31 protein-coding genes and 1 pseudogene (1 of these 32 running past the window's edge) are annotated in these 41422 nt (G+C 44.2%); 21 read left to right on the top strand and 11 right to left on the bottom strand.

The genetic code is table 11. From position 1 onward, the window contains the following. Positions 1 to 165: 165 nt before the first annotated feature. Together I2D69_RS08420 and I2D69_RS08415 are read right to left on the bottom strand one after the other, a co-directional pair. A complete protein-coding gene (locus I2D69_RS08420; RefSeq protein WP_195379727.1) occupies positions 166 to 708 on the bottom strand; it encodes a Uma2 family endonuclease in 543 nt (180 codons plus the stop codon). 282 nt (positions 709 to 990) lie between these two features. Further along, the gene (locus I2D69_RS08415; protein ID WP_195379726.1) at positions 991 to 1182 is read right to left on the bottom strand and encodes a hypothetical protein; all 192 of its coding nucleotides are present in this window, start codon (positions 1180 to 1182) and stop codon (positions 991 to 993) included. A gap of 1191 nt (positions 1183 to 2373) precedes the next feature. Here I2D69_RS08415 and I2D69_RS08410 point away from each other — a divergent pair. From I2D69_RS08410 to I2D69_RS08390, 5 genes are all read left to right on the top strand, one after another. Continuing rightward, positions 2374 to 2781, top strand: a complete 408-nt coding sequence (locus tag I2D69_RS08410) for a cell division protein ZapA (RefSeq protein WP_148461999.1) — start codon at positions 2374 to 2376, stop codon at positions 2779 to 2781. A 143-nt stretch (positions 2782 to 2924) separates the two neighbouring features. Further along, positions 2925 to 5132 (top strand): U32 family peptidase, encoded by a 2208-nt coding sequence (locus I2D69_RS08405; RefSeq protein ID WP_173736109.1) that lies wholly within the window; start codon positions 2925 to 2927, stop codon positions 5130 to 5132. 6 nt (positions 5133 to 5138) lie between these two features. Further along, entirely contained in the window at positions 5139 to 6512 is a 1374-nt protein-coding gene (locus tag I2D69_RS08400; protein WP_173769065.1) for an FtsW/RodA/SpoVE family cell cycle protein, read from the top strand. Beyond that, positions 6436 to 7917: a penicillin-binding transpeptidase domain-containing protein gene (locus I2D69_RS08395; RefSeq protein ID WP_195379725.1), complete on the top strand. Its 1482-nt coding sequence runs from the start codon at positions 6436 to 6438 to the stop codon at positions 7915 to 7917. The genes I2D69_RS08400 and I2D69_RS08395 overlap by 77 nt, the downstream gene beginning before the upstream one ends. Before the next feature lie 96 nt (positions 7918 to 8013). After that, on the top strand, positions 8014 to 8469 hold the full coding sequence (locus I2D69_RS08390) for an NUDIX domain-containing protein (RefSeq protein WP_021925514.1): 456 nt from the start codon (positions 8014 to 8016) through the stop codon (positions 8467 to 8469). A 46-nt stretch (positions 8470 to 8515) separates the two neighbouring features. Here the strand turns inward: I2D69_RS08390 and I2D69_RS20945 are convergent. Beyond that, a pseudogene (locus I2D69_RS20945) lies at positions 8516 to 8626 on the bottom strand (DUF6783 domain-containing protein); the annotation flags it as partial. Here I2D69_RS20945 and I2D69_RS20940 point away from each other — a divergent pair. From I2D69_RS20940 to I2D69_RS08370, 5 genes are all read left to right on the top strand, one after another. Further along, positions 8585 to 8704 (top strand): DUF6783 domain-containing protein, encoded by a 120-nt coding sequence (locus I2D69_RS20940; RefSeq protein ID WP_308768455.1) that lies wholly within the window; start codon positions 8585 to 8587, stop codon positions 8702 to 8704. The pseudogene I2D69_RS20945 and the gene I2D69_RS20940 overlap by 42 nt on opposite strands. Positions 8705 to 8871: 167 nt before the next feature. Next, positions 8872 to 9183: a hypothetical protein gene (locus tag I2D69_RS08385; RefSeq protein ID WP_148462001.1), complete on the top strand. Its 312-nt coding sequence runs from the start codon at positions 8872 to 8874 to the stop codon at positions 9181 to 9183. A gap of 4 nt (positions 9184 to 9187) precedes the next feature. Then, complete coding sequence (locus tag I2D69_RS08380) at positions 9188 to 10354, top strand: DUF2953 domain-containing protein (protein WP_148462002.1); 1167 nt, start codon at positions 9188 to 9190, stop codon at positions 10352 to 10354. A gap of 2 nt (positions 10355 to 10356) precedes the next feature. Further along, entirely contained in the window at positions 10357 to 10740 is a 384-nt protein-coding gene (locus I2D69_RS08375; RefSeq protein ID WP_148462003.1) for a GerW family sporulation protein, read from the top strand. Positions 10741 to 10880: 140 nt separating this feature from the next. Further along, the gene (locus I2D69_RS08370; protein ID WP_173715983.1) at positions 10881 to 11018 is read left to right on the top strand and encodes a hypothetical protein; all 138 of its coding nucleotides are present in this window, start codon (positions 10881 to 10883) and stop codon (positions 11016 to 11018) included. A 444-nt stretch (positions 11019 to 11462) separates the two neighbouring features. Here I2D69_RS08370 and rpmB read toward each other — a convergent pair whose 3' ends face one another. Next, positions 11463 to 11648, bottom strand: a complete 186-nt coding sequence (gene rpmB / locus I2D69_RS08365) for a 50S ribosomal protein L28 (protein ID WP_118578056.1) — start codon at positions 11646 to 11648, stop codon at positions 11463 to 11465. A gap of 212 nt (positions 11649 to 11860) precedes the next feature. Here rpmB and I2D69_RS08360 point away from each other — a divergent pair, with 212 nt between their 5' ends. From I2D69_RS08360 to I2D69_RS08320, 9 genes are all read left to right on the top strand, one after another. Beyond that, entirely contained in the window at positions 11861 to 12220 is a 360-nt protein-coding gene (locus I2D69_RS08360; RefSeq protein ID WP_117851829.1) for an Asp23/Gls24 family envelope stress response protein, read from the top strand. Positions 12221 to 12241: 21 nt separating this feature from the next. Then, positions 12242 to 13927: a DAK2 domain-containing protein gene (locus I2D69_RS08355; RefSeq protein ID WP_148462004.1), complete on the top strand. Its 1686-nt coding sequence runs from the start codon at positions 12242 to 12244 to the stop codon at positions 13925 to 13927. Positions 13928 to 14352: 425 nt separating this feature from the next. After that, a complete protein-coding gene (gene recG / locus I2D69_RS08350; RefSeq protein ID WP_195379724.1) occupies positions 14353 to 16431 on the top strand; it encodes an ATP-dependent DNA helicase RecG in 2079 nt (692 codons plus the stop codon). A 275-nt stretch (positions 16432 to 16706) separates the two neighbouring features. After that, positions 16707 to 17219: a DUF6465 family protein gene (locus tag I2D69_RS08345; protein WP_118578057.1), complete on the top strand. Its 513-nt coding sequence runs from the start codon at positions 16707 to 16709 to the stop codon at positions 17217 to 17219. A gap of 458 nt (positions 17220 to 17677) precedes the next feature. Further along, positions 17678 to 19126, top strand: a complete 1449-nt coding sequence (gene miaB / locus I2D69_RS08340) for a tRNA (N6-isopentenyl adenosine(37)-C2)-methylthiotransferase MiaB (protein WP_195379723.1) — start codon at positions 17678 to 17680, stop codon at positions 19124 to 19126. A 329-nt stretch (positions 19127 to 19455) separates the two neighbouring features. Continuing rightward, positions 19456 to 20544 (top strand): GGDEF domain-containing protein, encoded by a 1089-nt coding sequence (locus I2D69_RS08335; RefSeq protein WP_195379722.1) that lies wholly within the window; start codon positions 19456 to 19458, stop codon positions 20542 to 20544. Positions 20545 to 20601: 57 nt separating this feature from the next. Continuing rightward, entirely contained in the window at positions 20602 to 22143 is a 1542-nt protein-coding gene (locus I2D69_RS08330; protein WP_173769058.1) for a diguanylate cyclase, read from the top strand. After that, positions 22140 to 25754, top strand: a complete 3615-nt coding sequence (locus tag I2D69_RS08325) for an ATP-binding protein (RefSeq protein WP_195379721.1) — start codon at positions 22140 to 22142, stop codon at positions 25752 to 25754. The genes I2D69_RS08330 and I2D69_RS08325 overlap by 4 nt, the downstream gene beginning before the upstream one ends. A 96-nt stretch (positions 25755 to 25850) precedes the next feature. After that, positions 25851 to 27221 carry an MATE family efflux transporter gene (locus tag I2D69_RS08320; protein WP_347708388.1) on the top strand — a complete coding sequence of 457 codons (1371 nt, stop codon included), beginning with the start codon at positions 25851 to 25853 and terminating at the stop codon, positions 27219 to 27221. 280 nt (positions 27222 to 27501) lie between these two features. Here the strand turns inward: I2D69_RS08320 and I2D69_RS08315 are convergent, their stop codons facing one another. Both I2D69_RS08315 and I2D69_RS08310 read right to left on the bottom strand, forming a co-directional pair. Continuing rightward, positions 27502 to 28590 carry a M56 family metallopeptidase gene (locus I2D69_RS08315; RefSeq protein ID WP_195379720.1) on the bottom strand — a complete coding sequence of 363 codons (1089 nt, stop codon included), beginning with the start codon at positions 28588 to 28590 and terminating at the stop codon, positions 27502 to 27504. Between the two features lie 175 nt (positions 28591 to 28765). Further along, positions 28766 to 29170, bottom strand: a complete 405-nt coding sequence (locus tag I2D69_RS08310; protein ID WP_173715990.1) for a hypothetical protein — start codon at positions 29168 to 29170, stop codon at positions 28766 to 28768. A 280-nt stretch (positions 29171 to 29450) separates the two neighbouring features. Here I2D69_RS08310 and I2D69_RS08305 point away from each other — a divergent pair, with 280 nt between their 5' ends. Then, positions 29451 to 30521, top strand: coding sequence for a 5'-3' exonuclease H3TH domain-containing protein (locus tag I2D69_RS08305; protein ID WP_195379719.1), 1071 nt, complete (start codon positions 29451 to 29453; stop codon positions 30519 to 30521). A gap of 180 nt (positions 30522 to 30701) precedes the next feature. Then, entirely contained in the window at positions 30702 to 35504 is a 4803-nt protein-coding gene (locus tag I2D69_RS08300) for a fibronectin type III domain-containing protein (protein WP_195379718.1), read from the top strand. Between the two features lie 112 nt (positions 35505 to 35616). Here I2D69_RS08300 and nrdG read toward each other — a convergent pair whose 3' ends face one another. The 5 genes from nrdG to I2D69_RS08275 form a co-directional block, all read right to left on the bottom strand. Beyond that, positions 35617 to 36126 (bottom strand): anaerobic ribonucleoside-triphosphate reductase activating protein, encoded by a 510-nt coding sequence (gene nrdG / locus I2D69_RS08295; RefSeq protein ID WP_118578070.1) that lies wholly within the window; start codon positions 36124 to 36126, stop codon positions 35617 to 35619. Between the two features lie 76 nt (positions 36127 to 36202). Continuing rightward, the gene (gene nrdD / locus I2D69_RS08290; protein WP_118578071.1) at positions 36203 to 38392 is read right to left on the bottom strand and encodes an anaerobic ribonucleoside-triphosphate reductase; all 2190 of its coding nucleotides are present in this window, start codon (positions 38390 to 38392) and stop codon (positions 36203 to 36205) included. A gap of 432 nt (positions 38393 to 38824) precedes the next feature. Continuing rightward, positions 38825 to 39688, bottom strand: a complete 864-nt coding sequence (locus I2D69_RS08285; protein ID WP_118578072.1) for a carbohydrate ABC transporter permease — start codon at positions 39686 to 39688, stop codon at positions 38825 to 38827. Between the two features lies 1 nt (position 39689). Next, complete coding sequence (locus I2D69_RS08280) at positions 39690 to 40568, bottom strand: sugar ABC transporter permease (protein WP_227199023.1); 879 nt, start codon at positions 40566 to 40568, stop codon at positions 39690 to 39692. A gap of 249 nt (positions 40569 to 40817) precedes the next feature. Further along, a protein-coding gene (locus tag I2D69_RS08275; RefSeq protein ID WP_226815019.1) for an extracellular solute-binding protein crosses the window boundary here: on the bottom strand, positions 40818 to 41422 show its final stretch. 625 nt of this gene lie beyond the right edge of the window; only the last 605 of its 1230 coding nucleotides appear in the window; its start codon lies beyond the right edge, outside the window; its stop codon occupies positions 40818 to 40820.

Below are 41422 nucleotides of genomic sequence, written 5' to 3'. Positions count from 1 at the left end.
AAAGAGAAATGGTGTGCATAAAAATACCTACACTCCAAAATGAAATGTAGGTATTTTTGTCGCTTACCTTTAGATATCTCACCTGTCTACTTGACAAGGGGCATATCACCAGAGAGCAGGGCGGCTATTTCTTTGTTCTTATTTTTTTTCTTTCAGGTTCTTGCCTTAAAAATCCATTTTACTGAAATCAATATACAGATCTTCATAAATGCCTGCTTTGATCGTATCAGCAAAGGTGTATTGTTCGGAATCGCTGGTGTCAAAGTTGTAGACAATGACAAAGTTCTTGAGTGGATCCACAATCCAATATTCACGAACACCTGCAGTCCGGTATTTGAATAGCTTGGTGAAGTAATCCATTCGCCTGCTGCCTGGTGAAACAATTTCAATGATCCAGTCCGGGGCACCAGTACAACCCTTATCGTTGAGCTTGCTTGAATCGCAGATCACGGAGATATCCGGCTCTACATAGTTTTTATCATTCTCGTTTAGGAATACGGCAAATGGAGAGACATAGGTTTTGCAGGAACCACCTTTACTGTCAATGTAGTCTGCAATCTTCCGGTACAATGCGCCAACGATATCCTGGTGTTTTCTGGTAGGTGGAGCCATGTAATAGATCTGGCCGTCAATCAGCTCTGCCCGGGTTCCTTCTGGTAAAGCATAGATATCTTCTATTGTATAATCTTCACGCTGTGGTAATGGCATAGTAACACATCCTTTCTTGATAGAATAATAAAATAGCTTTGTTATACAAAGAATTCCCATTTCCTTGTTATGAAATGCCATATAAGCAGCCATAGCCAGATATATGCGCCAGGGTAAGCACAGAGCAATAATACAGCTGCTATATTGCATTTTGTAACACAAAATACTATGAAGAGCAATCCAAGCCATAGATACAAAGGGATTTTGAAGAATATGAGCCGGAATGTGCCACAAATTTTCTGGGCTTTGATTTTCTCTTGTGGGTGGTATTTTCTGGAAAGTTTACTCATTAGATTCTCGTTCCATTCGTTGATCTACTGCTTTCTTGATGTAGCCGTTTACGGATTCACCGGCAGCAGTGGCAGCGGCTTTTATCTCTTCGTATTTTTCTTTCTGGACATCCAGAGGAACACGTTTCAATTTTGTTTTGGCATATTCAATATCATATTTAGCTTTAGCAGATGATTCTGGCATGTGGTTTGCTCCTTTCTGAATATGGCGTGTAAACGAACACTTACACTTTTCCTATTATGTACATAGTATAACATGAAAAGTCAACTATGTACACAGTGAAAAACATAGAAAAACTACGTACATATTTGTGTGAAATGTCAATAGATAAGAAACTACGTACGCAGTATACTATAATCAGTTCAAGAGAACAGAACAACAGCGAAGGGTGAAAACGAAGTAGCGAAAGCACACCGGAGCCACCAATATAATACCGGGCAAGGGTAAGCAAAGGAACAAAAGTTGCCAAGATTGGTTTAAGACCTGCCGGAGCTGATCGGGATTCCCAGAAGAGAAAGGAGCTGAAAGAAATAGCGAAATTAACACCAATAAAAGCAATTCGGCAGAAATGCCTTGATTGTTGCTGCGGACAGTTGGCAGAAGTAAGAATGTGTACTTGCACAACATGCGCGTTATATGGCTACAGAATGGGGCATAGACCTAAAGACGAACAATTTACCATTGAAACAGATACAGGGGAAAAATCATCACGTAGCCTATAGTTTTTCATAACAGAAAGGGGATTATGATATGAAGTACAACCTTAGCAAGATCATGCTGAAAGCATGGAAAGTTTATCGCAGTGGTAAGCAGATCAGTTTTGGTGAAGCTCTTCATAGAGCATGCTAAAAGAAAGGAGCTTGAGAGATGTTCACAGCAACAGAAGCAGTATTAATTTTCTTTTCTGGTGTGATGTGTACCATTTTATTTCAGATTACACATGATGGAAAAGAAATTTAATAAAAAAGCCCTTACCAGAGCGGCAACTCTGATAAAGGCAAAGTAACCCGACATTCAGCAAAATTAAGGGGCTGTGCGTATTATAACATACTCATTCCCCTCAGCGCAACGGATAAAGGAGAAGTAAATGCTAAACAGTGCCTTGTGAAACCCAGTAAAACAGGCACTTTTCATAATTTTGTAAAAAATCCTATACTTTTCAACACTTTTCGATTATAATAGGAGTGCTTACATAAATTATGATACGAAAAGATAGTAAACAGACTGGTTTTTCCGGACACATTGTGAGAATATTAGATTTACAGATAATATTCCACGAAAAGGTTACCGGCTATAGAATGAAAGCGACGGATTATTTTCGTGTAACAGTGTAAGGAGAATCTGGTAGTATAAAGATACAGGAGGCTTGAACGAATGGCGGTCAAGAATACAGCACAGGTGATCATCGGGGGTAAGATCATTACCCTGGGAGGATATGAATCAGAGGAATATTTCCAGCAGGTTGCATCATATATGAATAAGAAGATAGGAGAGCTGGAGACTGTGCCAGGATACGGCAGACAGCCTATGGAGACCAAGCATATGCTTCTCAGCCTGAATATTACAGACGATTACTTCAAGGCGAAGAAGCAGGTGGAGACTTACGAACTTGACCTGCAGCAGAAGGATCAGGAGATGTATGACCTGAAGCACGAGCTTATTTCCCTTCGCATGCAGATTGAAGAAGCACAGAAGAATGAGCAGGAAGCTCTTGACGGGAAGAATCTTCTGGAAGGTAAAGTAAAAGAACTGGAAAAAGAACTGGATGAAATGCTGAAATAATAGCAGGAGGGATTGCTTAGGTGATTCCTCTTTTCCTTTATCAGCAAATCGTCTGTCTGGCAGATAAGAGAAAAATGCCGTGGACTGAGGCGGTATTTTTTCTGCTGAGATCTGAGACTTTCACATAAAATGGAGGACAAACTTTGAACCAGAACAATATAGAATTGCTGGCTCCTGCCGGCTCCTACGAAGGCTTTGAGGCAGCGCTTGGAGCAGGCGCAGATGCCGTATATGTAGGTGGTACGATGTTCGGAGCCAGGGCATATGCCCAGAATTTTAATGAAGAGGAGCTTCTTCGGGCTATTGATGTGGCACATATTCATGGCAGGAAGCTATACCTCACTGTCAACACCCTGTTGAAAAACAAAGAACTAAATGAACACCTGGTTTCCTATCTGGAACCTTACTATAACGCTGGTCTTGATGCAGTGATCGTTCAGGATATGGGAGTATTTTCCCTTCTGAAGAGGGAATTTCCCAAGCTTCATCTTCATGCCAGTACACAGATGACGGTGACCGGCCCGGAAGGTATGAAGTTTCTGGCAGAACAGGGAGCAACCCGGGTGGTTGCAGCAAGAGAGCTGTCCCTTCAGGAGCTTTCACGCATGCATGAAGCCTGTCCAATTGAGATAGAGGCTTTTGTCCATGGAGCACTTTGCTACAGCTATTCAGGACAATGTCTGATGAGCAGTCTTTTAGGAGGCAGAAGCGGAAACAGAGGTCGTTGTGCCCAGCCTTGCCGTCTGCCGTACCAGGTGAAGAATTTCAGGGCAAAAGAGTATGGAAAAGGAGAATTCTGCCCGTTAAGCCTGAAAGATATCTGCACCATTGAAATTTTGCCTGAAATTATAGAAGCGGGAGTTACTTCTCTGAAAATAGAGGGCAGAATGAAGCAGCCGGCTTACACTGCTGGCGTTACCGGTATGTATCGGAAATATCTGGATTTTCTTTTTGAAAAAGGACCTGCGAATTATCATGTGACAGAAAAAGATAAAAAATATCTTCTGGATCTGTTTAACAGAGGCGGTTCCTGTACAGGCTACTATCAGATGGGAAATGGTCCTCAGATGATGGCTTTTACAAATGAGAAAAAAACAGGGGAAGTTTTCCTGGAAACGAAGCAGCTGAAAGAGAAAATCACAGGTGAACTTCACCTTGTCCCCGGTTCTCCGGTCCTTCTTCATGTTTCCTGCCAGGGAGAAGATGCATATGAATGTGTTGGAGAAGTACAATACGCAAAGAGCCAGCCGGTAACGGAAGAACGAGTGCGTCAGCAGATGGACAAGCTGGGAAACACCTCATTTATATGGGAAAAACTGGAAATTTATATGGAGGATTCCGTTTTTGTTCCCATGAAGACTTTAAATGAGGCGCGGCATCAGGCATTAGAGAATCTGAAGGAGAAGCTTTTACGAAAATACAGGCGAAATGTGGGAGACGAGCGGGTTAAGAGAATTGCAGAAGAGACTCCGGCAAAAATCCGTGATGTTGTGATTCATGATAATGTTCCCCGCAATAAAGAGGAATACATTCCGGTTTACGTGTCCTGTGAAAACGAGGATGCTTCTGAAGTCCTCTGCCAAAAGACCGGAATCCAGGGCATTTATCTTCCTTACGCATTAATGGAGAAACATTTGCAGACAGGTCTTGATAATGGAAAGGAAATGTACCTTTCTCTTCCTCATATTACAAGAGAAAATCCACCGGAAGGTTATATGGAGCAGGTGAAAAAGTGGCTGGAAGCAGGGCTGAGCGGATTTCTTGTGCGGAATCTGGAGTCCTACAGTGCACTGGCACAGATGGGACTGGCAGACAAGTGTGTGCTGGATCACTCCCTGTATACCTGGAATGATGAAGCCATCCGTTTCTGGAAAGATCAGGGAATCCTTCGAAATACAGTTCCCCTGGAGCTGAATGAGAAGGAACTTCGCCACAGGGAAAATGCAGGCAGTGAGATGATTGTCTACGGCCGTCTGCCTCTTATGCACAGCGCCCAGTGTGTACGCAAGAATACTTCCGGCTGCAATGGACAGGAGGAGAGGCTTGTTCTGAAAGACCGTTATGACAAGGAATTTCCTGTGGTCTGTTATTGCCGCCCATGGAAAATGGGAAATACAAAGGCGGCAGATTCATGTTATAATATCATCTATAACAGTCTGCCATACGGGCTTTTGAAGGAAGCAGGCAGGGTGGAAGAACTTGGTGTTTCATCTGTAAGACTGGCTTTTACCATAGAAAGCAGGGAAGAGACAGAACGGATCGTGGAAGATTTTGTGGCTGCATATCATGGCGGCCGGGTATCTCACGAATATGAGTTTACAAAAGGTCATTTTAAAAGAGGAGCCGAGTAAAGGCGTATGATTAATATTGTTGTTGAATTATCCAAATATGTGATCCTGACACTGATGATCGTGTACACAGTTTTGTGCTACTACCTTGTTGTCGGGAAACACGCTTCAGACAGGAAAGGACTTTTAAGAAGTCAGATCACCTTAACCTTTTTCCTGGATTTTACCGCATTTGTTGTGATTTTTCTGAAAACCTTTGATTTTAAGGTTGTCATCTTTTATGCAGAAATGATGATATATTTTGCTGCGATCCTTATTTTATACCGCAGAATTTATAAAAATGCGTCTATGCTGCTTTTAAATAACATGTGCATGCTTTTAAGCGTTGGATTTATAATGCTGTGCAGGCTGGATATTGCCTCTGCCAATAAGCAGCTTTTGATCGTTGCGTGCGGAAGTGCAGTGGCGCTGGTGATTCCGGTTATGATCCGCAGGATGAAATTTCTCAAGGATCTCACTTGGGTGTATGCAGGGCTTGGAGTTGTTCTTCTTGGAGCAGTTCTTGTTCTGGCACAGACAAGTTACGGCGCCAAGCTCTCTCTGATGGGAATCCAGCCTTCCGAGGTGATCAAGCTGACCTTCGTGTTCTTTATGGCATCCCTTCTGGCAAGAGAGGTAACTTTTAAGAAAGTTGTGCTGGCTACTATTGTGGCAGGTCTTCATGTGGGAATCCTGGTGCTTTCAAGAGATCTTGGAAGTGCTGTAATATTTTTTGTGGCTTATCTGGTGCTGATCTATGTATCAACTAGGAAGCCGGCATACCTTTGCATTGGAATTGCAGGCGGTACAGCAGGCGCTGTAGTGGCATATCACCTGTTTGGCCATGTAAGGCAGCGTGTCAGTGCATGGAAAGATCCTATGGCAGTTTATCAGAATGAAGGATACCAGATCGTACAGTCCCTGTTTGCCATTGGTACAGGCGGATGGTTTGGAATGGGACTTTGCCAAGGCTCTCCGGAGAAAATTCCGGTTGTAAAAAACGACTTTATTTTCAGTGCAATCTGCGAGGAGCTTGGCGGGATTTTTGCCATCTGCCTGATCTTTGTGTGTATGAGCTTTTTCCTTACTATCGTGGAGATTGCCCTGCAGATTAAGAATCCGTTTTATAAACTGATCGCCATTGGTCTTGGTACGGAATATGCGTTTCAGGTGTTCCTTACCGTTGGAGGTGCCACCAAATTCATACCTATGACAGGCGTGACCCTTCCTCTGGTCAGCTATGGAGGAAGTTCCATAATGTGTATGATTTTGATGATCGCTATTATCCAGGGCTTGTATATTTATAGAGAGGACGAGGACGAAGAAATTGAGAGACATCGACGAGAGGCAGCAAAGAGAGCGAGACAGAGAGCTGTTGAGGCAGCGGAAGAAAGAGATTACTAAAAAGCGCAAAGCCAGAAATAAAGAATATACCTTTGTTTCCATCTTCTTTGGGATTATTTTTATCAGTATGATCGGGTATCTGATTTATTTTGATGGCTTTAAAAGCGATGATTTTATTAACAGTCCTTACAATACCAGACAGGATTCCTTTTCCGACCGTGTAGTACGAGGTAAGATCCTGTCTTCTGATGGACAGGTTTTGGCGCAGACCAATGTAAGTGAGGATGGAACTGAGACACGTAATTATCCATATTCCAATATGTTCTCTCATGTTGTGGGGTATGATACCAATGGAAAAAGCGGTCTGGAATCAGAAGCGAACTTTACCCTTCTGACTTCCCATTCTTTTTTTCTGACTCAGATGAAGAACCAGTTCCTTAATGAGAAGAATACCGGAGATACAGTTGTATCTACCCTGAATGCCAATCTTCAGAGTATTGCCTACAATGCATTGGGTGACAGAAGAGGGGCTGTTGTGGTAATGGAACCATCTACCGGAAAAAGACTTGTAGAAGTGAGCAAGCCTGATTTTGATCCAAATACCATTGGGGACAACTGGGACTATCTGGTCAACGATGAGAATGACAGCAGTCTTCTGAACAGAGCCACAAATGGTGCATATCCGCCAGGTTCTACCTTTAAGGTTGTGACTGCACTTGATTATTTCCGCAAAAAGGGAACATTTGAGGGATACAATTATCTCTGTGAGGGAAGTATCACCTTGCAGGATCACACGATCCACTGTTATCACAATACAGTTCACGGGCAGGAGAATTTCTATTCTGCATTTGCAAATTCCTGCAACTGTGCATTTGCAGATATTGGAGTTGGTCTTGGGGGTGCATCTCTTCGCGAGACTGCAGAGGATCTTCTGTTTAATAAGAGTCTGCCGCTGAACTCCTACAGAACCAGCAGCTTTTCCCTTGATGCAGATTCCGTAACTCCTCTGATCATGCAGACTGCCATTGGACAGGGCAATACTCTTGTGTCGCCTATGCATATGGCATTGATCACCTGTGCCATTGCAAATGACGGTGTTCTGATGAAACCTTATCTTATTGACGAGGTGGCAAATGATAATGGCGATTCAGTAAAAAAGACAGAGCCGGTAGCTTATAAACGGCTGATGAGTTCCAACGAGGCCAATCTTCTTGGCAAATTAATGAAACAGGTGGTTGATTCCGGTACAGCTTCCGCACTTTCCGGCAGAAGCTATACAGTAGCAGGTAAGACCGGTTCCGCGGAGTTTGACGAGGAAGGACACAGCCATTCCTGGTTTATTGGCTATTCCAATGTGGATGACCCGGATCTTGTGGTCGCTGTGATCGTGGAGAATGGAGGCTCCGGCAGTGAGGCAGCAGTTCCGATTGCGGGACAGATTTTTGATGCTTATTACGCCAACTAACAGCAATCTATATTATATTCCCTGTTGCCAGTTTTCTGAAAAAGAGGTATACTATATACAGTTTAGAAAACACACGCATTACAGGAGGATTGCAGCATGATAGAAGCAACGAGCTGTGGCGGTGTGGTAATTCATCGAGGTAAGATTCTTGCACTATATAAATCTTACAAAAACCGTTACGAAGGCTGGGTTTTACCGAAAGGAACCGTAGAGCCAGGAGAGACTCATGAGCAGACCGCATTGCGGGAAGTGAAGGAGGAAGCTGATGTCAGAGCTTCCATTGTGAAGTATGTAGGCAAGAGCCAATACAATTTCACAGTGCCGGAAGACATGGTCAATAAAGAGGTACACTGGTATCTTATGACGGCGGATAATTATCATAGCAAGCCTCAAAGAGAGGAATTTTTCGTGGACTCCGGGTATTACAAGTTTCACGAGATTTACCATCTGCTTCGTTTTGCAAACGAGAAGCAGATCGTTGAGAAGGCGTACCAGGAATATCTGGAACTGCGAAGTGCCGGATTATGGGACAGGCAGCAGAAATATTTCTGATTCATGGGGAGAATAAAGGCTGCGTAGCTGATTTACGCAGCCTTTATTATATGATAATGTTGCTAGAGCCTGTTTGAAAAAGCATTCCCGCAATCTGCACGCCCCACTTTGCGGTATATTTTGCCCGAATTCGGTTGCCGTAGCCCGATACGGCGCCCTCCTCCGGACAAGATCTCCCACAAATTGTGACGCACATCTTGCAGAAAGCCTTTTTCAAACACGCTTTAGGGAATGATTTTTCAAACACGCTCTAGCATCTGACAGGTTCGTTCTGTGAACGAGGTTCACAAGAAATGCTTTGCGGAATAGTTGCAAAATGTTTAAAATTTCCAGAGAAGGGAATCATTAATATAACAAAAGGTGTATGTCAAGCAGTAATAACAAAGGAGAGTTGTGCCGAATATGCTGAAATGGCGAGAAGACTATTATGTGGGAGAAGGAATCAAAGACGCGGCAAAAGCACGGAGGAGGATTGACGCAGGCAGGGTGGCTTTTGGTGTTTATCTGGTCACATTGTCTGAGAATCCGGGAAATCTTCTTGAAATTGTACCGTCCTACATGCTGATCCAGAAGAGCTATTATGCCAGATGTCCTGAGATTGTTGGTATGGCGAAGGGAAAAGACGAAGCCATTGATCTGGCAGTAGATATTGTGAAGAATATTTACGGGGAGACAGGTGCATTTCAGGTAAAAGAATATTTTAAGAACAGGTGAGCGCATGTTACATATACTGTGGATCCTCATAAAGTTTATATTGATCATACTGGGAATCCTGCTGGGACTTGCGCTTCTGGCAGTGCTTCTTCTGTTGTTCTGCCCGGTACGCTACCAGGCGAGGGCTGTGAAGGAGACCGGCAGCTTCAAGGAGACAGAACTGGAAGCCAGAATTACCTGGCTGTTCCACGTCATAGGCGTCAGGTTTTGCTTTCATAATGGAGAAGGAAAGCTGGTGGTCCTGTTTTTTGGAGTTTCATTAGAAACTATAAAAGGCTGGCTTAAGAAGCTAAAAGGCGGCAGAAGAAAGAACTCCGTCAGCCAAACCTCCAGGAGTAAGGCAAAGAAGAGGAAAAAGAAATCTGCGCAAACGAAGGGAATATCTCAGGAGAACAGAACAAAAAAGCCAGATGTAAAAGAAGCTTCTGGTGAAGAGTCGAATGTGAGTAATGCTGTTGCTGAAGAGAAAACTAAGCAGATGGCAGAGTCTCGCATAGAAACTGAGAAGAAAGCATCTCAGCCTGAAGCACATGCAGCAGAGAATTTTCAAGATCATGCGCCAAAAACTGAGGCGGTGCTGTTGGAAAATAATACAGCAGAACCGCAGACAGGGAAGCCATCAGCAGAGAAGCAGGAAGAAAATATCAAATCTGCTTCAAAGTCCGGCTTAATTACGCGTATTTGGGAAATACTAAGCAAAATAATCCGATTCCCGGGTAATCTGTGGAATAAGGTTATTTCAATAATTAAAGGTATAATTGAGAAAATTAAAAATATAAAGAAAACAATTTCAGGAATCACAGATAAGCTTGGCTGGTGGAAAGAATTTCTTACCAATGAACGGACCAAGGCTGCAATTTCTCTTATATGGAAAGATGCAAAAGGTCTGCTCCATCATGTACTTCCAACGAAATTGGAAGGTGATGTTACTTTTGGATGCGATGATCCGGCCATTACCGGGACAGTTCTGGCAGTGCTTGGTATGACCTTTCCATTTCACAAGAACAGGATTCATGTGAATCCGCTTTTTGATGGAGAGAACCAGCTGACTGGAAATGTATTTCTGAAAGGTCGTATTTATGGCATTGTGCTTATCAAGGCAGCAATAGAGATTTACTTCAATAAAAATATAAAATACGTTATCAACCGATGGAAGCATAAGGAGGACTAGAAATGGAAAACGAAAACAACTTTAAAGAAACCGTAAGCTCCCTGTTTAAGGGAATGGATGGATTTGTATCTGCGAAGACAGTGGTAGGAGATGCGATCCATGTAGGAGACACCATTATACTTCCACTGGTGGATGTATCCTTTGGTGTAGGCGCTGGTGCATTTGCAGGTGATAAAAAGAACAATGGCGGCGGAGGTCTCGCCGGAAAGATGAGCCCATGCGCAGTTCTGGTAATCCAGAATGGCACCACCAAGCTTGTAAACGTAAAGAACCAGGATGGTCTTACTAAAGTTCTGGATATGGTTCCTGACTTTGTAAACCGCTTCGCACCTGGCGGAGATAACAGCGCGGATGAAACTGTAGATCCTGCTTCAGACACGCTCTAAGAAAACAGTCATATCTGTCAGCTGTCTGATCAGGTAACTGATTATAAAAGATACAGGCGGTTATTTTAGAAGTTAATGTGTTCAGATGTGGCATTTCAGCATAAAATATACTAAACCAAAGAGGCAAGGCTGTATGAATTATGGGAAAAGCTCTTGGTTTTATGTTGTTTTTCATCGGACTTGGAATGGTGATCGGCTTGCTTGTCTCTGAGACCACCGCACTTCTGATTGCAGCAGCTTTGTGTATGCTGTGTGGCTATCATTTATTTTGTAAATAAAATGGGTATGAAAAGATTATCAGCGAATCCTTTCATACCCATTTACATTTTATGTAATGATCTATTTTATGAAATGAGTGTCAAAAGGTCTTTTGACACTCATTTGATACCCGGATTGCTACGCAGCTACGCTGCTCCCGCAATCCTCCAAATATTCGAAATCCGCTGATTTACTGCGTAAATTGCTACTTTCTCATATTTGGCGTGTCCCAAGCTCAAAAGCCTTATCGTGCAAGCACGAACAGCTTTTTGACCTTTTGACACTGGTATCATTTTATTAAAATAATTTCTGTCTGGGAGAAACTGCTCTGGAGCTTGTTGAAAAAGGCTTTCTGCAAAATGTGTGCCATATTTTGCGGGAATGATTTTTCAAACACACTTAGAAAATGCTTATCCGGGAAACAAAAAAAATAGCCCCCACAAAACTGTGAGGGCAGGTGTTTCTTAGGCTCTTTCAACGTTTCCGGATCTTAAGCAGGAAGTACATACGTACATTTTCTTAGCTCCGCCTTCAGTTTTAACCTTAACGGATTTCACGTTTGATTTCCACATCTTATTGGATCTTCTATGGGAATGACTCACATTATTTCCGAAATGAGCACCTTTTTCACAAATTGCGCATTTAGCCATGATAGCACCTCCTTGACGCTTTTTTTCAACAGTTCATATTCTAACAGATGGAAAAACATTTTGCAAGCAAAAAAAGGAAAATTTTAAAACAATTTAAAATAAATTTGCTATTTGCGTGGATGCGTGCTAAAATTGGACATTGTGTTATGAATGAAAAAAGGGTATAATATGGTATATACATTTTGAAAATCAAATTAATGGAGGTAAACCATATGAAGGGACGTATAGATTCCGGCCTTGGCCAGATCATTATTGATACGGATGTAATCGCGACTTATGCAGGAAGCGTTGCAGTAGAATGTTTTGGTATTATCGGTATGGCCGCTGTCAGCATGAAGGACGGCCTTGTAAAGCTGCTCAGGAGAGATTCCTTACAGCATGGTATAAATGTTAAGATCACAGAAGATAATAAGATTCGCCTTGATTTTCATGTAATCGTGGCGTACGGTGTGAATATCAGCACTATTGCAGATAATCTTGTAAACAATGTAAAATATAAAGTCGAGGCTTTTACAGGAATGGAGATTGAGAAAATCAACATTTACGTAGAAGGTGTTCGTGCAATAGATTAGGATTAGAGGAGGAAACTTGTGGTGGATAGACAGACCATAGATGCCAAGATACTTTCCAGAATGTTTCTGGCAGGAGCCAAGAACCTGGAAGCGAAGAAAGAATGGATCAACGAGCTGAATGTATTCCCGGTTCCGGATGGAGATACCGGTACGAATATGACAATGACTATTATGTCAGCTGCATCAGAGGTAAGCAGTCTTACAGATCCTGATATGGAGACACTCGCCAAGGCTATTTCGTCCGGTTCCCTGCGTGGAGCCAGAGGTAACTCAGGCGTTATTCTTTCCCAGCTTCTCAGAGGCTTTACCAAGGGAACCAAGGGACATAAAGAAATGGATGCAGTTGTGATCGCAGCTGCTATGGAGAAGGCTGTAGAGACTGCATACAAAGCGGTTATGAAGCCGAAGGAAGGTACCATTCTTACAGTAGCACGTGAGGCTGCAGTAAAGGCTGCTGAGATTGCAGAGGAATCTGCGAATCTGGAGCTTTTCTTCCGTGCCATTTTCGAGCATGCTGAGAAGACACTTGCCCGCACACCGGAAATGCTTCCTGTCCTGAAAGAAGCAGGTGTAGTAGACTCAGGCGGACAGGGACTTCTGGAAGTTTTCCGTGGTGCATTTGATGGTTATCTTGGAAAAGAAATCGACTATTCTGCATTTGAGAAAGTATCTTCCGGTCCGGCAGTGACCAGGATTTCCCAGCAGGCAGAAGCAGATATCAAATTTGGATATTGCACGGAGTTCATCATTCTTTTGAACAAGCCTCTTCCGGACGAGGAGCTTCACAGCTTCAAGGAGTTCCTTACATCAATTGGTGATTCCATTGTACTGGTAGCAGATGATGAAATCGTGAAGGTACATGTACACACCAATCATCCTGGCCAGGCATTCGAGAAAGCGCTTACCTACGGTGCACTTTCCCGCATGAAGATTGATAACATGCGTGAGGAACACCAGGAGAAGCTGATCAAGGATGCCGAGAAGCTTGCACGGGAGCAGGAAGAACAGGAGAAGAAGGAAGCTGCTGTGAAAGCCGCCAAAGAGCATAAGAAATACGGATTTATCAGTGTTTCCGTCGGAGAAGGACTCTCCACCCTGTTTAAAGAGCTGAATGTAGATTATATCATCGAGGGCGGTCAGACCATGAACCCAAGTACAGAGGACATGCTCAATGCCATCGCTGAAGTAAATGCAGATACTATTTATATTTTCCCGAATAATAAGAATATTGTACTTGCTGCAAACCAGGCGAGAGACCTTACCGAGGACAAAGAGATCGTGGTAGTTCCTACCAAGACGATTCCGCAGGGAATCACAGCTCTGATCAGCTTCCAGCCGGAAATGAACGGAGAAGAGAATCTGGAAGCCATGATGGAGGCTGTATCCATGGTGAAGACCGGACAGGTAACATACGCAGTCCGCGACACCAGACTGGATGAGAAAGAAATCCACGAGGGCGATATTATGGGAATCGGTGATCACGGAATTCTTGCAGTAGGCAAGGGACGTGAGAATGTTGCCAAAGAGATGGTGGCAGCTATGGTAGACGAGGATTCTGAGGTGATCAGCATTTACTACGGTGCTGAGACCACAGAAGAGGATGCCGAGAGCCTTGCTGCAGAGCTGGAGGAAGCATATCCGGACTGCGAAGTAGAGGTAAATATGGGTGGACAGCCGATTTATTATTACATTATTTCTGTTGAGTAATGAATGTTACTGTTCACTGATAACGTTCCGCGAGGTGTTTTTTGTGAACAAAGTTCACAGAAAACCCGAGAATTAAGTTTGCGTAGCAAACGCTACTTCTTGTGCTTGTCACAAGAAGGTTCGTTTTTCTGTGCATCGCGAAGCGCGTTACTGGTCACGGAGTGAACAGTAACTAATGAATAGCTGCAGGGCGGCGAGTGATAAAGAGATGGAAGACAGGGTGGAAGATTTCCGCCCTGTCTTCTTTAACAATAAACATAGGCTCATTGGTAATATTAAGTTTTTTGCGCACCGTGAAGCTGTTATTGAGTTCGAAGTGGTTAGCATGTGCAAAGTGAAATAAGTATGGAAAATTGGCAGTCTTTGTTGTAAAATAATGAGAACGCTTTTCGGGCAAATGAAGAAAGACCCGGAAACAGAGATGAATGGTCAGAAAGAGGGGAAAAACAGTGGCAAAGCTTCTTCGGGAACTAAAAGGAGTAGGAGAAAAGACGGAAAAACTATTTCAGAAGATCGGTATCACCACAACAGATGACCTGCTCCATTACTATCCAAGAAATTACGACTCATATGAGGCACCGGAGGAAATTGGTTCTTTGAAGGAGAACTCCGTGGTGTCTGTTCGTGGAACTGTCACTGCCGGAGTCTATGTAAACAGGATTCGTAATCTCCAGGTGATCTCCGTCACTGTGGCAGATACCACCGGAAGACTTCCTGTGGTATGGTTTAATGCCCCCTACTTAAAAAATACCCTGAAAAAAGGCAGCTGCTTCATTTTCCGCGGCAAAATCTCCAGAAAAAAAGGTCACCTGGAGATGGAGCATCCGGAGATTTTTACTCCGGCGGCTTATGAGGAAATCCTTCACAGCATGCAGCCCATATACGGACTTACTGCAGGGCTTACAAACAAACTGATAATCAAGCTGATGCACCAGATCCTGGATGAACAGAGCCTGCAGACAGAATTTCTCCCAGATGAGATTAAGGAATTTTATCACCTGGCAGATGATAATTATGCCATCTCTACTGTCCATTTTCCAGGCAATATGCAGGAACTTCTGGCGGCGCGAAAACGCCTTGTGTTTGACGAATTTCTTTTGTTTATTCTGGCAGTACAGATCTTGAAGGGAAAAACAGAAGAAGCTCCCAATGCTTTTCCCATGAAGCCGGTATGGACCACAGAACAGGTTATGGAAGGTCTTCCTTATCATCTGACAAAGGCACAGCTAAACGCCTGGCATGAGATCGAAAGAGACCTTTGCGGGCATACCCTTATGTCCCGGCTGGTTCAGGGCGACGTTGGAAGCGGAAAAACGATTCTGGCTTTTCTGGCAATGATCCTTACTGTGGAAAATGGCTATCAGGCAGCATTGATGGTGCCCACAGAGGTACTTGCAAATCAGCATTTTGAAGCATTTACGAAATTGATGGAGGAACAGGAGATTTCATCCTGCCATCCGGTTCTTCTTACTGGCTCAACCACCCAGAAAGAGAAAAGAAGAATCTATGGAGAAATTGCATCCGGGGAGGCAAATGTGATCATTGGAACTCACGCCCTGATCCAGGAAAAAGTGGTGTACGAGAATCTTGGTCTTGTGATCACTGATGAGCAGCATCGCTTTGGCGTGAAGCAAAGAGAGGCGCTGACCACCAGGGGAAATGCACCGCATGTGCTGGTTATGAGTGCCACTCCCATCCCCAGAACTCTTGCAATCATTGTATACGGGGATCTGGATATTTCCATTATAGATGAGCTTCCTGCCATGCGTCTCCCGATTAAGAACTGTGTAGTTGGCACATCTTATCGCCCGAAAGCCTACTCCTTTATAGAAAGGCAGGTGCGGGAAGGGCGCCAGGCATATGTGATTTGCCCTATGGTAGAAGAAAGTGAGGGGGCAGACGGGGAAAACGTGACGGACTATACAGCACGGCTGAGGGAGATTTTCCCATCAGACATCACCATTGGAATGCTCCATGGAAAAATGAAGCCCAAGGAAAAGAACGGGATCATGGAACAGTTTGCAAGGGGAGAAATCCAGGTGCTGGTGTCTACTACAGTAGTGGAAGTAGGTGTAAATGTGCCAAATGCTACGGTGATGATGGTAGAAAATGCAGAGCGGTTCGGACTTGCACAGCTCCATCAGCTGAGAGGGCGTGTTGGACGTGGAGCGTATCAGTCTTACTGTATTTTTATGCAGGGAAATGAAGAGGAAGAGACCTCCAGAAGACTGGAGATTTTGAATAAATCGAATGATGGATTTTTTATAGCAGGGGAGGATCTGAAGCTTCGGGGACCGGGAGATCTGTTTGGAATCCGTCAGAGCGGACAGCTGGAGTTCCGGATCGGAGATATTTATCAGGATTCAGATGTACTGAAAGCTGCCAGTGACGCCGCAGGAGGAATTCTGGAGCTTGACAGGGAGCTGGAGCTGTCCCAGCACGAAAAATTGAAAGAAAGATTGAATGCTTATATGAAATATGACCTTGAGAACCTTGGTTTGTAAGGTTTTGCAGGGAAATAGATGACGAAAAAAATAAGAAAATCCATCCTTTTTTTGGTAATAACTGTGCAAGAAAACAAAAATTATCAGGATTTTAAGATTTGTACCCGAGGATTTCCTAAAATTAACAGGTTTTGTTTGTATACTTTTACCTATGAATTCAGAGAAATGGTTTGTCAAGGGGGATTTTATCAGAACTTGCAAAAAAAAATGATTCGTAGTATTCTATCATAGAAGCGAAAACGAAGATTATATTCACCGTCAAGGAGGCTATTATAATGGCTACGAAGAGAACTACAAAAAAGGCAGAAACAATGGCGGCCAAGAAGGCTGCTAAGACTGTAGCTGAGGTTAAAGCTACAGCTGCAGCAGAGGTAAAGGCTGAGCCAAGTAAGGCAGAGGCTGTTAAGACAGCTGTTGTTGAGACTGTGAAAGCGGCTACAGAGACTGTTAAGGCTGCTACTGAGAGTGTTAAAGAGACTGCGAAAGAGGCTGTTAAGGAGACTGCAAAGGCTCCGGCTAAGACAGCTGGGAAGGCAGAGGCTAAGAAGCCTGCTGTTAGAAGAACTGCTAAGAAGGCTGCTGTTGCAGCTGAGGAGATTTTTATTCAGTATGCAGGCAAGGAATTTACTACTAAGGATGTAGTAGCAAATGTGAAAAAGGCCTGGACAGAGATGACCGGAAAGAAAGAAGAAGATATCCAGGATATTAAAGTTTACGTTAAGACTGAAGAGAATAAGGCATATTATGTAGTAAACGGTGAAGCAGAGGGACATTACGTAGAACTGTAATTTTCCCTATATGAATGGCTTCAGGGAGTGTGTGAGTGCGTTCCCTGAAGCCTTTTTGATTTCGAGGGACGTGAGAGGAAGTGGGTGCCGTCTGGGGGCGGTGCCGAAATGGGGTGTCTGGCTCCGCCGCCTAGTGATCTATAAAATTGCAAACTCGCCCTTGCAGGGCTCAGACAGTGCAATTTTATAGATCGCTATGCTCGCCAGACGCCCCATTTCGGCAATGCCCCCAGACGGCACCCACTTCCTCTCACTGGTTACTGGGAAGGGACGGCGGCTGCAGGCAGCGCCTGGGGATAGGAAAAATTGTATAGGGTGGAGAAAAGTTGTGCAGGACAGTGCTTAGTGTGGGGAAATAAATTGCTGGACAAAAGGGGGTAAATAGGATAAAATATTTAGATATAGACAGGAGTAGCCCCTTGATTTGACAAGGGGTCTTTTTATGAAAGGAATAAAGTATGTTTAATGAGATTGATTTCAGTAAGATAGATACGGGTATTACACCGCCTCAGGATGATACAGAGCGTCAGTATTATTATATGGCGAAGCTGGCGGAGATGGTGGCTTTGAGGGAGCGGGAGCTGGGACGGAGGATTACTTATTGTCTGCAGACGTTTGGATGTCAGATGAATGAGAAGCAGTCTGAGGTTGTCGCAGGGATTATGGATGAGATTGGATTTAAGAGACAGGAAACAGAGGATGCGGATGTTGTGATTTATAATACCTGTACGGTTCGTGAGAATGCCAATCTTAAGGTGTATGGCCGTCTTGGTAAGCTGCATAGTCTGAAGAAGTCTAATCCGGATATGAAGATTGTTTTGTTTGGGTGTATGATGCAGGAGAAGCAGGTTGTGGATAAGATCCAGAAGGATTATCCATTTGTCAATCTGGTGTTTGGAACCCATAATATTTTTAAGTTTGCAGAGTTGTTTTATGAGATGGAGAATCTTGACAGCCAGCTGATCGATATCTGGGAGGGTACGGACAAGATTGTGGAGGAGTTGCCTACAGAGCGTAATTATTCTTTTAAATCTGGCGTGAATATTATGTTTGGATGCAATAATTTCTGCAGCTATTGCATTGTACCTTATGTAAGAGGGCGTGAGAGAAGCCGTGAGCCGGAGGCGATTGTGAAAGAGATAGAGGCTCTGGTGGCGGATGGCGTTACAGAGGTTATGCTTCTGGGACAGAATGTAAACTCTTATGGAAAGACTTTGAAGGATCCGGTGACGTTTGCACAGCTTCTTGAGAAGGTGGAGCAGATCGAGGGACTGAAGAGAATCCGGTTTATGACTTCTCATCCGAAGGATCTATCTGATGAGCTGATCGAATATATGAGTAAGAGCAGGAAGGTGTGCCATCATCTGCATTTGCCTATGCAGTCTGGCAGCAGCCGTATCCTGAAGATCATGAACCGGCATTATGATAAGGAGAAGTATCTGGGACTGGTGGAGAAAATCCGTACAGCGGTGCCGGATATTTCCCTGACTACAGATATTATTGTAGGTTTCCCGGGTGAAACTGAGGAGAATTTTCAGGAAACTCTGGATGTAGTGGAGAAATCTGATTTTGATACTGCATTTACCTTTATCTATTCCAAGAGAAGCGGCACTCCTGCGGCGAAGATGGAGGATCAGGTTCCGGAGGATGTGGTGAAGGATCGTTTTGACCGCCTTCTGAAGCTGGTTCAGGAGAAAGGAAGAGAAGTTTCTTCCAGATTCCAGGGCGAAGTTCAGGAAGTTCTTGTTGAGACGGAGAGCAAAGAGAAGGGGATTTTCACAGGAAGAACCCAGTACAACCTGCTGGTTCATTTTCCGGGAACCCCGGATCTTCTTGGCAAGTATGTGAAGGTGCGTCTGGATACCTGTAAAGGCTTCTATTACATGGGAACAAGAGTGGAGGATTAAAGCACCTGCCGAAGATTTATATATCAGATTTTTTGATTCTGTAATCCTGACTATGAATAAAAAGCAATATTTGGCAAAAAGGCTACTGTCACTCCGTGACCAGTAACACGCTTTGCGATGCGCAGAAATCATGTATTCGCATGATTTCGCGCTGAGATCCCCGGGTTTCCTGTGAACTTTGTTCACAAAAAACACCTCGCGGAACGTTACCATTGAACCGTAAAGTAAAAAGCGCAAATAATATAAATAATTACAAAAAAGGTTGCATTTTTGTGATAAATAGTGCAATATTATTATATTGAACACTCGTGGGAAAGGCGGCACCTGTAATGTTTAAAGGGCTGTGCAGGAAATTTTATGCATTGTTGAGGAAAGAAGCAGTTCATGAGAATGAGCCTCAGCGTATATTGTTCCTTCTCAGAATTATATTGTTGATTCTGGGACTTTATTTTCTGATCATTCCGTTAGTATTCTGCATTGTGGGACCGAAGACAGAGGTCTGGACAGGATATATTTTCGCAGCAATGGCGGTTGCTGCTTTTTATGCAACATACCGGTTGAAGGTACACACCAGTGTGCTTGTCTGCAGCAGTCTGCAGCTGGCATGGATAATTGTGTTTGTGATTCTCTATGGATGGGACTGCGGTATTCAGCATCTGATGTTTGAGATGCTGGTACTGGTATATTTTGCTGTCTACAATTCTCTTGTGTATAAGGTCAGCTATACAGTAGTTCTGTTTGCAGTACGATTCAGCCTGTTTTTGTACTGCAGGGTAAATATTTCTGTTTTTGCCCTGACAGAAACGGCTACAGTTGTATTACAGATCATAAATACCATTGTGACGTTTGTGCTTATGGCTGTAGCGTGCAGTATGTTCAGCTCCAATGTGGAATCTGCGGAGAAGAAGCTGGTGCTGTATAATGAGCAGTTGAAGAAACAGGCAGGGACCGATCCGCTGACAGGTTTGTGGAACCGCCGTCAGATGATACAGTACATTACGGAGAAGCGCAGGAAAGAGCCTGTTATGGCGTTTACCATTGGTATGGGCGATATTGATTTCTTTAAGAGAATTAATGACCACTGGGGACATGACTGCGGAGATGCGGTACTGGTATGGATCACACAGCACATGAGCCGGGAACTGGGTGAGCATGCCAAATTGTGCCGCTGGGGAGGCGAAGAATTCATCTTCTTTTTCCCGGATATGAACGGAGACGAAGTATGCTTTATGCTCAACACTTTTCGCATGAAGCTGGGCAACGATCTGTTTGACTGGAGGGGAGAATGGATTCCGGTTACTATGACGTTTGGCGTGGAGGAGAATGATTTCAAGTCCAATATAGACACCTTGCTGAAAAATGTGGATGCGAAACTTTATATGGGCAAAGAACAGGGAAGAGACCGGGTGATCTATTAAACTCACCGGGTCTTTTGTCGAATTAACAACAGTAATAAGCAGGAGAATAAAACTTGTATGTATACAGTTGAAGAAATAAAAAATAAAGTAAAAACAGGAACCTGGACAAAAGAGGATGTGGCACGCTGTGTGGAGGAGCTGAAGCAGATATCGGATTTTACTGTTTATACAGAAGAAATCTATTATATAAGTTATGGGATTTTTGCCTATAATTTTCGGGAATATGCCTATCCTCTGATCGAAATCTGCCGGGAGGCCGGAGTTCACATGGAGCGTTCCAAGGAGAAATCCAGACTTTATCTTGCCCTGGTAAGACTTTATTTCTGCCTTGGTTTTCCCCCGAAGATTGTGGAATATGGCCTGAAATATGCCAATTCCGGATTTACCTTAAGATCCCCTCTGAAATCTGTTTATAACACTATCGTAGCCGCTTTTTCAGACTGTGGACTGTTTTTTGAGGCGGATTTTTATCTGGAGAAAATGATGGATATTTCCAGACTGGATCCCTGTGACAGCAGTGTGGATTTCTGGAATTCGGATACTTTAAATGAGCTGGTCTATTATGACAGCAAGGTTTACGTGAAGCTGGGCATGGGAGATGTTGCAGGCGCGGAGCAGGCGGCAGTGGATATGCAGGCGATTCTTACAGAACGGGAGATTCCTGAAGATGGCAGAGCCTTTTTCCTGCTTCAGAAGGAATTTACGGACTTGTATCTTCGCCTTTACCAGCAAAAAGACAAGGCGGTCATTGCGGAAGAATTTAACAGCTATATGAAGAAAATGGAAGCCGGGGAGGGTGCCAGGGATACCTTAAGCTTCTGCGTCTGCTATTTCGGAGAGTTCCTTCAGGTAATGGCGGAGGAAGAACGCTGGGACGATATTATACGTATTGGCAGCTACATTAAGAATGCCCGGAATTTCAGCGGAAGCTTCTGTCCGGTTTATAAGCTTATGCGCACGGCTGCATACGGAAGTGACCGGGAAGAGCTTCGGAGACAGATACCGGAATTCGAGAGAATGTATCTGGAGTCTCTGGAGCAGGAGAAGGAGAATTACGACCAGATGGTACGTCTCCTTACCCGTGAGGAGCTTCGGATTGAACGCCTGAAGGTGTCCATGGAGAAGGATGCCCTTACCGGCTGTCTGAACCGTGCGGCTTTTGACCACAACAGCAAGCGCTTTATGAAGAATCATAAGAAGGGCAGCCTTGTATTTATTGACCTGGATTATCTGAAGCTGATCAATGACTGCTATGGCCATGAAAACGGAGACCGTTACCTGGTGTGTTTTGCAGAGAATATGAAGTGTGCTATGGACAGGCAGGATCTTCTGTACCGGTATGCAGGAGATGAGTTCCTTATTTTGTCTGCACTGGAGCCGGAGCAGATACAGGAACGGCTAAACGAAATTCTGGAAAAGAGCCCGATCCATTTTGATATTAACGGAGAAATCCGCAACATCAGCTTTTCCTATGGCATTGTGGCATTTGAGGAAAAAAAGGGAAAAATCGCAGATTTGGTGAAGGAAGCGGATCAAAGAATGTATCAGTGCAAGAGCCGGAATCATGAGCGTATTTCCAAAAGAGGTGCGGCGGAATGATCACGCGGGAAAATATTATTCATTTTTACACCAAATACAAAGAAAATCTGAAGACGGAAGATCAGATTCAGGAGAATCTGCTGAAGGCAGAAGACCAGGAGGCGTGGATCGAAAATCTGAAGAACAAATCCAGAATGATGCGCAGGCTTTACATTGAGAATGAGGCACTTCTGAATCTGTATATCCGCCCCTTCCTTGACGGGGAGGCGAGCCTGAACGAGGAACTGGCGAGAGAATTTCTGCATCAGATCCGCATGGCCGATGAGGAGGGCTATGAGGATAACCTTGCCATGCTGGAAATTCTGGAGCTTCTGGATGGATATTTTCAGAAAAGTGATGATCTGGACTCTTATATCTGGACCCTGAATCTTCTGGGAAATTTTTATAACCGTCCCTTCAGTGATGAAGATGGAAAGAAAGGAGCCATGTATTTTGACAGACTGCGGGCACTTTCTTCCAGATATTTTGAGATTGAGGATTTTGACGTAAGGAAGCGAATCCTTTTTTCCTATTATAATTTTCCGATCGTGTTGATGAACTTTAACCTGGACACGTCCAAGGAGCTTTTGCAGTACATTGATGAGGCACTGGAATTTTATAATGATGAGAAAGTCCGGGAATTAGACGGAGAGAGGTTTGATTTTGATGAACTGATCGAAGAACTGAATTATGATCTTCTTGGAAATTCAGTCCTGAGATTTACCGTGAGGGAGATTGATCCGAAGCTTCTTTCCAGAGCATCCCGGGTTCTGGAAGAATATTATCAGCGTGAGCTTGAGAAGAATCCGGAGCCCTACGAAATGTTGGATGAAATATACTGTAATTATAAGTCCTGTCTGTTCTATCAGGGGAAGATAACCTGCACAGAGCTTCTGGAGGATTATCGGAAATTCTGTGAACACAGTATGGAGCATGACGATCTGGACAGCCAGGAGGGAGTGTCTTTTTCTGACAGCCGCTATTTTCAGGTTGCGATCAACCATCTGCCGACGATTTTGGAATTGTTGGAGAAATATGCGGATGAATATCACGGAGCACCAGATCTCCGTGATTTTTGTGTATCCAATTATGTGCATGCTATTCGCAGGCTGTCCAGGACAGAAAACGATACCTTTGTGAATGATGTAGTATGGCGTTCTCTCAGGGATGTGTTGAAATATATTACCGGAGATGAAATAAACACCCTGGTTCTTATGCAGATCATGGTAAGCCGGGATGAAGGCACTGCCATGCACAGTGCAATGGTGGAGCAGATTGCCAGGCGAATTCTGAATGTAGTGATGAAAAAGCGGCCGGAGCTTCTGATTGGAACCTTTGGTTATGAGAATGTGGTGGAAGTGCTGGAAAATCAGGAGACGATTCTGGACTATGTTTCCCAGTCTGCACAGCTTCTGGATATTGGAATGATCAGACTTGCATCTATTGTGAACAAGCAGTCACGGCAGCTGACACAAAGGGAAAAGAATGGTATTTTCAGCCATCCCTGTGAAGGGGCTAAATTCGTCGAGGAGATTCCGGCTCTTCGCAAATATCGGGATGCTGTTCTGGGACATCACAAATCCTGGGATGGAAAAATAGGATATCCGGCAGATTTTGACAATACCAGGTCAAATGAGCGTATTCTTATTGAAATACTGCATATCAGCGATTGTCTGGATGCAGCCACTGACTTTGTGGGACGAAGCTATAAGAATGCCAAGAAGCTGGAACAGGTAGCGGAGGAGTTTTCCTGGGGAAAGGGTTCTGTTTATTGTCCGGAGCTGGTGGAGTTTCTGGAAGAGGACAAAGAACTGCAGGCAGATCTCAGATATCTGCTGGGAGCGGGACGCATCCGTACCTGTTATTCGGTATATGGCAAGGCAGTAGATCAAACTGAAATAGAAGAGAGCAGGTTGTTCACAGATATTGAAAACTGGGAAGCCAGCAGCCGGAAGCAAAGTGATGAAGAGGGAGATACGATTCTCGATTTCCTTCACAAAAGCGGAAACGAGAGCCGTCAGCTTCTTGGAGCACTGGCAAGGAATTCTCTGATCATTTTGTATGTGGATATGATGTCTGGCGAATACAAGGTATACTACCGCGGAAACCAGAGACTTCTGGATAAAAAGATTCCGGACGGTTATTATGGAGACTTCCTGAAAGAATATCTGGCGCCAAACTGCGAACCGGGTGATTGGGAAAAAGTACGGCTGAAAATCAGACTGTCAGAGCTTTCCCATATATTTCTGGAGCAGGAGGGCAGCTATGAGTGTGAAGCCCGGATCAGGGCAAAAGATGCTTACCGCTGGGTGCGGTTCCAGTTTATCTGTCTGGACGAGGAAAATGTTATGCCTGGCATGATGACTGTGATCGCGACAGATGTTCAGGAAAGCCACAGCAGAAATGAACAGCTGATGAACAGTCTGAAGGAGGCATATCAGTCTGCAGAAGAGGCAAACAAGGCAAAAAGCATTTTCCTCAGCAGTATGTCCCATGACATCCGCACTCCTATGAATGGAATACTTGGTATGACCCAGATCGCCATGAATCATCTGAACGATCCTGCGCGTATTCTGGATTGTCTTCAGAAGATCGACGATTCTTCCAGACACCTTCTGGAGCTGATCAATGAGGTTCTGGATATGTCGAAAATTGAGAGTGGGGATACGACGCTTCATGAGGAACCACTGTACCTGAGCAAAACCATGAAAATTGTGGATGGAGTATGCCGTCAGGCAGCTGTTGATAAACAACAGATTTTCGATATGGATATAGAAGAAATCCGGGACGATCATGTGCTGGCAGATCCGGTAAGACTCAGGCAGGTTTTGATCAATCTGATTTCAAATGGAGTGAAGTACACGCCTGAGCATGGATGTGTGCAGGTAAAGGTAACCCAGGGCAATAGCTTTGCAGAGGGCAAAGCAAGATATTCTTTTGTGGTGAAGGATAATGGAATCGGAATGTCGGAAGAATTTCAGAAGAAGCTGTTTGAGCCTTTTTCCCGTGAAGATAACAGCATGACAAATGCTACCCAGGGAACAGGACTGGGACTTTCTATTGCCAAGTCTATTATTGCGCAGATGGGTGGAAGTATTGAGGTAAAGAGCATTCAGGGAAAAGGTACGACGTTTCTTGTGCGGCTGGATCTGAAGCTTGTGGGAGAAGAGAAGGAGGCTGACCAGGCCTTACTGGCAGCAGAGGCTGGTGAAGAGAAGGAAAAGGATCCGGGCTTTTTGAAGGGTCGCAGGATCATGCTGGTGGAGGACAATGAGCTGAACCGGGAGATTGCTTACGAGCTTTTGTCCGAATCCGGTCTGATCGTGGATGTGGCAGAGAATGGACAGGATGCGATCAAGCTTCTTGGAACCCGGCCGGAGAATTATTATGAACTGATCTTCATGGATATTCAGATGCCGGTGATGAATGGTTATGAGGCCACGGCAAATATCCGTGCAGGAAAGAGCGATTACTGGAAAAATATTCCGGTGATCGCCATGACCGCAAATGTGTTCCAGGAGGATGAGAGCCGGGCTGCAGAGTGTGGGATGAGTGATTATGTGACTAAGCCAATTGACATGAATGTGATTTATTCTGTCCTTGAAAAATGGCTTCGAGGACAGAAAGGATGATGTGAGCCAGTACCTGCCAGAGCTTTTTATATACTCTGGCGGCAGACCGGAAGGGACTTCCGGTGGTGCTGGCATATGGATGAGGGAGCGATAGAGTTGAGTAAGAATAAGTACGAAATTGATATGTGTAACGGAACCATTATGGACAAGCTGGTTTCTTTTGCCATTCCGCTGATGGTTTCCGGAATTCTGCAGCTGATGTTCAATGCTGTGGATATTATTGTGGTGGGACGGTTTTCCGGCAGTCAGGCCCTGGCAGCAGTTGGTTCTACTACCGCTTTGATCAATGTATTTACCAATCTTTTTATTGGTGTTTCACTGGGAGCTAATGTACTGGCTGCCAGGTTCTATGCGGCAGGTAAGGCGAAGGAGATGTCGGAAACGGTACATACGTCTGTTACACTGGCTTTGGTCAGTGGTGTGGCGATGGCTGCTGTAGGACTTGTTTTTTCAAGATGGGCACTGGAGGTTATGGGAACGCCTGCGGATGTGATTGACCAGTCCACTTTGTATATGAGGATTTATTTCCTGGGAATGCCGTTTTTTATGCTTTATAACTATGGCGCAGCTATTCTGCGTGCGGTAGGGGATACCAGGCGTCCGCTGATGTTCCTGGTCGTGGCTGGTGTGACCAACGCGGTGCTGAATATGATTCTGGTGATCGTGTTTCATCTGGGTGTTGCAGGTGTTGCCATTGCGACCATTATTTCCCAGCTGATTTCCTGTATTCTGGTTCTTAGATGTCTGTATATGACGGACAGCAGTTATCAGCTTCGTTTTTCCAGATTGTGCATGAAGAAATTTTATCTGGTACAGATTTTCCAGGTGGGAATACCGGCAGGAGTGCAGAGTACGGTTATTAACATTTCCAATGCGCTTTTGCAGTCTTCTGTAAATTCCTTTGGTTCCACTGCTATGGCTGGTTATACGGCGGCGAATAATATTTTGGGATTTTTGTATGCGTCTGTAAATGCGGTCACGCAGGCCTGTATGAGCTTTACCAGCCAGAATTATGGCGTTGGGAAATATAAACGTATGGACAGAGTGCTGCTGGACTGCGGAATCCTGTCCTTTGTGATCGCCCTTGTGCTGGGATGCGGCTCTTACATGTGTGGCGGTGAGATCCTGAAGGTTTACACAGAGGATCCGGAGGTTATCCGATGCGGTGTGGAAATTCTTTCCATCACCACAGTGCCCTATTTCTTATGTGGAATCATGGATCTTTTTCCTGGCGCTCTCCGGGGAATGGGACATTCCGGTGTGCCTATGATCCTTTCTATTATCGGTACGGTTGGTACTAGAATTGTGTGGATCTTCTGGATATTCCCACAGCACAGAAGCCTGTACACCTTGTTTATTTCCTATCCGGCATCTTGGTTTATTACCATTGTGCTGCAGGTAATCTGTTTTGTGTTTGTGAGACGGACAGTGCATGGACAGCTGAAGGGTACCGGGGAAACGGTGTGATGGAAAGGAAGAAGAGAAATAAGCCCAAAAGGGTTGGGTTAAAAGGCGTTTGAAAAGGGCTGTCTGCAAAGTGGATAAGATGTAGGTGTGAAACGTTATAATATGTTTCTGAAACGGGTAAGAGCCAGGGAAAGCGAAACGCTTCCCTGGCTCATTTTTAGCTTCCGTTCCCTCTGAGCTTCACGAAAGATAATAATGGAAAATGACATAATTGGGTAAGTGTGAATGATTTAATAATTCGGCTGGGCTAACTTCCTCCCATTAAAGTTAGTGCAGGCGATTATTTGTGTGGGCATTTGGCGTAGGTGCGTGTGCCAACGTAATCCATGATGACAAGGTGGTTGCATTTCTGACAGATTTTAGCAGTGTAAGTTTTAACGACACAGCCACCGTTGCTTTTTGAATTATGAACATCCGCATATCCAGATTTAAAATCGTGTGTACAAATAATTGCACGTGGTTCTAAATCGGAGTCATTGACTAAGATATTTACGTGTTCATCTGTTTCAAAGTAGATATTAGAATTTGCAAAGGGGTTGTTTGAAGCACTGTCAACAAATGATACTGTTTCATTAAGTTGCACAGAATCTGCCGCTTCCGTTGTCTGCATCGGTGCATATCCAAACACCGTAGTCCCGCTCAAAAATACAGATGCCAATATTGCCGCAGCAGTACCAATTTTACTGGCTTTTCTATTCTTCATCATAATAAATTCCACTCTCCTTTTCATCGTATGTTTGGCCCCCAACAAGTTGTTTTTCCAGACTACAGGAACCTGTCTGTTTCTTGCGGAAAGATTCACGAGAGCGACTGCGTAGGCTTTTCTCTCCTCCGTGGTGAAACCTTCAGTGGCGGCTTGATCTGCAATATTTTCGGAAAAGCTGGTGTAAAGCAGAAGCGTAAGCAATGTTAACGGGTTATAAAAATGAAGGCAAATGGCTAACAGGCAGAGCAGCTTTACAGCTGAGTCATGACGGCGCAGGTGTGAATATTCATGCCGCATAATCATTTCTGACAATCTGGAATCCTCAAGGCTCTCCGGCGCGACAATGAAAGGCTTCAGGAAACCTATAGTATAGGGAGAACCAATAAGGGGAGAAATACGGTATTCTACATCCCCGATTCCAGGTAAGAAACAAGTTCTTTTCTCAGTAATCTTTTTCAGCTTTCGCGTGAGCCGGTGATACTTTATGATTTCGTAAACACTGAAGCCTGAGATTAAAAATAGCCAGCATAATCCAATCATAAGAATCCAGTCGGACATCCATAATGAAATTCCGTGATAAGAAATTGCTCCTTTGTCGTCAAAATTGATGTAATAAGAGATGTTTGCAAGAGCGTCTGTTCTTATCAAAACATCTGTTGGCATCAGATATTTAACCACCTAAAACGGTATCAAATACCCCGCCAGACTCAGAAACACCAGGTTCCGGCCAAGCCGGTATGAAAATTTTTTCCTTTGGAGAAGCAATAGCAGGAGACAGATGATCAGTGGCACTGTTCCTGCTATGCTCATACAGATTAAAAGCATGCAAGTCCCTCACTTAAAATTTGTCAATAAAATCCAGCAAGTCCTTCTGATCTTCTTCGCTGAGATCGGAATCTTCGGCAAAGGCACAGAACAGACAGGTAAGTGAATTTTTAAAGCTCTGGAAATCAGAATCTCCAGAATCCCTGCAGCTGGTCTGGCGATTTTTTATCAGCTCCTTCATCGCATTCCGGAACAACAGGTTCTTCTTATCAAGCTTTCGTCTAAGCTGCAAACAGTGTACGAAGAGACCTAAGGTTACCAGAGGAAGGCTAAAGGATAACAGAATTGCTTTCGCCAGGTAAAAGGCAGCAGCCGGCTGATCCAAATTCGGAATTCCGTTCATCATGCAGATCAGCAGCGAGCATCCGGTGACGATCACAAAGAGAACGCCGGATAAGGTTAAAATTATTTTTTTCATTGAGTACCTCCTCATTCTACGTAGAGCGGGAATTCAGAAATAATTTTGTTTTCTGCTCCCTTCACTATATATACGAAAACCAGAGAAAGAAATAACACGAAATCTGAAAAAATTTTTGGAAATTTTTCAGATAAGATAAATTTATGGTATACTTACAGAGAGATTGAGAAAAATTACAGGTCTGATATCATATCAGATATTGAAAAGACACTTCCTGACAGTGTGTAAAAATCAACGCTTCGTTAGGAAACTGTCAAATAATCATAGAAGGAGAACAATTATGCCCAAATTTCTGATCATCGACGGCTCCTCCATGCTGTCCACATCCTATTACGGAAATCTTCCCAAATCTATCCTTTTCGCAAAGACAGACGAGGAAAAAGAGAGACACTATCCGGAAATCCTGCACACCTCCGATGGAAAATACACAAATGCCATGTTCACCATGCTTCGCACCCTTCTGGCTGTCTATAAGAAGGTAAAGCCGGAATACGTGGCATTTACCTTTGACATGACAAGAGATACTTTCCGCCGCACCCAGCTTGGCGCCGATTTTTACAAAGCCAATCGCAAGGAGACTGCCCAGCCATTAAAAGAACAGTTTATCCAGATGGAAGAGCTTCTGAAAGCAATCGGCTGTCCGGTATTTATGAGCCAGGACTATGAGGCTGACGATTATGCGGCATCTCTTGTGGAGAAATTCCAGGGCCCGGATCTGCAGACTTATGTGCTTACCAAGGATCACGATTATTTTCAGCTGGTAAGCGAATATACCCGCATGTGGCGTGTTGTTACGAAGGATAAGCTGGAGAATTTAAAGGATGCATATGGCCTGTTTGGAAAAGAGGCTTACGAGGAACTCCCTTCTAATGTATTTGAATATACACCGGAAATTGTCTGTTCTGAGGAAGGGGTATATCCGGAACAGATTCCTGTGCTTCTGGCGATCACTGGAGATCCAGGCGATGGAATTCCAGGCTGTAAGGGCGTTTCCTCAGCAGCAGCGCCGCTTGTAGCAGAATATAAAACCCTGGACGCGATCTATGAAGCAATTGAGGACTGCGAAGACGTGGCAAAGAAAGAAAAGGAACTGAATACTTTCTGGAAAGAAAACCTTGGAATAGGCAGAAGCCCTCTGAAAGCACTGAAAACAAATAAAGAGATGGTATACTTAAGCGAACAGCTGGCAACTATGAAACATGACATTGAGATAAAAGAAAGCCTGGAAGATATGCGGCTTCATATTAATGCAGAAGAACTGATCAGACAGTTAAAGCGCTACGAAATGAACAGTATTTTGACGGAATATGAAAAAACACTAAAATTGTCAAAATATAAAGAAAACACTTAATTGTCAGAAAAAAGAGAAAATATCAGAAAAAATACAAATGGGTGTGGGTAATGTGTGCTTATTTGCACAAAATACATAAATTATTCACAAAACACTTGCCTAAAACGGAGTAATACGCTATAATTTCCCCATACTACTTATTGATCAATTTCAATAAATTTAATTCATGGAGGGAAATGTATGAAGAAAGATTTGAAAACACTCAATAAGTCTGTTGCCATTGCAATTGCAGCGGCAATGACCGCAACTTCCGCACCGACACCACTTCTGGCGTCAGATTTTACAGATGGAGGAGATTTCGTATCTGAGTCTCCGGCAGCGGAAGCGGACACCACAGAGGAAGCTGCTGTAGAGGCAGATGGCTTCGGAGATGAAGCCGCAGTGGCAGCTGTTACAGAGGATGGCTTCGGTGACAGTGAGGCAGTTGCAGACGCAGAAGAGAGCGGAAGCACCGACGAGGTTGCTGCTTTTGATGCAGAGGCACCTGGCAAGATCGGACATGTTGCATTTGATGAGGAGGATAAGAATGTTCTTACCTGGTATGCAGACCAGAAGGCAGATGAATACCAGATCCGTGTAACAGACGGAGAGTACACTTACCGCTACTATTATAATGCAAGCGAGCCAGAGACCGGTTATCCGTCCACAGTCAACTTAAGCTATAGTCTTACAAATCTTACCATGCAGCCGTTCAAGGTTGACGCAGAAGGAAACCTTGTATACAAACCAGATGGTAAAAACGGATATATTGCAGGTCTTGAGAATGGCAAGACATACAAGGTTTCCGTTCGCGCCGTAAACCGTAACAGCGCAGATGGAACTGTTGCATATGGTGAATGGTCTGACGCTGTAGATTATACCTACGCAAAGAAGGTCGCTGAGCCGAAGAGTGTGACAATTTATGCAGCTGAAAGAAAGAATCAGATTCAGGTATCCGGCGAGAACCAGAACCTCGAGGTTTCCATTAAGGATGAAGCTGGAAATGAATATTATTCTTATGCATACGGAGCAAAGGAACCCTCCTATGTAACTACTTCAGGTAACTGGCTCAATTTCTATGAGAATTACGGTTATCTGCTTAAAAAGAACGACACCACAGGTCTTTATGAAGTCGCTTCTGATGCAGACGGAAAATATATCGGTGCTTTCCAGAAAGGCAAGAAATATACCGTTAAAGTCCGTGCATATACAGGCTCCGGCGATGAGAAGAAGGTAGGCGACTGGTCCAATGAACTGGTTGTAGAAGCAGACGACAGCGGCAGTCTTGTACCAGAGAAGACCGGTAATTTCAAATACAACGATGAATATGAATATGTAAGCTGGAACCGTATCCAGAATACATATGTATCCCAGTACGAAGTTGAAGTAGATGGAAAAGTTGCCTTTACAACAGATTCCAATTATTCCTATCCAAACTTCTATTTAGGAAGAACCTACGGAGAGTTCAAATTTGAAAGAGGTAAAACCTATACCATCCGTGTCCGCGGAATTAATTACAGATATGAGAATGGTGCAAACAAGAAGCAGGAAGGTGAATGGTCTGACGCTTATACAGTAACTTATAAAGCTGTAGATACAAGCCTGAAGAAAATCTCCGGTGTAACAGCATCTTCTTATGTTCTCAGCTGGAATCCGGATAAGAATGCAGACAGCTATGAGATTAAGATTACAGACGAAGCTGGACGTGAGTACTTTGAGTCACTGGCATCCGATCGGAAGAGTGGCAGGTATACCAGAGTAAGCGGCACCAGATATTCCTTTGATGAGTCTGATTATAGAACTTATACAAGCGTAGACGGAGTTCTGGAACCTGTTATTTATCCGGCTACCGGTCAGCCTGTTTATGCATTTGAAGACGGAAAGACCTATAATCTTTCTGTTCGTGCCGTTAAGATCGGAGAGGATGGTAAGGAAGTATACGGAGACTGGTCCAATGCATTTGCATACAAAGTAACCGCTTCAGATGCAGGTACCAGTGAGAAGCCTGCAGCTGTTTCCGGTGTAAATGTAAACACAGAGGCTAGTGAGCCAACCTTGCGTTGGAACGCACTTGACAATGTAAACCGCTATGAAATCCTTGTAAAAGATTCTGCCGGCCGTGAATACGTGAGCTCAGCTTCTCTGAAGGATGACGGAACTGTTGATAAGACCTACTACAGCGTCGGACGCGGTAATTTCCCAAGTGTTTCCCTGTCAGAGCTTAAAGATGAAGATCTGTATACATATACAACAGATCCTAAGGTTTCATTTGACCGTGTAAGAGATGAGAATGGCGATCCGATCAAGGCAATGGCTCCTGGAGAATCCTATACTTTCCAGGTACGTGCAGTACGCACTTATACCGTTGATATAGACGGAAAGAAAGTCACAAAGACCGTAGAAGGCGACTGGTCAGCACCGTCCGCTGCATTTACAGTAGATGCTCTTCAGCCGATCACAGATCTTCAGTATGTGAAAGCTGACGACAATTACTATTATTTCACATACAGTGCAAAGGTTGATTTAGACAGCGTATGGTATCAGATCGCAACAGGCACAGAATTTACTACTGCAACTATGGTAAGTGACTGGAGCAGCTTCTATTATGATGGCTCAGCTGGTTCCGCGAAACTGAAGATCAGCAAAAACAACAGTAATCTGGAAGCAGGAAAAACCTATTATGTTCGTGCAGTGAGCAGTGCAGACAGACCGGAAGAGGAAGAGGTTGCAAAACTGAAACCTGCAGCAGTCTCCTTCACTACAGATGCAGAAAAGGCACCTAAGAATGTAACTGGCTTAGAGATGTATAAAGAATCTGAAAACAGCTTCGAATTCCGTTTTGATGCTGTTCTGGAAGATGGCGACTCTTATGAGCTCCAGTACACTGATAAGGCACAGCCTTCCGAAGAGGACTGGGTAACAGCTTCTTCCAGTGGTTACTATGATGAAGATGAAGATGAGTACTATGAGGATGATGATGCACTTACATTGAGAAAATCCTTATTAAAAGAAGGAGCAACCTATGTAAGAGTTGTCGCTTATGTAAAAGACAAGAGCGGAAACAAGAAATACGGTACTCCTTCCAATGTAGTAGCTGTCAATGTCTCCAAAGCCACTTCAGCGATCAGCAACCTGAAGCTGGTTGAGAAAACACCGGATGGTTATGTATTCTCCTATGACGGAACTGTAAGAAAAGAAGAAGATGTAGAATTCTGGTATTCCGAATCACCTGAATTTGTAAATGATTACAAGGTTACAGATTGTATTTCTGGTGAGAATAATAAGGCAACACTTTACTTTGAATCACTTACACCAGGCAAGACCTATTATGTGCGTGCCCGTGTAAAAAATGATAAGGCAGCTACACTTGCACAGAAATACAGTGCATACACAAATACAGCATCATTTAAAGCTGGTATGCCGAATATATCTGTAACAAATGTTATCACAGCTAAGACCGTTACCTTAAAGATGAGCGCTGAAAGCGGATCAGAAAGCTGGCTTACCGGCTATCAGATCCAGAGAAAGAATGGCAAGAAATATAAAACAATTGCCAAAACTACAGACAGCGTTTATAAGAACACCAAACTGAAAGCAGATACTACCTATACTTACAGAGTAAGACCATATTATTATGATTCCGAAACAGGCAAGACCACTTATGGAGCATGGGCTTATAATAAGGTTACTACCTGGGGCGGTGCGCTGAAGCTGAAAGCAACACCTAAGAGCACAACTTCTGTAAAACTGTCCTGGACCAAGATCAAAGGTGCTAAGGGATATGAGATTTACAGATGTGAAGGATCTTCTATTGGAGATACTGTAGCAGCTGGCATGACCAACAATTTTGCTAAGTATAAACTGATCAAGACTACAAGTGCAAAGGCTTCCAGTTATACAGACAAGAAGCTTCAGAGCGGTATGGATTATTACTATCTTGTAAGAGCATACAAGACTGTAGGAAACAGCAAGTATTACATTGATGAAGGTGTATATGCAAATCTTAGCTTCGAGATGACTACCGTTAACAGAATTTCTTATGCAAACGGTAAGATGAAGTTAAGCTGGCAGCCGGTATATGCAGGAAAGGGTTATCTGGTTGAGAAGAGAAATGAAGAGACTGGTGCATGGGAAACCTATAAGACACTGAAAGCTTCCACATCTTCCATTACATTCCCGGCAGCAGATACGGAAACAACCTATCGTGTACGTGCATACAGAGGACAGGAATACAGCAATGAAATCAGAGCAACAGTTAATCCTGTTTTAGCAACTCCTGGCAATGTAAAAGCTGTTGCAAACAAAGCAGATGGAAGTATTACTGTAACATGGAATCCGGTAGCAGGTGCTGATTACTATCGTGTATACAGAACCACCTCTTCCTGGAACAGATATAACAAAGACAGCAATTCTTACAGCTATAGTTACGGTTCCAGTGCAACTGTCCCGAATTATGTTGCTGATTCCACAACAGTCAGCGGATACAAATTCGTTAGTGAACTGAAGGAAACGACTATTACAGATCGCGAGATCAAGTACACCTATAATGGTGCAACAAGCACAGAGTACAAAGGACCGAAAGCAGGAGTAAAATATTACTATTATGTAATTGCTTACAAGAATGGTAAGTCCTATGAGTACAAAGATTCTGCTGATGAAACATATACAAGTGGTGCAAGCAAATCTGCAAGTGCTATAGTTTCCACAGCAAAGATCGCGAAGCCAACCAGTCCAAAAGCGAAAGCAACAAAGGGCAAGATTACTGTCAGCTGGAAGAAAGTAACAGGAGCTACCGGATATCAGGTATACCGTTCCACTAAGAAAGGTTCCGGATACAAACTGGTAGGAACTATTACAAAAGGCTCCAAAGTGAAATATGTTGACAAGAGCTCCAAGAAAGCTGGAACCAAGTATTATTACAAAGTACGCGCCGTTGGAAACAACGAAGCAGGTGTTCCAATCTATTCTTCTTACAGCACACCAAAATATGCGAAAGCAAAATAAATAAAGTGTAATAAAATCCCCCTCCTGTTAGACAGGAGGGGGATTTTCGATTACCCAGATGTAAAAACTTATGCAACTATTTGAATGCAGATATAAGAAAAGAAGACCCGTATCACAGGCCTTCTTTAATAAGCTTACCATCTTTTAAATGCAGAATTCGCTGATTGCTGCTCCCTCTGAACTGAAGGGAGAGGTTTTTCAATTCCTGAATAAACTCTCCGTCTACCAGAACGTCGATGCAGGAAAGCATCCGGTCTGTAAAAGGAGTGTAGATCTTACCTCCGGGAACCATATCTTTGTCAAAAAGATATCCACTGTAACACCAGATGGATTTATCCGGAAAGGTACGCCTGATCTCTTCCAGAAGCTCTGCCAGAACAGGCTGATTCTCTGGCTCGAATGGCTCGCCGCCGAGTAGGGAGAAGCCCTCTATATAAGACGGAGCAAGCAGCTCCAGGAGCTTATCCTGAGTCTCCCGGGTAAATGGCTTACCGTAGTTAAAATCCCACGTAGGTGCGTTAAAACAGCCCTTACAGTGGTGCCTGCAGCCAGATACGAACAGGCTTACACGCACGCCTGTGCCGTCTGCTATGTCGTAGGATTTAATGTTTCCGTAGTTCATAACTGATTCCTCTTTTCCTCCTGTGCCTGATAATCAAATACACACATCTTGCAGAAAACCCGGAAACCATTACTTATTACAGATGTAATACACGATCCTTGATCTCCTGGGTACGTCCCTGGTTCCAGAACTGGGTACCGATGTATCCGCAGGTTCTTCTGGCAACGCTCATCTTGTCCTGATTGCGGTTACCGCAGTTCGGGCATTCCCAGATCAGCTTGCCGTTCTCGTCTTCTTTGATCTGGATCTCTCCGTCATATCCGCAGACATCACAGAAATCACTCTTGGTATTCAGCTCTGCATACATGATGTTATCATAGATAAACTTCATAACAGAGAGAACTGCCGGAATATTCTGCTTCATATTCGGAACTTCCACGTAGCTGATGGCTCCTCCTGGAGAAAGCTTCTGGAATTCAGACTCGAATTTCAGCTTGGAGAATGCGTCGATCTCCTCAGTAACGTGAACGTGATAGCTGTTTGTAATATAATTCTTATCCGTAACTCCTGGAATGATGCCAAAACGCTTCTGGAGACATTTGGAAAACTTGTATGTGGTGGATTCCATCGGAGTGCCATATACAGAGTAGCTGATGTTCTCAGCTGCCTTCCACTGGGCACATTTGTCATTGAGGCGCTGCATAACCTTCAGCGCAAACGGACGAACCTCAGGGTCTGTATGAGGCTTTCCGTACATTCTCATGCACATCTCATGGAGACCTGCATATCCAAGTGAGATCGTAGAATAGCCGTCATAAAGAAGCTTGTCAATGGTCTCACCCTTCTTAAGCCGTGCAAGAGCACCATACTGCCACAGGATCGGGGCAACATCGGAAACTGTGCCAAGAAGACGCTCATGTCTGCAGCGGAGTGCTCTGTGGCAAAGCTCCAGGCGCTCCTCCAGAATCTCCCAGAACTTATCAAAATCGCCGTCTGAGGAGCAGGCTACATCTACAAGGTTAATGGTAACAACACCCTGGTTAAAACGACCGTAGAACTTGTAGGAACCGTCCGGGTTCTTCTGTTTCTCCTCAACGGTAAGGAAGGAACGGCATCCCATGCAGGTGTAAACATTGCCGTTTTTTAACTGGCGCATGATCTTGGCTGAGATGTAATCCGGAACCATACGCTTGGCAGTACATTTCGCTGCAAGCTCTGTGAGGTACCAATATTTGGAATCCTCGTGGATGTTATCCTCATCCAGCACATAGATCAGCTTCGGGAATGCAGGTGTGATCCACGCACCGCGCTCGTTCTTAACACCCTGCATACGCTGCTTCATAACTTCCTCGATGATCAGTGCAAGGTCATCACGGGTGCGTCCCTCCGGAACTTCATCAAGATACATGAAAATCGTTACAAATGGTGCCTGTCCGTTACAGGTCATAAGAGTGATCAGCTGGTACTGGATCGTCTGGATACCACTCTGGATCTCATCCTTCAGTCTGCGTTCCGATACCTTCTGGATGATCTCATCATCAAGAGGCTCACCGCAAGCCTTACGTTCCTCGATTACCTTGTTACGGATCTTCTGGCGGCTGATGTCTACAAAAGGAGCCAGATGGGCGAGAGAGAAGGACTGTCCGCCGTACTGATTGCTGGCTACCTGTGCGACGATCTGTGTGGTAACGTTACATGCGGTAAAGAAGCTGTGAGGCTTCTCAATCAGTGTCTGGCTGATAACCGTGCCGTTCTGGAGCATATCCTGCAGATTGATCAGGTCACAGTTATGCTCACGCTGTGCGTAGTAATCGGAATCATGGAAATGAATGATTCCCTCGTCGTGAGCCTTTACGATCTCCTCAGGAAGAAGAACACGCATGGTCAGGTCCTTGCTGACCTCGCCTGCCATGTAATCACGCTGGGTAGAGTTAATAGTAGGGTTCTTATTGGAGTTCTCCTGCTTGGCATTCTCATTAATCTGGTCAAGAAGAGCAAGGATGCTGTCGTCTGTGGTATTGGACTTGCGGGTAAGCTCTCTCTTGTAGCGATAGCGCACATACTTCTGTGCAACCTCATAACCGCGCATCTCCATAATGCCGGTCTCTACCATATCCTGAATATCTTCCACATTGACAGCGTGGGAGGATTCAAGGGCACGGGTGGCAATCATATCAGCAAGCGCTGTGATCTGGTAATGACTCAGCCTGTGAAGCTTAGAAACCTCCTCATTCGCTTTTTCAACGGCGTTGATGATCTTCGCCTTATCAAAAATAACTTCCACGCCATTTCGTTTAATGACGTTTGCATTGACCTCAGTACTCATTCTTTCAAATCCCTCCATATATTGTGTTTAAATCTTTGATTACATACTAGATGTTGTGCACTATCAATATTACAGTATTCTACAGAAAAGTCAAGGTCAAAACCATTGATTTTAAAAATCTGTGAAATGTGCTGAATTTTCGTCAGCAGGACAGAAGAATCATTCGGTGATCTCCGGTATAGAGTTCCTGAAATGTGCGGAATCATCGGGGTTATTCCGTATGTGAAATTTTACCGTACACAATAAAACAGTTACTGGATGACCAGTAACATGCTTTGTATGATTTCGCGCCGCAGCTGTGAACAATGTTCACAAAAACACCTGGCGGAATACTGCCTTCTGAATAGTTATGGGGCATGAACAAAGGGCTGCCCTGGGCAACCCTTTCTCGCGTCCGCATCTTCCTCTATTATACTTGGAAAAAAATAAAAATCAACCCTTGACACCACCAGAAGTGAGTCCTCCAACCAGATTTTTTTCGATTCCGACGAACAGAATCACAACTGGAACAATTGCATAGAGGGAAGCAGCAAACAGATACTGCCACTCGATCATATTGTAACCGTTGAAAATATTGATACCAACGGTGAGAGGCTTGAAGGTATCAGTGGAGATCAGTGTCAGTGCCACTGTATATTCGTTCCAGGCGTTGATAAATACGAAAATAAGCGCTGTAACGATACCAGGTGCAGCAACAGGCAGAAGGATCCTTAAAAGGGCATGTACGCGGTTACAGCCGTCAATAGTGGCAGCCTGCTCCATCTCAGGGGAGATGCTCAGGAAAGTACCGCGGAGCAGCCAGATAGCAAATGCCTGGTTAAATGCTGCGTTGATAAAGATCAGGCCGATAATGCTGTTGGTAAGATGGAACGCCATCATAACCTTGTAGATACCGATGAGAAGTACAACCGGTGCGAACATCTGGGAGACAATAACAAATCCCAGAAAAGCAGTCTGGCCTTTGAATTTCATTCTGGACAGGGCATAAGCAGCTGGGATACCGCAGACCATAGCCAGAAGAGTGGAGCCTCCTGCGATCACAATGGAGTTCATCATGTAATTGCTCATGGGAGCCAGCTTCCATACGTCTGTGAAGTTGGACCAGATGGCCTCAACAGGGAAAATAGTTCCATTCATGGAAAAGATTTCCGCGCGGCTTTTAAGAGCAGTACATACAGTTACAAAATATGGGTATAAAGTTATCAGACAGATGGCGATGATCACTACATAGAGCAATACACGCAAAACTGTGTTTCTGGTATTTTTTTTCTTAACTGAAGCATTGGTGTTTGCCATATTATTCGTCTCCTTTCTTCAGTACGGAAACCATGTACAGGCTGGCGCAGAAAAGAAGAATCAGGAAGCCGATAACAGATACGGCTGCTGCCTGTCCCTGTTTGCCGTTGTAGAAGGCCAGTTTGTACAGATAGGTAACCAGGGTGTCGGTACGGTTAGCAGGGTCACCCTTGGTTATGGTCCATATGATCGGAAAAGAGTTAAATACGTAGATAATGTTCAGGATGGTACTGATGGTAAGATTCGGACGTACCAGCGGGATGGTGATCTGGAACATTTTCTGCCAGTAACTGGCTCCGTCTACGGCTGCTGCCTCATAGTAGCTGGCATCAATACTCTGCAGACCGGAAAGTACGGTAAAGGTTACAAATGGAATGGTAACAAAAATACCGCAGGCAATTTCCCAGGCGAAATAAGCACCGGCAGTAGGAGTCCAGTTCACAGCGTGGTCAATAATGCCAAGCTTCATCAACAGTGTATTTAAGGTACCGTAATCTGTGTCGATGATGAATTTCCAGATACTTGCCTGAACGATCAGGGTTGTGGCCCATGGGAAAACAACAACGGCACGTGCAAGCTTACGGCCTTTAAATTCATTGTTGAGGAGGATCGCAAGGATAAATCCAAGGAGTGTGGAGATGCCGACTACGGCAACGGTCCACACAAGGGTGTTTTTCAGCACCATGGCAAAAACAGGGCTGCTTGTTACCTTGCGGAAATTTTCCAATCCGGCGAAGCCTTTGATCAGACCAGCTTTGCTGACGTCGCTTAAGGCCATACGGAATACAAAGATAATAGGAACCAGGATGAAAATTGCCATGAGAAGGACACTTGGCAGGATCCATACATATGGTTCCACTTTTTTGAATTTTTTCTTCACAGGGATACCTCTCTTTTTATAAAAATAGCGTTGACGCTGCGCAGACAAGCACAGAAAACGGCGTTTGTTACGCAGAAAAACAGAACCTTCTTGTGACAAATACAAGAAGCAGCGTTTGCTTCGCAAAAAGGTGGAACCTTCTTGTGCCTGGCACAAGAAGTAGCGTTTGCTTCGCAAACTTAAAAATGGACCGGACCCGTAAGTCCGGCCCATTATCTTCCTCGTAATGGGAAAAACAGTGGATTAAGATCAGCCAGCGATTTCTGCCTGAAGGTCATCCAGTAATTCCTGAACGTCGCCGCCAAGAAGAGCATTCTGCTCTACGTTGATAACGCCCTGTTTTACATCTGCCCATTCTGCTTTCGCTGTTGGATAGAATTTACAGCTGTCTAAGATATCAATCCAGCTTGCCATATCTTCGTTAGCTGCTGCGAGAGCCTCGCCGCCGGACTTGGTTGCCGGAAGGAATCCCTCCATGTCAACCCACTCTGTATAACGGGCATCATCATAGAAATAATCAAAGAATGTGGAGATAGCAGCTTTCTCATCATCTGAGTAGTCGTTATCGAAGCACATGAAGCGGTCCATAACACCTGCAGATACAGACTCGCCTGTATTGGAAGGAATGGAAGCAACGCCGTAGTTTACTTCATTTCCGCCTGTAGCAATGTAGGTAGGTAAGCTGTTCGGTGCGATGAGCATAGCAACCTTACCTGCGCCGAACATATCCTGCAGATCGTAACGGGTATCGTTAGCAGGATCGGTGTTTGTGTAACCGGAATTTACAAGATCGATTGCGTACTGGATTGCTTCAACGTTCTGCTCACTGTTCAGTGTCCAGTTACCTTCATCGT

Source organism: Ruminococcus sp. D54t1_190329_F1, assembly GCF_015551645.1.
GTDB classification, from domain to species: domain Bacteria; phylum Bacillota; class Clostridia; order Lachnospirales; family Lachnospiraceae; genus Blautia_A; species Blautia_A faecis.
The sequence above is the reverse complement of the archived record's forward strand: the minus strand, read 5'-3'. Positions and strand labels throughout refer to the sequence as shown.

What these genes read in the sequence shown, in the direction of transcription:
- I2D69_RS08305 (WP_195379719.1), top strand. Translation starts at nt 29,451, where the DNA reads ATGCCCAAATTTCTGATCATCGACGGCTCCTCCATGCTGTCCACATCC.
- recG (WP_195379724.1), top strand. Translation starts at nt 14,353, where the DNA reads ATGGTCAGAAAGAGGGGAAAAACAGTGGCAAAGCTTCTTCGGGAACTA.
- I2D69_RS08325 (WP_195379721.1), top strand. Translation starts at nt 22,140, where the DNA reads ATGATCACGCGGGAAAATATTATTCATTTTTACACCAAATACAAAGAA.
- I2D69_RS08400 (WP_173769065.1), top strand. Translation starts at nt 5,139, where the DNA reads ATGATTAATATTGTTGTTGAATTATCCAAATATGTGATCCTGACACTG.
- nrdG (WP_118578070.1), bottom strand. Translation starts at nt 36,126, where the DNA reads ATGAACTACGGAAACATTAAATCCTACGACATAGCAGACGGCACAGGC.
- rpmB (WP_118578056.1), bottom strand. Translation starts at nt 11,648, where the DNA reads ATGGCTAAATGCGCAATTTGTGAAAAAGGTGCTCATTTCGGAAATAAT.
- I2D69_RS08380 (WP_148462002.1), top strand. Translation starts at nt 9,188, where the DNA reads ATGTTACATATACTGTGGATCCTCATAAAGTTTATATTGATCATACTG.
- nrdD (WP_118578071.1), bottom strand. Translation starts at nt 38,392, where the DNA reads ATGAGTACTGAGGTCAATGCAAACGTCATTAAACGAAATGGCGTGGAA.
- I2D69_RS08390 (WP_021925514.1), top strand. Translation starts at nt 8,014, where the DNA reads ATGATAGAAGCAACGAGCTGTGGCGGTGTGGTAATTCATCGAGGTAAG.
- I2D69_RS08345 (WP_118578057.1), top strand. Translation starts at nt 16,707, where the DNA reads ATGGCTACGAAGAGAACTACAAAAAAGGCAGAAACAATGGCGGCCAAG.
- I2D69_RS08415 (WP_195379726.1), bottom strand. Translation starts at nt 1,182, where the DNA reads ATGCCAGAATCATCTGCTAAAGCTAAATATGATATTGAATATGCCAAA.
- I2D69_RS08285 (WP_118578072.1), bottom strand. Translation starts at nt 39,688, where the DNA reads ATGGCAAACACCAATGCTTCAGTTAAGAAAAAAAATACCAGAAACACA.
- I2D69_RS08315 (WP_195379720.1), bottom strand. Translation starts at nt 28,590, where the DNA reads ATGCCAACAGATGTTTTGATAAGAACAGACGCTCTTGCAAACATCTCT.
- I2D69_RS08360 (WP_117851829.1), top strand. Translation starts at nt 11,861, where the DNA reads ATGAAGGGACGTATAGATTCCGGCCTTGGCCAGATCATTATTGATACG.
- I2D69_RS08420 (WP_195379727.1), bottom strand. Translation starts at nt 708, where the DNA reads ATGCCATTACCACAGCGTGAAGATTATACAATAGAAGATATCTATGCT.
- I2D69_RS08385 (WP_148462001.1), top strand. Translation starts at nt 8,872, where the DNA reads ATGCTGAAATGGCGAGAAGACTATTATGTGGGAGAAGGAATCAAAGAC.
- I2D69_RS08370 (WP_173715983.1), top strand. Translation starts at nt 10,881, where the DNA reads ATGGGAAAAGCTCTTGGTTTTATGTTGTTTTTCATCGGACTTGGAATG.
- I2D69_RS08375 (WP_148462003.1), top strand. Translation starts at nt 10,357, where the DNA reads ATGGAAAACGAAAACAACTTTAAAGAAACCGTAAGCTCCCTGTTTAAG.
- I2D69_RS08335 (WP_195379722.1), top strand. Translation starts at nt 19,456, where the DNA reads ATGTTTAAAGGGCTGTGCAGGAAATTTTATGCATTGTTGAGGAAAGAA.
- I2D69_RS08330 (WP_173769058.1), top strand. Translation starts at nt 20,602, where the DNA reads ATGTATACAGTTGAAGAAATAAAAAATAAAGTAAAAACAGGAACCTGG.
- I2D69_RS08310 (WP_173715990.1), bottom strand. Translation starts at nt 29,170, where the DNA reads ATGAAAAAAATAATTTTAACCTTATCCGGCGTTCTCTTTGTGATCGTC.
- I2D69_RS08300 (WP_195379718.1), top strand. Translation starts at nt 30,702, where the DNA reads ATGAAGAAAGATTTGAAAACACTCAATAAGTCTGTTGCCATTGCAATT.
- miaB (WP_195379723.1), top strand. Translation starts at nt 17,678, where the DNA reads ATGTTTAATGAGATTGATTTCAGTAAGATAGATACGGGTATTACACCG.
- I2D69_RS08410 (WP_148461999.1), top strand. Translation starts at nt 2,374, where the DNA reads ATGGCGGTCAAGAATACAGCACAGGTGATCATCGGGGGTAAGATCATT.